At 72.9% G+C, this 54,999-nt stretch carries 54 protein-coding genes (1 of these 54 only partly in view); 27 read left to right on the top strand and 27 right to left on the bottom strand.

The genetic code is table 11. The features are described from left to right. Positions 1-604: the 5' portion of a TetR/AcrR family transcriptional regulator gene (locus IF655_RS29560; RefSeq protein ID WP_199588227.1), read on the bottom strand. It extends 149 nt beyond the left edge of the window; 604 of the gene's 753 nt are visible here — the first part of the coding sequence; the start codon lies at positions 602-604; the stop codon falls past the left edge of the window. A gap of 130 nt (positions 605-734) precedes the next feature. Between IF655_RS29560 and IF655_RS29555 the strand changes: the two genes are divergently transcribed. Then, positions 735-1,955, top strand: coding sequence for a saccharopine dehydrogenase family protein (locus IF655_RS29555; RefSeq protein ID WP_199588226.1), 1,221 nt, complete (start codon positions 735-737; stop codon positions 1,953-1,955). 24 nt (positions 1,956-1,979) lie between these two features. Here the strand turns inward: IF655_RS29555 and IF655_RS29550 are convergent, their stop codons facing one another. Next, positions 1,980-3,416, bottom strand: a complete 1,437-nt coding sequence (locus IF655_RS29550; protein WP_199588225.1) for a M1 family metallopeptidase — start codon at positions 3,414-3,416, stop codon at positions 1,980-1,982. A 171-nt stretch (positions 3,417-3,587) separates the two neighbouring features. On the opposite strand from IF655_RS29550, the gene IF655_RS29545 reads away from it, so the two are divergent. Next, positions 3,588-3,935, top strand: coding sequence for a DUF488 domain-containing protein (locus tag IF655_RS29545; RefSeq protein ID WP_199588224.1), 348 nt, complete (start codon positions 3,588-3,590; stop codon positions 3,933-3,935). Between the two features lie 15 nt (positions 3,936-3,950). Here IF655_RS29545 and IF655_RS29540 read toward each other — a convergent pair whose 3' ends face one another. Both IF655_RS29540 and IF655_RS29535 read right to left on the bottom strand, forming a co-directional pair. After that, positions 3,951-5,624, bottom strand: a complete 1,674-nt coding sequence (locus tag IF655_RS29540) for an FAD-binding dehydrogenase (protein WP_199588223.1) — start codon at positions 5,622-5,624, stop codon at positions 3,951-3,953. Between the two features lie 27 nt (positions 5,625-5,651). Further along, positions 5,652-6,275: a TetR/AcrR family transcriptional regulator gene (locus IF655_RS29535; protein ID WP_199588222.1), complete on the bottom strand. Its 624-nt coding sequence runs from the start codon at positions 6,273-6,275 to the stop codon at positions 5,652-5,654. Between the two features lie 112 nt (positions 6,276-6,387). Here IF655_RS29535 and IF655_RS29530 point away from each other — a divergent pair, with 112 nt between their 5' ends. Both IF655_RS29530 and IF655_RS29525 read left to right on the top strand, forming a co-directional pair. Then, the gene (locus IF655_RS29530) at positions 6,388-7,023 is read left to right on the top strand and encodes an alpha-ketoglutarate-dependent dioxygenase AlkB (RefSeq protein ID WP_199588221.1); all 636 of its coding nucleotides are present in this window, start codon (positions 6,388-6,390) and stop codon (positions 7,021-7,023) included. Between the two features lie 66 nt (positions 7,024-7,089). Beyond that, positions 7,090-7,884, top strand: coding sequence for an MBL fold metallo-hydrolase (locus IF655_RS29525; RefSeq protein ID WP_199588220.1), 795 nt, complete (start codon positions 7,090-7,092; stop codon positions 7,882-7,884). Positions 7,885-7,984: 100 nt separating this feature from the next. Here IF655_RS29525 and IF655_RS29520 read toward each other — a convergent pair whose 3' ends face one another. Then, positions 7,985-8,863, bottom strand: a complete 879-nt coding sequence (locus IF655_RS29520) for a universal stress protein (RefSeq protein ID WP_199588219.1) — start codon at positions 8,861-8,863, stop codon at positions 7,985-7,987. Positions 8,864-9,116: 253 nt separating this feature from the next. Here IF655_RS29520 and IF655_RS29515 point away from each other — a divergent pair, with 253 nt between their 5' ends. Genes IF655_RS29515 through IF655_RS29505 form a run of 3 tightly spaced genes read left to right on the top strand, consistent with a single transcriptional unit; the run spans position 9,117 to position 12,600 of the window. Further along, positions 9,117-10,793 (top strand): FAD-dependent oxidoreductase, encoded by a 1,677-nt coding sequence (locus tag IF655_RS29515; RefSeq protein WP_199588218.1) that lies wholly within the window; start codon positions 9,117-9,119, stop codon positions 10,791-10,793. Beyond that, positions 10,790-12,253, top strand: coding sequence for an ATP-binding protein (locus IF655_RS29510; RefSeq protein ID WP_199588217.1), 1,464 nt, complete (start codon positions 10,790-10,792; stop codon positions 12,251-12,253). Before IF655_RS29515 ends, IF655_RS29510 begins: the two co-directional genes overlap by 4 nt. Further along, on the top strand, positions 12,250-12,600 hold the full coding sequence (locus IF655_RS29505; RefSeq protein WP_199588216.1) for a UBP-type zinc finger domain-containing protein: 351 nt from the start codon (positions 12,250-12,252) through the stop codon (positions 12,598-12,600). Before IF655_RS29510 ends, IF655_RS29505 begins: the two co-directional genes overlap by 4 nt. Before the next feature lie 60 nt (positions 12,601-12,660). Here the strand turns inward: IF655_RS29505 and IF655_RS29500 are convergent, their stop codons facing one another. Together IF655_RS29500 and IF655_RS29495 are read right to left on the bottom strand one after the other, a co-directional pair. Beyond that, positions 12,661-13,869, bottom strand: coding sequence for an SGNH/GDSL hydrolase family protein (locus IF655_RS29500; protein WP_199588215.1), 1,209 nt, complete (start codon positions 13,867-13,869; stop codon positions 12,661-12,663). A 223-nt stretch (positions 13,870-14,092) separates the two neighbouring features. Continuing rightward, positions 14,093-15,916, bottom strand: a complete 1,824-nt coding sequence (locus IF655_RS29495; protein WP_206776614.1) for a M4 family metallopeptidase — start codon at positions 15,914-15,916, stop codon at positions 14,093-14,095. A 272-nt stretch (positions 15,917-16,188) separates the two neighbouring features. On the opposite strand from IF655_RS29495, the gene IF655_RS29490 reads away from it, so the two are divergent. The 4 genes from IF655_RS29490 to IF655_RS29475 all read left to right on the top strand — a co-directional run bounded on the left by IF655_RS29490 (position 16,189) and on the right by IF655_RS29475 (position 20,643). Then, the gene (locus IF655_RS29490) at positions 16,189-17,391 is read left to right on the top strand and encodes a serine hydrolase (RefSeq protein WP_199588214.1); all 1,203 of its coding nucleotides are present in this window, start codon (positions 16,189-16,191) and stop codon (positions 17,389-17,391) included. 64 nt (positions 17,392-17,455) lie between these two features. Next, on the top strand, positions 17,456-18,133 hold the full coding sequence (locus IF655_RS29485) for an AIM24 family protein (RefSeq protein WP_199588213.1): 678 nt from the start codon (positions 17,456-17,458) through the stop codon (positions 18,131-18,133). Between the two features lie 138 nt (positions 18,134-18,271). Then, on the top strand, positions 18,272-19,921 hold the full coding sequence (locus tag IF655_RS29480; protein WP_199588212.1) for a serine/threonine-protein kinase: 1,650 nt from the start codon (positions 18,272-18,274) through the stop codon (positions 19,919-19,921). A 74-nt stretch (positions 19,922-19,995) separates the two neighbouring features. Next, positions 19,996-20,643 (top strand): DUF2238 domain-containing protein, encoded by a 648-nt coding sequence (locus tag IF655_RS29475; protein ID WP_199588211.1) that lies wholly within the window; start codon positions 19,996-19,998, stop codon positions 20,641-20,643. Here IF655_RS29475 and IF655_RS29470 read toward each other — a convergent pair. Then, positions 20,640-21,128 carry a DUF6328 family protein gene (locus IF655_RS29470; protein WP_199588210.1) on the bottom strand — a complete coding sequence of 163 codons (489 nt, stop codon included), beginning with the start codon at positions 21,126-21,128 and terminating at the stop codon, positions 20,640-20,642. The genes IF655_RS29475 and IF655_RS29470 overlap by 4 nt on opposite strands. Positions 21,129-21,173: 45 nt before the next feature. Next, positions 21,174-22,073 carry an SDR family oxidoreductase gene (locus tag IF655_RS29465; protein ID WP_199588209.1) on the bottom strand — a complete coding sequence of 300 codons (900 nt, stop codon included), beginning with the start codon at positions 22,071-22,073 and terminating at the stop codon, positions 21,174-21,176. A gap of 152 nt (positions 22,074-22,225) precedes the next feature. On the opposite strand from IF655_RS29465, the gene IF655_RS29460 reads away from it, so the two are divergent. After that, a complete protein-coding gene (locus IF655_RS29460; protein ID WP_199588208.1) occupies positions 22,226-23,128 on the top strand; it encodes a LysR family transcriptional regulator in 903 nt (300 codons plus the stop codon). Position 23,129: 1 nt separating this feature from the next. On the opposite strand, the gene IF655_RS29455 is transcribed toward IF655_RS29460, so the two are convergent. The 5 genes from IF655_RS29455 to IF655_RS29435 all read right to left on the bottom strand — a co-directional run bounded on the left by IF655_RS29455 (position 23,130) and on the right by IF655_RS29435 (position 28,190). Continuing rightward, complete coding sequence (locus IF655_RS29455; RefSeq protein WP_199588207.1) at positions 23,130-23,735, bottom strand: TetR/AcrR family transcriptional regulator; 606 nt, start codon at positions 23,733-23,735, stop codon at positions 23,130-23,132. Further along, positions 23,732-25,237, bottom strand: a complete 1,506-nt coding sequence (locus IF655_RS29450) for an MFS transporter (RefSeq protein ID WP_199588206.1) — start codon at positions 25,235-25,237, stop codon at positions 23,732-23,734. Before IF655_RS29450 ends, IF655_RS29455 begins: the two co-directional genes overlap by 4 nt. Positions 25,238-25,338: 101 nt before the next feature. Further along, entirely contained in the window at positions 25,339-26,544 is a 1,206-nt protein-coding gene (locus IF655_RS29445; RefSeq protein WP_199588205.1) for an FAD-dependent monooxygenase, read from the bottom strand. Between the two features lie 107 nt (positions 26,545-26,651). Continuing rightward, on the bottom strand, positions 26,652-27,350 hold the full coding sequence (locus tag IF655_RS29440) for a ribonuclease H (protein ID WP_199588204.1): 699 nt from the start codon (positions 27,348-27,350) through the stop codon (positions 26,652-26,654). 45 nt (positions 27,351-27,395) lie between these two features. Beyond that, positions 27,396-28,190 carry a VOC family protein gene (locus tag IF655_RS29435; protein ID WP_199588203.1) on the bottom strand — a complete coding sequence of 265 codons (795 nt, stop codon included), beginning with the start codon at positions 28,188-28,190 and terminating at the stop codon, positions 27,396-27,398. A gap of 120 nt (positions 28,191-28,310) precedes the next feature. Here IF655_RS29435 and IF655_RS29430 point away from each other — a divergent pair, with 120 nt between their 5' ends. Continuing rightward, on the top strand, positions 28,311-29,198 hold the full coding sequence (locus tag IF655_RS29430) for an aminoglycoside phosphotransferase family protein (protein ID WP_242488989.1): 888 nt from the start codon (positions 28,311-28,313) through the stop codon (positions 29,196-29,198). Positions 29,199-29,216: 18 nt separating this feature from the next. On the opposite strand, the gene IF655_RS29425 is transcribed toward IF655_RS29430, so the two are convergent. Next, on the bottom strand, positions 29,217-29,567 hold the full coding sequence (locus IF655_RS29425) for a hypothetical protein (protein WP_199588202.1): 351 nt from the start codon (positions 29,565-29,567) through the stop codon (positions 29,217-29,219). A 45-nt stretch (positions 29,568-29,612) separates the two neighbouring features. Then, positions 29,613-30,095, bottom strand: coding sequence for a VOC family protein (locus IF655_RS29420; protein ID WP_199588201.1), 483 nt, complete (start codon positions 30,093-30,095; stop codon positions 29,613-29,615). Positions 30,096-30,560: 465 nt separating this feature from the next. On the opposite strand from IF655_RS29420, the gene IF655_RS29415 reads away from it, so the two are divergent. Beyond that, positions 30,561-31,451 (top strand): RNA polymerase sigma factor SigF, encoded by an 891-nt coding sequence (locus tag IF655_RS29415; RefSeq protein ID WP_199588200.1) that lies wholly within the window; start codon positions 30,561-30,563, stop codon positions 31,449-31,451. Between the two features lie 172 nt (positions 31,452-31,623). Here the strand turns inward: IF655_RS29415 and IF655_RS29410 are convergent, their stop codons facing one another. Both IF655_RS29410 and IF655_RS29405 read right to left on the bottom strand, forming a co-directional pair. After that, positions 31,624-32,076, bottom strand: a complete 453-nt coding sequence (locus tag IF655_RS29410; RefSeq protein WP_199588199.1) for an ATP-binding protein — start codon at positions 32,074-32,076, stop codon at positions 31,624-31,626. 344 nt (positions 32,077-32,420) lie between these two features. Then, positions 32,421-32,837 carry a hypothetical protein gene (locus IF655_RS29405; RefSeq protein WP_199588198.1) on the bottom strand — a complete coding sequence of 139 codons (417 nt, stop codon included), beginning with the start codon at positions 32,835-32,837 and terminating at the stop codon, positions 32,421-32,423. Positions 32,838-33,309: 472 nt separating this feature from the next. Between IF655_RS29405 and IF655_RS29400 the strand changes: the two genes are divergently transcribed. The 4 genes from IF655_RS29400 to IF655_RS29385 all read left to right on the top strand — a co-directional run bounded on the left by IF655_RS29400 (position 33,310) and on the right by IF655_RS29385 (position 36,691). Beyond that, entirely contained in the window at positions 33,310-33,840 is a 531-nt protein-coding gene (locus tag IF655_RS29400; protein WP_199588197.1) for an EF-hand domain-containing protein, read from the top strand. 63 nt (positions 33,841-33,903) lie between these two features. After that, positions 33,904-35,085 (top strand): isocitrate/isopropylmalate family dehydrogenase, encoded by a 1,182-nt coding sequence (locus tag IF655_RS29395; protein WP_307815103.1) that lies wholly within the window; start codon positions 33,904-33,906, stop codon positions 35,083-35,085. Next, a complete protein-coding gene (locus IF655_RS29390) occupies positions 35,082-35,834 on the top strand; it encodes a cysteine hydrolase family protein (RefSeq protein WP_199588196.1) in 753 nt (250 codons plus the stop codon). Before IF655_RS29395 ends, IF655_RS29390 begins: the two co-directional genes overlap by 4 nt. Next, positions 35,813-36,691 (top strand): class I SAM-dependent methyltransferase, encoded by an 879-nt coding sequence (locus tag IF655_RS29385; protein WP_199588195.1) that lies wholly within the window; start codon positions 35,813-35,815, stop codon positions 36,689-36,691. Before IF655_RS29390 ends, IF655_RS29385 begins: the two co-directional genes overlap by 22 nt. A 50-nt stretch (positions 36,692-36,741) precedes the next feature. On the opposite strand, the gene mgrA is transcribed toward IF655_RS29385, so the two are convergent. Next, positions 36,742-37,734 carry an L-glyceraldehyde 3-phosphate reductase gene (gene mgrA, locus IF655_RS29380; protein WP_199588194.1) on the bottom strand — a complete coding sequence of 331 codons (993 nt, stop codon included), beginning with the start codon at positions 37,732-37,734 and terminating at the stop codon, positions 36,742-36,744. Positions 37,735-37,887: 153 nt separating this feature from the next. Here mgrA and IF655_RS29375 point away from each other — a divergent pair, with 153 nt between their 5' ends. Together IF655_RS29375 and IF655_RS29370 are read left to right on the top strand one after the other, a co-directional pair. Continuing rightward, a complete protein-coding gene (locus IF655_RS29375; protein WP_199588193.1) occupies positions 37,888-38,817 on the top strand; it encodes a LysR family transcriptional regulator in 930 nt (309 codons plus the stop codon). 79 nt (positions 38,818-38,896) lie between these two features. Next, positions 38,897-39,412 (top strand): DinB family protein, encoded by a 516-nt coding sequence (locus IF655_RS29370; RefSeq protein ID WP_199588192.1) that lies wholly within the window; start codon positions 38,897-38,899, stop codon positions 39,410-39,412. Here the strand turns inward: IF655_RS29370 and IF655_RS29365 are convergent. The 3 genes from IF655_RS29365 to IF655_RS29355 all read right to left on the bottom strand — a co-directional run bounded on the left by IF655_RS29365 (position 39,394) and on the right by IF655_RS29355 (position 42,370). After that, entirely contained in the window at positions 39,394-40,464 is a 1,071-nt protein-coding gene (locus tag IF655_RS29365) for an adenosine deaminase (protein WP_199588191.1), read from the bottom strand. The two genes, IF655_RS29370 and IF655_RS29365, sit on opposite strands and share 19 nt — an antisense overlap. A gap of 38 nt (positions 40,465-40,502) precedes the next feature. Further along, on the bottom strand, positions 40,503-40,895 hold the full coding sequence (locus IF655_RS29360; protein ID WP_199588190.1) for a VOC family protein: 393 nt from the start codon (positions 40,893-40,895) through the stop codon (positions 40,503-40,505). 566 nt (positions 40,896-41,461) lie between these two features. After that, entirely contained in the window at positions 41,462-42,370 is a 909-nt protein-coding gene (locus IF655_RS29355) for an aldo/keto reductase (RefSeq protein ID WP_199588189.1), read from the bottom strand. 133 nt (positions 42,371-42,503) lie between these two features. Here IF655_RS29355 and IF655_RS29350 point away from each other — a divergent pair, with 133 nt between their 5' ends. Then, on the top strand, positions 42,504-43,535 hold the full coding sequence (locus tag IF655_RS29350; protein WP_199588188.1) for an acyl-CoA dehydrogenase family protein: 1,032 nt from the start codon (positions 42,504-42,506) through the stop codon (positions 43,533-43,535). Positions 43,536-43,608: 73 nt separating this feature from the next. Here the strand turns inward: IF655_RS29350 and IF655_RS29345 are convergent, their stop codons facing one another. Further along, positions 43,609-43,776, bottom strand: coding sequence for a hypothetical protein (locus IF655_RS29345; protein ID WP_199588187.1), 168 nt, complete (start codon positions 43,774-43,776; stop codon positions 43,609-43,611). A 258-nt stretch (positions 43,777-44,034) separates the two neighbouring features. Here IF655_RS29345 and IF655_RS29340 point away from each other — a divergent pair, with 258 nt between their 5' ends. Together IF655_RS29340 and IF655_RS29335 are read left to right on the top strand one after the other, a co-directional pair. Further along, complete coding sequence (locus IF655_RS29340) at positions 44,035-45,588, top strand: SDR family oxidoreductase (protein WP_199588186.1); 1,554 nt, start codon at positions 44,035-44,037, stop codon at positions 45,586-45,588. Positions 45,589-45,702: 114 nt separating this feature from the next. Further along, on the top strand, positions 45,703-47,076 hold the full coding sequence (locus tag IF655_RS29335; protein WP_199588185.1) for a deoxyribodipyrimidine photo-lyase: 1,374 nt from the start codon (positions 45,703-45,705) through the stop codon (positions 47,074-47,076). Positions 47,077-47,106: 30 nt separating this feature from the next. Here IF655_RS29335 and IF655_RS29330 read toward each other — a convergent pair whose 3' ends face one another. Then, positions 47,107-48,123, bottom strand: coding sequence for a MerR family transcriptional regulator (locus IF655_RS29330; RefSeq protein WP_242488988.1), 1,017 nt, complete (start codon positions 48,121-48,123; stop codon positions 47,107-47,109). A gap of 94 nt (positions 48,124-48,217) precedes the next feature. Here IF655_RS29330 and IF655_RS29325 point away from each other — a divergent pair, with 94 nt between their 5' ends. Then, entirely contained in the window at positions 48,218-48,874 is a 657-nt protein-coding gene (locus IF655_RS29325) for a sigma-70 family RNA polymerase sigma factor (RefSeq protein WP_199588184.1), read from the top strand. A 268-nt stretch (positions 48,875-49,142) separates the two neighbouring features. Then, positions 49,143-49,406 carry a GlsB/YeaQ/YmgE family stress response membrane protein gene (locus tag IF655_RS29320; RefSeq protein WP_199588183.1) on the top strand — a complete coding sequence of 88 codons (264 nt, stop codon included), beginning with the start codon at positions 49,143-49,145 and terminating at the stop codon, positions 49,404-49,406. Positions 49,407-49,482: 76 nt separating this feature from the next. On the opposite strand, the gene IF655_RS29315 is transcribed toward IF655_RS29320, so the two are convergent. The 3 genes from IF655_RS29315 to IF655_RS29305 form a co-directional block, all read right to left on the bottom strand. After that, positions 49,483-50,259 (bottom strand): GNAT family N-acetyltransferase, encoded by a 777-nt coding sequence (locus IF655_RS29315; protein ID WP_199588182.1) that lies wholly within the window; start codon positions 50,257-50,259, stop codon positions 49,483-49,485. Positions 50,260-50,331: 72 nt separating this feature from the next. Then, on the bottom strand, positions 50,332-51,186 hold the full coding sequence (locus tag IF655_RS29310; RefSeq protein ID WP_199588181.1) for a GNAT family N-acetyltransferase: 855 nt from the start codon (positions 51,184-51,186) through the stop codon (positions 50,332-50,334). A gap of 285 nt (positions 51,187-51,471) precedes the next feature. After that, positions 51,472-52,191, bottom strand: coding sequence for a chaplin (locus IF655_RS29305; protein WP_307815102.1), 720 nt, complete (start codon positions 52,189-52,191; stop codon positions 51,472-51,474). Positions 52,192-52,555: 364 nt separating this feature from the next. On the opposite strand from IF655_RS29305, the gene IF655_RS29300 reads away from it, so the two are divergent. After that, positions 52,556-54,187 carry an alpha/beta hydrolase gene (locus IF655_RS29300; protein WP_199588179.1) on the top strand — a complete coding sequence of 544 codons (1,632 nt, stop codon included), beginning with the start codon at positions 52,556-52,558 and terminating at the stop codon, positions 54,185-54,187. Positions 54,188-54,333: 146 nt separating this feature from the next. Continuing rightward, positions 54,334-54,849, top strand: coding sequence for a DUF4232 domain-containing protein (locus tag IF655_RS29295; RefSeq protein ID WP_199588178.1), 516 nt, complete (start codon positions 54,334-54,336; stop codon positions 54,847-54,849). The last annotated feature ends 150 nt before the right edge of the window (positions 54,850-54,999 follow it).

Here is a 54,999-nt window from a genome sequence, read left to right as displayed (position 1 = left end):
CTTCCGCGATGCGCGGGTGGGTGGTGCGGGGCAGCCGGGCGTACGTCGACTGCCACTGCTCCTCGTCGGCGCGCTGGGATGCGCTGGGCAGGGCGAGGGTCGCGGCGTCGAGGGCGGCGAAGGCCAGCGTCTGGTCGATGAAGGCGTGGTAGACACGGACCGTCTCCGGGAGCGAGAAACCCGCCCCGGCGAGCACGTCCAACACAGCTTCGTCCGCGGCCAGTTCATGGGCGCGCCCGGTGACCCGCCCGGCGGTGAGCACGGCGGCCTGGGGGTGGTCGACGTACACGGTGTAGATGCGCAGCCCGATCGTGCGCAGGTCGGTGCGCCAGTCGCCGGTGCGTTCCCAGCCGTCGAGCGCCTGCCCGATGAGCGCGTCGCCGATGGCCAGGGTGAGGTCGTCCATGCCCCGGAAGTAGCGGTAGAGGGTGCTCGGGTCGCAGTCGAGGGCGAGCCCGAGGCGGCGGGCGGTGAGCCCGGCGCTGCCGTGTTCGCGCAGCAGCCTGAGCGCGGTGGTGACGATCAGCTCCTCGGAGAGCACGATGCCGCCGCGCGTCGGCCGCCGCCTGCGGCGCCGCTCCTCGGGGACGACGGGTTTGGGCACGGCGAAGCCTCCTCGCAGGCGCTCTTATGCCAACGCCATTGACCTTACGGCACGGGCAGGCGTTGCATACGGGCCAAGGCGCGCCTGCCGAGTCGTCGTTTCCGTCCGTGTCAGGCAGGGAGTTTCCGTCATGCGTGTACTGCTCGTGGGAGCCGGCGGTGTGGGTACCGCCGTCACCCGGATCGCGGCCCGCCGTCCGTTCTTCGAGCGGATGGTGGTGGCCGACTACGACCTCGCCCGTGCCGAGGCGGCCGTCGCGGCTCTCGGTGAGAAGGGCGCCCGTTTCGTGGCCGCGCGGGTCGACGCCGGGGACGAGTCCGCGGTGTCCGCGCTGCTCGCCCGGCACGACTGCGACGTGCTGCTGAACGCCACCGACCCGCGTTTCGTGATGCCGCTGTTCCGGGCGGCGTTCGGCGCCGGGGCCACCTATGTCGACATGGCGATGTCGCTGTCCCGCCCGCACCCCGAGCGGCCGTACGAGGAGTGCGGGGTGAAGCTGGGCGACGAGCAGTTCGCGCTCGCCGGGCAGTGGGCGGAGGCGGGGCGGCTCGCGCTGGTCGGGATGGGCGTGGAGCCGGGGCTTTCGGACGTGTTCGCCCGGCACGCGGCCGACGAACTCTTCGACACCATCGAGGAGATCGGGGTCCGCGACGGCGCCAACCTCACCGTGGAGGGCGCGGACTTCGCGCCGTCCTTCAGCATCTGGACCACCATCGAGGAGTGCCTGAACCCGCCCGTGGTCTACGAGTCCGAGCGGGGCTGGTTCACCACCGAGCCGTTCAGCGAGCCCGAGGTGTTCGACTTCCCCGAGGGCATCGGCCCGGTGGAGTGCGTGAACGTCGAGCACGAGGAGGTGCTGCTGATGCCTCGCTGGGTGGGCGCGGAGCGGGTCACCTTCAAGTACGGGCTCGGCCGGGAGTTCACCGACACCCTGCGCACGCTGCACCAGCTCGGTCTGGACCGCACCGCCCCGGTGACGGTGCCCGGACCGGACGGACCGGTGGAGGTCTCGCCGCGTGACGTGGTGGCCGCGGGGCTGCCGGACCCGGCGACGCTGGGCGACCGGATGCGCGGCAAGACCTGCGCGGGCACGTGGGTGCGCGGCACCAAGGACGGGGCGCCGCGCGAGGTGTACCTGTACCACGTGGTCGACAACGAGTGGTCGATGGCGGAGTACGGCTGTCAGGCGGTGGTGTGGCAGACGGCGGTGAACCCGGTCGTCGCCCTCGAACTCCTCGCCACGGGAGGCTGGGCGGGCCGGGGTGTCCTCGGTCCCGAGGCGTTCCCGGCCCGTCCCTTCCTCGATCTGCTCACCGCGTACGGCTCGCCGTGGGGTCTGCGCGAGCAGTGACGCGGGCGGTGTCCGGCGCCGCGCTCAGGCGTGGGCGGGCTTGCCCTTGGTGTACAGCCACGTGTGCAGCAGCGGACCCACGTCCTTGCCGGACTCCCGTTGGGCCAGTCGGGTGAACTCGGCGGTCGTGCCGTGCCCGTCGCGGTGGGCGGCGGCCCAGGCGCGCAGGATGCGGAAGAACGCCTTGTCGCCGACGGCCCGGCGCAGCTCGTGCAGGGCCATGGCGCCCCGCTCGTACACGGGGTCGCCGAAGATGTACTTGCCGCTGCCGGGGTCGCCGGGCGGGTAGGCCCACAGGGCGTCCTTGGCCGGGCGGGCGTAGAGGGCGTCGAAGGTCTTCTGCGCGCTGTCGCCGCCGTGCTGCTCGCTGTAGAGCCACTCGGCGTAGCTGGCGAAGCCCTCGTTCAGCCAGATGTCCTTCCAGCTCGTCAGCGAGACGGAGTCGCCGAACCACTGGTGGGCGTTCTCGTGGACGAGCGTGTCCAGGTCGGGCGCGGAGTCGTAGACCGGCCGGGTCTGGGTCTCCAGGGCGTAGCCGACGTCGGGCGCGTGGTCGACGATGGAGCCCGCCGCGCGGAAGGGGTACGGGCCGAAGAGCTTGCTCTCCCACTCCAGGACGGAGGGCAGCTTCTTGAGGACGGGCGCCGCCTTCTTCGCCTCGCGCGGGTCGACGGCGTTGTACACCTGCACCCCGTCGCGGGTCGTGTACTGCTCGGTCTGGAACTTTCCGACCGTGGACGTGGCCAGGTACGCGGCCATGGGCTCGGCTTCGTGCCAGCGGAAGGTGGTCAGTCCGTGGGCGGTGCTCTGTCCGCGCAGGACGCCGTTGGCGACGGCGGTGTACCCCTTGGGCACGGTGACCGTGAAGTCGTAGGTCGCCTTGTCCGTGGGGTGGCTGTTCGACGGGAACCAGGTCATGGCGCCCTGCGGTTCGTTGGCGACGAAGGCGCCGTCGTCGGTGGGGATCCAGCCGTCGGGTGAGCCGTCGGGGTCGCTGACGGGCTTCGGGGTGCCCCGGTAGGTGACGGTGACGCGGAAGTCGTGCCCCTTGCGCAGGGCGTGGCGGGGGGTGACGACGAGTTCCTGGCCGTCGCGGGTGGTGTGGCGGGCGGCGCCGCCGTCCACGGTGACGCCGGTGACGCTCAGCCCCTTCAGGTCGAGGTCGAAGCGGCTGAGGTTCTGGGTGGCGCGGGCGGTGAGGACCGCCTTGCCGTCCAGGTGCCGGGAGGCGACGTCGTAGCGGAGGGTGAGGTCGTAATGGCGCACGTCGTAGCCGCCGTTGCCGCTGAGCGGGAAGTAGGCATCGCCCGCGCCCGGGGCGCCGGGCTTGCCGGACGCGGCGGACCCGGCGGGTGCGGCGGCGCCGAGCAGGGCAGCAACCACGGCGGGCACGGTGAGCAGGACCGCCTCGCGGCTCAGGACCGTGGTGCGTCGGGCGGCGGATCTGCGGGGTGACCTCACGTGCGCTCCTCGGGTCCGGCGATGATCGCTTCGTCCACAGGGTAGGGCGCGCGCTCCGCGGTTTCGCCCCGGCGCGGGTCAAGTCACGCGCAGTGATCCGTACGGCGGCTCCGGCGCCCCCGCAGTACGCTCGCAGGACGCGTCCCCCGCCCGATCAGAGGGAGCCCGGTCATGAGCGTGCGTGTGCGCCGGATCTACGACCCGCCGGAGCCGGAGGACGGACTGCGCGTGCTGGTGGACCGGCTGTGGCCGCGCGGGGTGTCCAAGGAGGCGGCGCACCTGGACGAGTGGCCCAAGGCGCTGACCCCGTCGACGGAGCTGCGTCACTGGTACCACGACGGTTGCTCCTTCGAGGAGTTCAGGCAGCGCTACGAGCGGGAGCTGACCGCTCCCGAGGCCGCCGCCGCGCTCGACGACCTCAGGAAGGCGGTCCGGGAGGGACCGGTCACGCTGCTCACGGCGACGAAGCACACCAAGAGCAGTCAGGCGGAGGTGCTCCTTGAGCTGCTCCGGCAGTGAGCGGCTCCGGGAGTGTCAGGCGGTCTCCTTCGCCGCCGCTCGTCCCGCCGCGCGCCCCGAGAAGAGGCAGCCGCCGAGGAAGGTGCCTTCCAGCGCGTTGTAGCCGTGGACCCCGCCGCCGCCGAACCCGGCGACCTCCCCTGCCGCGTACAGTCCGGCGACCGGGGTGCCGTCCGGGCCGAGGGCGCGGGAGTCGAGGTCGGTCTGGATTCCGCCGAGGGTCTTGCGGGTGAGCACGCTGAGCCGTACGCCGATGAGCGGGCCCGCCTCCGGGTCGAGGATGCGGTGCGGGGCGGCGACCCTGCCGAGGCGGTCGCCGATGTAGCGGCGGGCGTTGCGGATGCCCTGGACCTGGGAGTCCTTGCTGTAGGGGTTGGCCATCTGGAGGTCGCGTGCCTCTATCTGGCGGCGGATCTCGGCGGCGTCCAGGAGGGACTTGCCGGTGAGCCCGTTCATCTTGCCGACCAGGTCCTCCAGGGTGCGGGCGGTGACGAAGTCGGCGCCGTGGTCGAGGAACGCCTGCACCGGTCCGGGCGCGCCCTTGCCGAGCAGCCGGTCGCGCAGCACGGCCTTGCGGTCCTTGGCGGTGATGTCGGGGTTCTGCTCGGAGCCGGAGAGCGCGAACTCCTTCTCGATGATCTTCCGGGTGAGGACGAACCAGGAGTGGTCGTACCCGGCGATGTCCTCGGTGGTGCGCAGATGGCGCAGGGTGCCGAGGGTGTCGTAGCCGGGCAGGCAGGGGTCGGGCAGGCGGCGGCCGAGCGCGTCGAGCCAGATGGAGGACGGACCGGGCAGGATGCGGATGCCGTGGCCGGGCCAGATGGGGTTCCAGTTGGCGATGCCCTCGGTGTAGTGCCACATGCGGTCGCGGTTGACCAGGCGGGCGCCCGCCTCGGCGGTGATGTCGAGCATCCGGCCGTCGACGTAGGCGGGGACGCCGGTGACCATGTGCGCGGGCGGGGTGCCGAGCCGTTCGGGCCAGTAGCGGCGGACCAGGTCGTGGTCGGCGCCGATGCCGCCGCTGGTGACGATCACCGCTCCGGCGGTCAGCTCGAAGTCGCCGACGGTCTCGCGGCTGGAGGGGACGCCGCGCGGGGAGTCGTCGGGGGCGAGGAGGGTGCCGCGTACGCCGTGCACGGCGCCGTCCTCGACGAGGAGTTCGTCCACGCGGTGGCGGTGGTGGAAGGTGAGCAGCCCGTCGCGCGCCGCCTCACGGGCGTAGCGCACGAAGGGCTCGACGACGCCGGTGCCGGTGCCCCAGGCGATGTGGAAGCGGGGTACGGAGTTGCCGTGGCCGTCGGCGCGCAGGTCGCCGCGCTCGGCCCAGCCGACGGTGGGCAGCAGCTCGATGCCGTGCCCGCGCAGCCAGGGGCGCTTCTCCCCCGCGGCGAACTCGACGTAGGCACGGGCCCAGCGCACCGCCCAGGAGTCCTCGTCCTCGGTGCGGTCGAACTGCGCGCTGCCCCGCCAGTCGCTCCAGGCGAGGTCGAGGGAGTCCTTGACGCCGAGACGGCGCTGTTCGGGCGAGTCGACCAGGAAGAGTCCGCCGAAGGACCAGTACGCCTGGCCGCCGAGGTTGGCGGCGTTCTCCTGGTCGAGGAGGGCCACTTTGCGTCCCCGGCTGGTGAGTTCGTGGGCGGCGACCAGGCCGGCGAGGCCCGCTCCGACGACTATCGCGTCCGCGTCCATGGTGTGCGTGTCCTTCCGTCGGGTGGGTCAGGGGGTCCGGCTGCCGTCGGTCAGCAGGGCGGTGAGGAGCTGTTTCAGCCAGGCGCGTGCGGCGGGCACGTCCTTGTCGAGGAGGAGCTGGGTGGTGACGCCGTCGTAGGCGGCGACGACCGCGTGGGCCGCGCCGTCGGCGTCGCCGAGCACGGCGGGCAGGACGGCGAGGTCGCGGGCCCGGCGCAGGCGCTCGGCGACCGCCTCGCGCAGCCGGGCGCGGTGGTCGAGCAGGGCGCGGGCGGTGTCGGGGTCGCGGGCGGCGTGCACCAGGAAGTCGGTCTTCACCAGCAGCCAGTCCACGTCGAGCAGCAGCACCTCGGTGACGCGGTCGACACAGGCGGGCACGTCGAGTCCGGGGCCGTCCTGGGCGAGGGCGCCCGCGACCTGGGCGGCGATGAGGTCGGCGCGCTCGCGGTAGAGGGCGAAGAACAGCTCGTCCAGGGTGGCGAAGTTGGAGTAGAAGGCGCCCCGGCTGTATCCGGCCGCCTCGCAGACCTCCTCGATGGAGACCCGTCCGAAGCCCTTGGCCGCGAAGACCGCGAAGGCGGCGGCGAGCAGCTCGGCGCGGGTCCTGGCCCGGCGTTTGGTGACGCGGGGGGCGCTGAGTCCGTCCGTCATGGTGCCCACCTCCGTTCGATACACCAATGTATTCAATACACCTCTGTATCGAAAGTGGGCGGTCCGGATTCACGAAGGGAACGTATTTTCGATTCAGGAGTACGCTGACCCCATGTCCACGCACCTCCAGGGCTCCCTGTTCGACCAGACCGACGAGCTGCGGCTCGGTCCGCTCGCCGGGCTGCGCCGTACCGAACTCGGCGCGGGCGCCTGGATCGACGTGCTGCCGGGCTGGCTGAGCGGCGCGGACGCGCTGTTCGAACGGCTCGCCGCCGAGGTCCCCTGGCGGGCGGAGCGGCGGAAGATGTACGACAACGTGGTGGCCGTGCCCCGGCTGCTCGCCTTCTACAAGCGGCGCGATCCGCTCCCCCACCCCGTGCTCGACGAGGCACGCGCCGCGCTCACCGCGCACTACGCGGCCGAGCTGGGCGAGCCGTTCACGACCGCCGGGCTGTGCTACTACCGCGACGGGCGGGACAGCGTCGCCTGGCACGGCGACCGGATCGGGCGCGGGGCGCGGGCGGACACCATGGTCGCGATCCTCTCCGTGGGCGCGCCCCGGGACCTGCTGCTGCGCCCGTCCGACGGCGGTGGCGGCGCCGCCACGGTGCGGCGCCCGCTCGGGCACGGCGACCTGATCGTGATGGGCGGCTCCTGCCAGCGCACCTGGGAGCACTGCGTACCGAAGACCGCCCGCGCCGCCGGACCCCGGATCAGCGTGCAGTTCCGTCCGCACGGGGTGCGCTGACACGTCCATCACCCCGTGTCTGCTTGGCTGTTGCCGACGGATCCACGGCGAAGGGACGAGGAACGGATGAGCGCGGACGTACACCAAGTGGCCGACGGCACCTATCTGGTGCACGGTCATCACACCAACTGGGTGATCCTCAAGGACGGGGACGCGGTGACCCTGGTGGACACCGGGTACCCGGGCGACCGCGCGGGACTGCTGGAGTCCCTTGCGGCGGTGGGGAGTTCACCGGAGGCGGTGGCCGCCGTGCTGATCACCCACGCGCACAACGACCATCTGGGCTCGGCGGAGCACCTGCGTTCCGCGTACGGCACGCCGGTCCAGTTGCACCCGGCCGAAGTCCCGCACGCGCGGCGGGAGTTCCTCCAGCAGGCCAAGGTGGGAGACGTGGTGCGCAACGTCTGGCGGCCCGGTGTCCTGCCGTGGGCGGTGCACCTCATCCAGGTCGGCGGGCTTGAGCAGCACCCCGTGACCGCGCCCGAGCCCTTTCCCGTCGAGGGCGCGCTCGACCTGCCGGGGAACCCGGTCCCGGTGCACACCCCGGGCCACACGGACGGCCACTGCGTCTACCATCTGCCGCGCCTGGGCGTCGTGATCTCCGGTGACGCGCTGGTCACCGGGCACGCGATCTCCCGGGTGAAGGGTCCGCAGCTCCTGGCCGACTTCTTCCACCACGAGCGGGAGCGCGCCGTGACCTCCCTGGACCTGATCGCCGCCCTGGAGGGCGACACGCTGCTGCCGGGCCACGGTCCGGTGCACCGGGGACCGGTCCGGGCGGCGGCGGAACTGGCCGGGGAGCGGGCGGGGCAGGGACGGCGCCCCGGGGCGGACCGGGGGCAGCCGACGGGACGGCGGTGAACCGGCGCGTCAACCGGGCGCCGTCCGGCGGCACTTGACGCGCCCCGACCGCTGGACCGGGCGCGGGGAGGACGCCGGAGCGAGCCTCCACGCGCCCGGATCACCCCTCCGGCGCCACCCCCGGCACGACCGCCACCGGACACGGTGCGTGGTGCAGCACTCCGTGCGCCACCGAGCCGATCCGCGCCGCCACCGCCGTGTGGCGCGGACGGCGGCCGACGACCACCAACTGCGCTCCCCCGGACACCGACAGCAGGACCTGCCCCGCGCTGCCCATCTCCACGTGCTCGGAGACGGGCACGTCGGGGTAGCGCTCGCGCCAGGGGTGCACCGCCTCGGCGAGAGCCTTGCGCTCGTAGGGCTCCAGACCGCCCGCGTCGTCCAGGAGCTTGAGCGAGGCGGGGCTGTAGGCGAAGACGGGCGGCAGGGTCCAGGCGCGCACGACCCGTACGGTGGCGCCGCGCGCGGCGGCCGTCTCGAAGGCGAAGCCGAGCGCGGCGGCGCTCTCCTGCGGGGTGCCGTCCTGGCCGACGACGATCTCGCGTCCGGCGGCCTCGGACGCCGGTTTGTCCCCGGCGCGCACCAGCACCACGGGCCGGACGGACTCGGCGATCACCCGGCTGCCCACCGAGCCGAGCAGGAAGCCGACCACACCGCCGTGCCCGCGCGAGCCCAGAACCAGCAGCTCGGCGTCGGCGGCAGCCTCGGTCAGCGTCTCGGCGGGGACGCCCTCCAGCACGTCCAGACCGACGTGGAGCCCCGGATGCCGCCGGGTCACGGCGCTCACCGCCTCGGCGGCGGCGGTCTCGGCCCAGCCCCGCTGCACGACCGGGTCGGGTGCCGAGGGGGTCTCGACATGCCGCCAGACGTGCAGCACGCGCAGCGGCAGCCCCCGGCGTACGGCTTCCCGGGCGGCCCAGTCCAGCGCCGCCAGGCTCTCCGGCGTACCGTCCACCCCGGCCGTGATCGGGCGTGTCATGCGTGGCCTCCTCGTCGTCACCGCGTCGTCGTCCTCGCGTACGGGCGCCGCCGTCCGTGCGGGCGACGCTCGGTCATGACCTTGTCACAGGAGCGGAGCCCTGCGGACCACGATCCCCGCACCCGCGACAAGGACCTCCGCGCCGGGGCGAAGCCGCGCGGGCGCACCTACGATGGGCGGGAAGGCGGTGTTCCGTTCCCGCGCCACCGCCGCAGGGAAGCCCGTGCAGCCGACCGCTCGGGGTGGGAGACCCATGGCACAGGCCGCCGAAGCCGCTCGTACGGTCATCCTGACCGTGGACGACGACCCGGGTGTGTCCCGCGCCGTCGCCCGGGACCTCAGGCGCCGCTACGGCGAGTCGTACCGGATCGTGCGCGCGGAGTCCGGCGCGTCCGCGCTGGAGGCGCTGCGCGAGCTGAAGCTGCGCGGCGACCAGGTGGCGGTGCTGCTCGCCGACTACCGGATGCCCCGGATGAACGGCATCGAGTTCCTCGAAGAGGCGATGGACGTCTACCCGTGGGCGCGCCGGGTGCTGCTGACGGCGTACGCGGACACCGGCGCGGCGATCGACGCGATCAACGTGGTGGACCTGGACCACTATCTGCTCAAGCCGTGGAACCCACCGGAGGAGAAGCTCTACCCGGTCCTGGACGACCTGCTCCAGGCGTGGCACGCGAGCGAGCACCGGCCGGTGCCGAGCACCAAGGTGGTCGGCCACCGCTGGTCGGCGCGCTCCTCGGACGTGCGGGAGTTCCTCGCCCGCAACCAGGTGCCGTACCGCTGGTACTCGGCCGAGGAGCCGGAGGGGCGGCGGCTGCTCACGGCGGCAGGGCAGGACGGGCGGCGGCTGCCGCTGGTGATCACCCCGGACGGTACGGCGCTGGTCGAGCCGGAGGCTCCGGAGCTGGCGGCGCGGGTGGGGCTCGCGACGACCCCCACGGCCGACTTCTACGACCTGGTGGTGATCGGCGGTGGCCCGGCGGGGCTAGGCGCGGCGGTGTACGGCGCCTCGGAGGGGCTGCGGACCGTGCTGGTCGAACGCTCGGCGACCGGCGGGCAGGCGGGGCAGAGTTCCCGGATCGAGAACTACCTCGGCTTCCCGGACGGTGTCTCCGGCGCCCAGCTCACCGACCGGGCGCGGCGGCAGGCGGCACGGTTCGGCGCCGAGCTCCTGACCACGCGCGAGGTGACGGGGCTCGAGGTCTGCGGAGCCGCGCGGATCGTCCGGTTCGCGGACGGCTCCTCGGTCGGGGCGCACAGCGTGATCCTGGCGACCGGGGTGCAGTACCGGCGCCTGGCGGCGGAGGGCTGTACGGAGCTGACCGGCTGCGGGGTGTTCTACGGCTCCGCGCTGACCGAGGCGGCGTCCTGCCAGGACCAGGACGTGTACATCGTGGGCGGCGCCAACTCGGCGGGCCAGGCGGCGATGTATCTCTCCCGGGTCGCCAAGTCGGTGACGCTCCTTGTGCGCGGCGCCGATCTGTCGGCGTCGATGTCGCACTACCTGGTCCAGCAGATCGGGGAGTCCCCCAACATCTCGGTGCGCGGCCACACGGAGGTCGTGGCGGCGCACGGCGAGGACCGGCTGGAGCGGCTGACGCTGCGCGACACCGAGAGCGGGGAGACCGAACAGACCGACGCCCAGTGGTTGTTCGTGTTCATCGGCGCCGCCCCGCTGACCGGGTGGCTGGACGGGACCGTGCTGCGCGACGCGCGCGGTTTCGTGCTCGCGGGCCCGGACCTGACCGCCGACGGCAAGCCACCGCCCGGCTGGGAGCTGGACAGGCCGCCGTACCACCTGGAGACCAATGTGCCGGGCGTGTTCGTGGCGGGCGACGTGCGCGCGCAGTCGGCGAAGCGGGTCGCGTCCGCCGTGGGAGAGGGAGCGATGGCCGTGATGCTCGTCCACCGGTACCTGGAGCAGTCGTGAGCGGGCAGCCGCTGCCGTGCAGCCCCGGGGAGATCGGCACCCTGTTCCTGTTCGACCAGCTCACGCCCGAGCAGTTGGGGCGGCTGTGCGCCGAGGGGCGCGTCGAGCTGTTCGAGCCGGGTCCGGTGTACGCCGAGGGCGAGCCCGCGACCTGCTTCTACGTGCTGATCGAGGGCACGGTGGTGCTGTCGCGGCGGGTCGGCGCCGAGGACATGGAGGTGACCCGGACCGCGCAGCGCGGGGTGTACGCGGGCGCCATGCAGGCGTATCTCGGGGACCGGGTGCGGCAGGTGTACAACAACTCGATGCGGGTGACCGAGCCGAGCCGTTTCTTCGTGCTGCCCGCCGGGACCTTCGCCGCCGTGATGCACGAGTGGTTCCCGATGGCGACGCATCTGCTGGAGGGGCTGTTCTTCGGTTCGAAGAGCGCCCAGGCGCTGGTCGCCCGGCGCGAGCGGCTGCTGGCGCTCGGTTCGCTGTCGGCGGGGCTCACCCACGAGCTGAACAACCCGGCGTCGGCGGCGGTGCGGGCGACCTCGGCGCTGCGCGAGCGGGTGGCGAAGATGCGGCACAAGCTCGCGCTGATCGCCGAAGGACCGCTCTCCCGCGAGACCTTGGCCCGCCTGGTGGAGGTCCAGGAGCGGACGGCCGAGCGGGTCGCGAAGGCGCCCTCGCTCGGTCCGCTGGAGGCGGCGGACCGCGAGGACGCGCTCGCCGACTGGATGGAGGACCACGGCGTCGAGCAGGCCGTGCGGTACGCGCCGACGTTCACGCAGGCGGGACTCGACACCGACTGGCTGGAGCAGGTCGCGGCGGCGGTGGGCGAGGACGTGGTGCCCCGGGCGATGGGCTGGCTGGAGTCCACGGTCGAGACCGAGCTGCTGATGAACGAGATCGAGGACTCCACCGCCCGCGTCTCGCACCTGGTGGGCGCGGCGAAGCAGTACGCGCAGCTCGACCGGGCGCCGTTCCGCTCGGTGGACCTGCGCGAACTCCTCGACAGCACGCTGCTGATGCTGTCGGCGAAGGTCGGCCCGCACGTCGAGGTGGTCAGGGAGTACGACGACGCGCTGCCGCCGGTGCCCGGCTATCCGGCGGAGCTGAACCAGGTGTGGACCAACCTGGTCGACAACGCGGTGTCCGCCATGGGCGGTTCGGGGCGGCTGACGGTGCGGACCGCGCGGGACGGGGACCGGGCGCTGGTGGAGATCCGGGACACCGGTCCGGGGATCCCGGCGGAGCTGCGCGAGCGTGTCTTCGATCCGTTCTTCACCACCAAGCCGCTCGGTGAGGGCACCGGGCTCGGTCTCGACATCTCGCGGCGGATCGTCGTCGACAAGCACCACGGCACGCTCCAGGTCGAGACGGTGCCCGGCGACACCCGCTTCCAGGTCTTCCTTCCGCTGACCACCGAGGCGCCGAAGAAGGCGCCCGGACCGACCCCCGAGGAGGCAGCATGAGCGCCGAGGACGCCATCGACCCGAGTGTGCCGCCGAGCGGCACGGGCTGTGTGGAGTGCGAGAAGACCGGCGGCTGGTGGTTCCATCTGCGCCGCTGCGCGCTGTGCGGGCACATCGGCTGTTGCGACGACTCGCCCTCCCAGCACGCCACCGCCCACTTCCACGCCACCAAACACCCGGTCATCCGCAGCTACGAGCCGGGCGAGGGCTGGTTCTGGGACTACGACACCAACGAGGTCTACAGCTCGGGTCCTGAACTCGCGCCTCCGGAGAGCCACCCGGCCGACCAGCCGGTGCCGGGTCCCGCCGGGCGGGTTCCGGCGGACTGGGCGCAGACCCTGCGCTGACGGACCGTTCGCGCCGGGTCGTACGCATCGGGTCGGGCTTCGGCGCCGCCGGGTCGGGTTTCAGCGGGCGCAGCGCAGACTGCCGAGGTCGACCGCGTCGGCGAGCGCCCGCATCCCCCGGTCGCCCGGGTGGAGATGGTCGCCGCTGTCGTAGGCGGGCCGCAGCCGCTCGGGGCGGCGGGGGTCGCGCAGGGCGCGGTCGAAGTCCACCACGGCGTCGAAGCCGTCGCCGCCGCGGAGGTGGTGGTTGACCTCCCGGCGCACCGCCTCGGCGGCCGGGCTCCACTCCGGCCAGCCCTGGAACGGTGCGATCGTCGCGCCGACCACGCAGGTCCCTGCCGCGTGCGCCCGCCGGACGATGTTCCGGTACCCGGCGAGGAGGTCGGCGGCCGTGACGCCGGTGCCCGCCTTGAGGTCGTTGACGCCCTCGAAGAGGATCACGGTGCGTACGCCGGGCAGTTCCAGTACGTCCCGGTCCAGGCGCCCGAGGGCGCCGGGTCCGCCGCCGCCGTCGGAGAGGACCCGGTTGCCGGAGATCCCCTCGTCCGCGACGCCCGCGAGGGACGTACGGGCCAGGCGCCTCGCCAGCAGGTCGGGCCAGCGCAGGTCCCGGTCGGGGGTGGAGCCCCGGCCGTCGGTGATGGAGTCCCCGAGCGCGGCGACCGCGCCGGTGGCGGGGTGGTCGGGGCGTACGGAGACGGCGTCGAGGTACCACCAGGAGTCCGTGGTGCGCGTCCAGGGGGCGGCGCTCCTGTCGGCGGTGCGGTCGCCCGGGGCGGTGTACGAGGTGCGCAGCGCCATCGCGTGCCCGGTGGCGGGTCCCGCGGCGTCCGGGGTGTACAGGCTGACGGCGAGGAGGGCTCCGGCGCTGACGTGACCGCGCAGCGGGTCGCTCCAGACCTCGGCGCCCCGGGGGATCGTGACGGAGGGACGGCCGTGGAAGGCGAGCCGCCGGTTGTCGCGCACGGCCGCGCCCCGCCCGCCGAGTCCCGCGTGGACGGCGTTCACGCGCAGCGGGCGGTCCCCGAAGGCGTTGGACAGGCGTACGCGCAGTCCGTCGCCGCCGACGCTGGTGCGCACGAGAAGGCGGTAGCTGCGGTCGGCGCCGTCGTGAGGGAGGCGTTCGGCGCTCGCCGCCCAGGTGACGACGCCGAGGGCGTGGGTGGTGTCCCCGGTGGGGTGGGCGGCGGCGTGGACCGGCGGCTGTACGGCGAGGGCGGCCAGCAGCACGGCGGCGGTCCGGCAGGCGCGCCCCAGGCGGCCGGTCACCGGGCCCGCTCCCGGGCAGCGGCCGGTGCGCCGAACTCCCGGACCGGCCGGGACGCTTCCGCGTACCCCACGCCTGTCATCGTCCCACCGGGGAGCGGGCGCCCGCATGTCGGTGAGCCGCACACCGGAGCGGCTGACGTGCGGATGCCCCGCGCGAGGGCGGGGCATCCAGGGGTGCTGCGGGCGGTCGCGCGGTGCCGGGGCGCCGTACGACCGCCGGGTGTCAGGAGGCGGGGGTGTTGGCCGCGGTGACGTTGACCGCCGCCCACGCCCGGTCCACCGTCTTGTACTCGGTGCTGCTCGCGCCGTACAGGTCCTTGGCCGCCTTCAGCGTCGCGAGACGCGCGTCGTGGAAGTCGGTGGAGGAGACCATGTAGCGGGTCAGGGCGCGGTAGAAGATGGCGGTGGCCTTGGTGCGGCCGATGCCCTTGACGGAACCGCCGTCGTACGTCGGGGAGTTGTAGGCGACTCCCTTGATGGTCTTCTTGCCGCTGCCCTCCGCGAGGAGGTAGTAGGCGTGCGAGGAGACGCCGGAACCGGCGTGCACCTCGGTGGAGTAGACCTCGGGCGACCAGTAGTCGACGGTCTGCTCCAGCTTGTCCAGCGAGGGGTGGTCCAGGCGGCGCAGGAACTTCTGCTTGAGACCCAGCTTCTCGCCGATGAGGTAGTTCGGCGGGTTCTTGGAGTTGTTCGCGTAGAACTCGACGTTGGAGCCGAAGATATCGGCCAGCGACTCGTTGAGCGAGCCGGGTTCGCCGTACTGGTTGCCGTTGCGGTCGACGAAGGTCGGCTCCAGCTTGGCGGTGGCGTCGACGACGCCGTGGGTCAGCTCGTGGCCGGTGACGTCGAGGACGACGAGCGGCTTCTTGATCATGTCGCCGTCGCCGTCGCCGTACAGCATGCAGCCGCACTCGGAGTCCCAGAACGCGTTGGCGACCGAGCGTCCCCAGTGGACCATCGCGCGGGCGGGCTTGCTGTCGCCCGCTATGCCCTTGCGGTTGAAGGTCGTGCGGTAGAAGTCCAGCGTCTTGGAGATGCCGTACTGGGCGTCGGCGGCGGCGCTGTTGCGGCTCGTCGTCTTGCCGTTGCCCCACACGTTCGTGGTGCCCGTGATCTTGGTGCCGGAGCCGAAGGTCTCCGACATGTGGTTCTTGGCGTCACGGGTCTCGGTGCCGTACCGGCTCGGGTCCTTGAGCTGGAAGTGACCCTTGGAGGTCTGCGTGGTCGTCAGACCGACGCTGCCCACGAAGAGGGTCTTGCCGGTGCCGTGCGCGGTGGCCGGGTACTTCGAGGCGGCCACCCCGGCGACGAGCGGGCTCGCCGCGGCGGCGGTGCCGCTGCCGGTGGCAGGGGCGATGGTCTCGCCGTGGCTGCGCAGTGCCTTGACCAGCTTGGGCGAGATGAACTCGTCGGCGTCCGGGGTGTCGCTGCGCACGTCGCCGGTGAGGGCGTCCACGACGACCGTGTGGGAGCCGCCGTCGTCGTCCAGGGTGCTGCCGGTCACCGTCACCTGGTAGGCGAGGTGGGCGGCGCCGGCGCGGGCGTCCACCACGAGCTGCGGGGTGCCCGCCTGACCGCCTGCCGCCTGGGCCGCGGCGGTCGCCGCCTGGGCCGGGGTCACCTTGGCGTCGGTGGTGGCGGGGCGCACCGCGTGGTCGGCGGCGCGGGTGACGCCCGCGTAGCCGAGCTGCCGGTCGAGGTGGACGACGAGGTCGCCGCCGAGGACCGGAAGTCCGTCGTGCGTGCGCGTGAAGCGGACGTGACGGCCGCCCTCGGGGTCGAACATGACGTCCTGCGGCTCGAGTTCGTCGCCGGTGGCGACGCCGGTCTCGGCCGCGTGGGCGAAGGCGGCGGCACTCGCGGCGTGGACCACGGGAGCGGTCCTGGCGGTGCTCACGACGGCCCGTGCGTCCACGGAGGTGGGGCCCGCGACGGCCGTGCCGACCAGGCCCGTGATGGCCGTCGTCACCGCGACGGCGACGGCCACACTGCGTATGTGCGGTCTGCGCACGAGGAAGGGTTCCTTCGTCCGAAGGCGGCCGGACATGCCAACCGCCTTGCGACATGGCGCTGTTGAGCGCCAGGAGGCCCAGGTCGGGCCCCGGGTTCACCCTTCCGGATGAGTCATGGCCACGTAAACACGGAATGATCCATTTCGCGGTTCCCTATGACAATCCTTTGCGAATATACGTCACAGAGTGATCAGTGATTGACCATCTGTGTGTCGGAGCGCGAGATTCCGCCTCAATCCCCTAGGTTCCAGGCCGGAATGTGACCGATGTCGCATCAACAACCGCGTGGACGAGGAGTGGGAACCGGATGGTCTCAGCAACGGTGAGCAGGGGTGCGGTACTCGGAGCGGTCGCGCTGTCTCTCCTCGCGGTCCCGGCGCGGGCGGCGAGCGAGGCGCCGGGCCGGGCGGTGGCGCTCGCGGCACCCGACACGGCGGGCGTCGACAAGGTGCTGCGCACCGCGCGGGAGCAGGGGGCGCCGGGCGCCGCCGCCCGGATCGACGACCACGGCCACGCGTATCTCATCAGCCGCGGTCTCGCGGACCGGGGTACGAAGCGGGCGATGAGCACCGGCGACCGCTTCCGGATCGGCAGCGTCACCAAGACGTTCTCGACGGTGGTCCTGATGCAACTGGCCGACGAGCACAAGCTCGACCTGGACGCCCCGGTGAACCGCTATCTGCCGGGGCTGCTCCCGGACGACCGGATCACGGTCCGGCATCTGCTGAGCCACCGCAGCGGGCTGTACGACTTCAGCAACGACATGTTCGCCCAGAGCGTCTCCGGTTTCGAGGCGGTCCGGAACAAGGTCTTCACCTACCGCCAGTTGGTCGCGCTCTCCCTGAAGAAGCCGCGCACCAACGCTCCCGGCGCCGCCTACTCCTACTCCAACACCAACTTCGTGGTCGCGGGTCTGCTCATCGAGAAGCTGACCGGGCACTCCGTGAAGACGGAGTACCAGAGCCGTGTCATCAAGCCGCTGAAGCTGGCGGACACCTTCTACGTCCACCCGGACACCAAGATCCCCGGGCGGTACGCGCGCGGCTATCTCACCCCCGACAAGGCGGGCGCCCCGCTGGTCGACGCGACCGACCAGACCGTGTCCTGGGCGCAGAGCGCGGGCGCGATCATCTCCAGCGCCAAGGACCTCAACACCTTCTACTCCGCGCTGGTGGGCGGGCGGCTGGTCTCCGCCGCACGCCTGGCCGACATGGAGCGCTTCAACAAGGTGAACAGCACCACCGCCTACGGACTCGGACTGCGCCGCCGCGACCTGTCCTGCGGGGTCTCGGTCTACGGCCACACCGGCGCCGTACAGGGCTACTACACCTACGCGTTCACCAGCAAGGACGGCGGGCGCAGCCTGACCGCGCTGGTCAACACCTCCAACAACGGCAAGGTGCTGGACACCCTGGCGGGCACCCTGGAGTCGGCGTTCTGCGGCAAGCCCGCCAAGACCGCCAGGCGCGGCGCGCTGCTGCACGAGCGCGAGACGGATCTGCGGCAGTGACGGGCGCCGGGGGCGCGGGCCGCGATCTTGTCGGAACGCGCCCCTCCGGGACACCATGCCCCGCATGAAGGGTGACCTGTTTTCCAGCGAGTACATGGTGCGCCCGGCCGTGGAGCCGGGGCTGACCGCCGAGAACGCCAAGTGTCTGAAGTACACCGTCAACGGCGAGATGCTCGCCCGGCAGGGCGCGATGGTCGCGCACCGGGGCGAGCTGAAGTTCGAGCGCAAGGGCCAGGGCGTCGGCGGCATGATCAAGCGTGCCGTCACCGGTGAGGGGCTGCCGCTGATGGCGGTGCGCGGACGGGGCGAGGCGTGGTTCGCGCACGAGGCGCAGAACTGCTTCATCGTGGAGGTGGAACCGGGCGACCAGTTCACCGTCAACGGCCGCAACGTCCTGTGCTTCGACGCCACGCTCTCCTACGAGATAAAGACCGTGAAGGGCTCCGGCATCGCGGGCGGCGGTCTGTTCAACAGCGTGTTCAGCGGGCACGGCCGCCTGGGTCTGGTCTGCGAGGGCAACCCGCTGGTGATCCCGGTGTCCCCGGAGAACCCGGTGTACGTCGACACCGACGCCGTGGTCGGCTGGTCCGCCGGGCTCGACACCTCGCTGCACCGCTCCCAGTCCTTCGGCTCGATGCTGCGCGGCGGTTCGGGCGAAGCCGTGCAGCTCATGCTCCGGGGCAACGGTGTCGTGGTGGTCCGCCCGAGCGAGGCCACGCCGCAGTCGGCGCAGCAGCACTGACGGACGTGACAGTTGCGCTGAAGGACATCGGCGTCGGCACTGACCAAACGTCAATTGTGGCCGGAACACGATCGGTTTGAACGCTCCACCGTGACCTTCGCGTAACCCTGGGAGACAACGGCAGGGTTACAGCGAGGGATGGCCATGGCCGAGGCGTACGTCGTCGCAGATGAACTGGTCGCCGGGCGGTTCCGGCTCCTGGAGGTCTTCGCCCGGGAGACCGGACGCGAGTGGTGGCGGGCGGAGGACGTACGGGAGAACCGCGCCTGCCTGGTGACCCGGACCGCGCTGCCGTCCACCGCCGACCAGGACACCCTGCGCCGGACCAGGTCCCGGGTGGTGCGCACCTCCGAGACCATGCGGCTGCTGTGCCCCGGCGGGGTCGCCGCGGTGATCGACGCGGTCGTGGAACCGGGCACCCTGTGGACGGCGGTCCAGTGGATCGACGGCACGCCACTCACCCAACTCCTGGAGGAGGAGGGCCCGTTCGATCCCGTACGGGCGGCCGGAATCGGCCTCGAAGTGCTCGACGTGCTGCGCACCGCGCACGAGGAGGGCATCACCCACGGCGAGCTGAGCCCCGGCCAGATCTTCGTGAGGGACGGCGGCACGGTCGTGCTCGCGGGCTTCGGTCTCGCGGGCACGACCCTGGCACCGAGGGTCGCGGCGCCGTCGTACGCCTCGCCGGAGCAGGCCCGCGACGAACGGATCGGTCCCGCCGCCGACTTGTGGGCGCTCGGCGCGATCCTCTACACGATGACCGAGGGACGCCCGCCGTTCCGCGACCGGGGCCGCACCGAGGCAACCCTGCGGGCCGTGACCCGGCTGCCGCTGCGCGCCCCGCTGCGCACGGGCCCGCTGACCCGGACCGTGGAGGGGCTGCTGCGCAAGAACTCCCGCGAACGGCTGACCCGTCCGGTGGTGCGCGCCTCGCTGGTGCGGGTGCTGGAGGAGGACGCGGGGGCGTACGGCGCCGTCGCGGCGGCGCCCGTTTCGGAGGGCGAGCCGGAGGCTGCCCCGCCGGGCGGCAGTCCGCTGCGGAGCAGACGGGCCCTGGCGGCGGGGGTGTGCCTGGCCGTCGCCGCCGTGGTGGCGGCTGCGCTGGCCGTGGCGCACCAGTCGTCGGAGGGGGTCGCGGGGGCGCGCCCGAGCGGGGCGGCGGCGTCGGCGGAGACGGGTGCGTCGGCCGGGGTGAACCCCGGAACCGGCTCGGGCACCGCCACCGCCCCGAGTCGCAGCACGGCGGCTCCCGGCAAGGGCACGACCGCCGCTCCCACGTCGCACCGCACCCGGAGCCAGAGCGCTCCGGCGCCCGGCACCTCCGCCGCCCTCCCCGCCGGATTCCGCACGTACACCGCCCCGGAGGGCTTCTCCCTCGCCCTTCCCGTCGACTGGAAGCGCGAGGGGATCAGGTCCGGCGCCGACCACTCCTTCCGGGTCACCTTCGGTCCGGGCGACTCCTCCCTCGCCCTCGCCGTCACCTACAGCGAAAGCGTGGGCTCCGACCCGGTGGCCGTCTGGCGTGACGACGTGGAGCCCGGTCTCGCCCGGGAGGACGGCTACCAGCGCGTCGGCGCGATCGAGGCCACCGAGCAACAGGGGCGTCCCGCCGCCGACATGGAGTGGCTGTCCGGTACCGGGCAGGCGCGGACGCACACCTTCGGGCGCGGTTTCCTGCTCGGCGGCGGGCGGGGCTACTCCCTGCGCTTCACCACCCCGGCCGCCGACTGGGACGAGCCGGACAACCAGGCGATCCTGCGCACCGCGCTGCGTACCTTCCGTGCCTGAGTAGGCGTACTCATGACCGGTGCCGACCGGCGCGGCCACCATGGGGACTTCCCGATCCCCGCCTGGAGGCCGCCATGACCGTCGCGCATCCCGCCCCGCGCACCGTGCACCGCCGGGTGCCGCCCCTGCTGTTCGCGGGCGTGGCCGCCCTGGGACTCGCCGTCTCCGCGATCGGCGTGCACGACCGTACGACCTGGTTCCTGGAGACCTTCTGGGTGCTGATCGGGCTCCCGCTGGTACTGCTGACCTGGCGGCGCTTCCCGCTGACCGGGCTGCTGTGCGGTCTCCTCGCCGCGCACGCCCTGGTCCTGGCGGCCGGCGGCCACTACACGTACGCCGAGGTGCCCGTGGGCGACTGGGTGCGGGACACCTTCGGGCTCAGCCGCAACCCGTACGACCGCTTCGGGCATCTGATGCAGGGCTTCGTCCCGGCGATCCTGGTCCGTGAACTCCTCAGCCGCACCTCCCCGTTGCGCGGCAGCCGCTGGCTGGCACCGCTCACGGTCTGCGCCTGCCTCGCCTTCAGCGCCTGCTTCGAACTCCTGGAGTGGGCGGCGGCCGAGATCGGCGGCCACAGCGCGGACGCCTTCCTGGCCACCCAGGGCGACGTGTGGGACACCCAGTGGGACATGTTCTGCGCCCTGATCGGCGCGGTCGTGTCCCTCCTGCTGCTCAGCAGGGTCCACGACCGGCAGTTGGCGGCGCTGGAGACCCGGCGCTAGTCCCGGTCGGTGTGCCGGTACCGGACCCACAGCGGCAGGCCGTACCAGCACGTCAGGTACCAGGCGACGACCGCGGCGACCAGCCAGGGGACGTAGCCGTCGTGGGTGGCGACGCGGAGGATCAGCAGCAGCGAGGAAGCCATCGTGGCGAGGAGGAGCACCAGGCCGACGAAGGTGAGGAGACCGGCGAGGCGGACCGCGCGGGGTTTGACGCGGCGTCCGGAGACCAGGCGGTGCAGGGAGACCGGGCCGATGAGGGCGCCGGTGGCGCAGGCGCCGAGGACGACCGTCACGATGTAGATGATCTGGTCGGTGCGGGCGAGTTCGCCGTACTTGGGCTGGAAGACGACGGTGAGCAGGAAACCGAAGAGGATCTGGACTCCGGTCTGGGCGACCCGGACCTCCTGGATGAGTTCGCCCCAGCGCCGGTCGGCCCGCTCTTCCTCGGTCTCGCTACGGCCTCTGTGCGTTCCCTCCTCGGTCATGGGGTGCAGTTAACCGCCGGGATGATCCTTCAAACCGGCCCGGTGTCACCCGGCGTCCGTCTCCCGGAAGTAGTGGCCCTCCTCCAGGTCGGCGAGGAGTTCCGTCTCCGTCGGCCGCCAGCCGAGCAGTTCGCGGGTCAGCGCGCTCGACGTGGGGTTGTCGACGCCGGTGAAGCGGCCCACGAAGCCGTAGCGCGCCTCGGCTTCCTCGCCCGTCAGGCTGTGCACGGGGATGTCCAGGTGACGGCCGATGACCTCGGCGATCTGCCGGAACGGCACGCCTTCCTCGGCGGCGGCGTGCAGCCGCTGTCCGGCGGGCGCGTTCTCCAGGGCGAGCCGGAACAGCCGGGCGGCGTCGAGCCGGTGGACGGCGGGCCAGCGGTTGGCGCCGTCCCCGACGTAGGCGGCGGCGCCCTTCTCACGGGCGACCGCGATGAGGCGGGGGACGAAGCCGTGGTCGCCGCGTCCGTGCACGGTGGGAGCGAGCCGGACCACGGAGGCGCGCACGCCGTCCCCGGCCAGCGCCGTCGTCGCCTCCTCGGAGGCGGTGCGGTGGGTGCCGGGGGCGGGGTCGTCGGCCTCGGTGATCAGGCGCCCCGTCGGACCGATGGCGGTGCCGGAGGTGACGACCAGCGGCCGGTCGGAACCGGCGAGCGCGGCGCCCATGGCGCGGATGGCGTTCAGGTCGGTCTCGCCCGCCGCACGCACGTCGGCGAAGTCGTGGACGAACGCGAGGTGGATCACGCCGTCGGCGCTGTCGGCGACGCGGGCCAGGTCCTCGGGGTCCGCCAGGCTGCCCCGGTGCACCTCGGCGCCCGCCGCCTTCAGCGCGGCGGCACCCGCGTCGGACCGGGCGAGGCCGACGACCTCGTGTCCGGCGCCGATGAGTTCGGGTACGACGGCCGAGCCGATGAATCCGGTGGCCCCGGTGACGAAAACACGCATGTCGTTGCTCTCCTCGAAGGATGGGTGGGAGTGGTTCCATCCTTCGCCGGACGGCGCCCCCGCGTCCAAAGCTTGTTCCGCATCGCGCAATACGCCCCGGGCATCACCACAGCTCAGAGCGCTGACACGGCAGGGGACCGTACGCTGGGGACATGTCCGACTCCCCCGCCGACGCGGATCTCGACCTCAGGCTGGTGCGGTACTTCACGGTCGTCGCCGAGCACTGCCACTTCGGGCGCGCCGCCGCGGCGCTGCACATCACCCAACCGTCGCTGAGCCGTCAAGTGCGGCGGCTGGAGCGGGAGTTGGGGGCACGGCTGCTGGACCGCACCCCGCAGGGCACCCGGCTGACCGAAGCGGGCGAGGTGTTCCTGCCGCGCGCGAAGTCGCTGCTGCGGGCGGCAGGACAGGCAGCCGCCGCCGCGCGAGCCGCCGCCGAGCCCAGCCGGATCACCGTCGGGTACACCACCGGGCTGATCGTCACCCCGGCGGTGGCCGAGTTGCGCCGCCGGTTCCCGGACGCGGACGTGCGCACGGCGCATCTGCCCTGGCAGGAGGCGCGCAGGGCGCTGACCGAGCACCGGGTGGACGCGCTGGTCACCCGGCTGCCGTTCGTCAGCGAGGGCCTGCGCGTGACCGTGCTCTACGACGAGCCGCGCGTGGTCGTCCTGCCCCTGGACCACCGGCTCGCGGGCAAGGAGTCGGTCACCCTGGACGACATCGCGGACGAGCCGCTGCCCCGCGTCACCGACCCGCTGTGGGACGCGTTCTGGCGGATCGACCCGCGCCCGGACGGTCGGCCCGCGCCGGACGGCCCGCTCATCGAGAACATCGAGGACAAGTTCGAACTGGTCGCCTCCGGGCAGTCGCTGGCGCTCGCGGCGGGCGTGCCGGGGCTGCGTCCGCCGCGCCCGGATCTGACCACGGTGCCGCTGCACGGGGTCGAGCCGTGCCATGTGGCCGTGGCGACCCGGGCCGGGGACAGCGGGAGGCTGGTGACGGAGTTCCGCAAGTGCGCCGAGGCGCTGCTGACCGGACCCGGGACCACCGAGTGAGTCAGACGCCGGAGGCGCGCGCGCCCGGGGTGAGCTGCGCCTGCACGAGCGGACCGTAGCGGTCGGCCACCGCGTCGGCGTCGGCTCCGCGCAGCCCCGGTCCGCGCGCGATGCCGTACATCACGCCGACGCCGACGACGGCCGCGACGGCGAGTTCGGCGCGCAGACCCGCGTCGGGTCCGGTGAGCCTGGCGGCGAGGCGGTCGGTCACCTGGGCGCGGAAGTTGGCGCGCAGGACGTCGCCGTGGTCGCCGTGCAGCGGGGCGAAGACGATGCGCAGCAGCGGGTCAGTGCCGCGCTCGCGCTGGCTGGTCAGGACGTGCCGGACCATGTGCCGCCCGAGTCCGTCCAGCGGCGCGTCGAGCAGGTCGTCCGCGTCGGTGTCGAAGGACATCACGCGGGCGAAGAGGGCGTCCTTGTTGCCGAAGTACTTCAGCACGAGCGGCGGGCTGACCCCGGCGCGCTCGGCGACGGCCTTCAGGGTGATGTCGCCGTGCGGATGCCGGGCCAGGAGATGGCGGGCCGCCTTGAGGATGGCCGCCTTGGTCGCCTCGGCGTCGCGCCGCGCGGTGCCCTGCGCGGCGGCGGGGGTGTCCGGGTCTCTCACGCGTCCTCCAGAGCGCCCGCGCGGCTCTTCCGGGTGATGCCCCAGGCACGCCGGGTGCCGGTCCCGGCGCCGTCGCCGGTGGAGTCGCCCGGGATCGTCAGGGCGGCCGCGCAGGCGAACAGGGCGACCGCGCCCGCCATCCCGAAGGCCAGCAGATAGCCGTGCAGGGTGGGCACCGGGATGCCGCCGACGAGGCTGGTGTGGTGGACGAGCACGGCGGCGACGGCGGCACTGGAGACGGCCTGGCCGATGGTCCGCATGAGCACGTTGACGCCGTTGGCGGAGGCGGTCGCGGCAGCCGGTACGGCGCGCAGGATCAAGGTGGGCAGCGCGGAGTAGGCGAGGGTGGTGCCGGTGGCGACCACGGTGGCGCCCAGGATGATCATCCACAGGTCGCGGCTGTCCGCGATGCGCAGCGCGTAGCCGCAGGCGATGACGGCCGCGCCGAGCGCGAGCGTGATGCGCGGACCGCGCCGGGCCGAGATGCGAGCCGACAGCGGCGAGAACAGCAGCATGGTGACGCCACCGGGCAGCAGGCACAGACCGGTGGCGACGATGGACAGACCCAGGCCGTAGCCGCTGGCCTTGGGCGCCTGCACGAGCTGGGCGGTGACGAGCGAGTTGGCGTAGAACGCGAACCCGGTGAGCAGCGCCGCGATGTGCGACAGACCCACCCGGGGACGGGTCACCAGGCGCAGGTCGACCAGCGGACGCGGGGCCCGCAACTGCTGGCGCCACCACAGCACGAGCACGACCGCCGAGACCACGAAGAGGCCGAGGACCCGCGGGCTGCCCCAGCCCCACTGGCCGCCCTGCGACACACCGAGCAGCAGACACACCAGGGTGACGGCGAGACCGAGCGCGCCGACGACGTCGAAGCGTCCGGGCTCCCGTACGGGGGACTCCTTGACCGCCCACCAGGTGGCCGTGACGCCGAGCGCGCCGAGGGCGCTGGTCAGCCAGAACATGGTGTGCCAGTCGGCGTACTGCACGACCAGCGCGGCCAGCGGCAGCCCGAGGGCGGCGCCGATGCCGACGGTGGAGCTCATGAACGCGACCGCCGAGCCGCGCCGCTCGGGCGGGAGTTCGTCGCGCAGGATGCTGATCGACAGCGGGACGACGGAGGCGGCGGCGCCCTGGAGCGCGCGAGCCGCGATCAGCACCGCGATGTTCGAGGACAGCGCGCACAGCACCGAGCCGACGGTCATCAGCAGGAGCGCGGAGGTGAGCACCCGGCGCTTGCCGTACATGTCACCGGCGCGGCCGAGCACGGGGGTGAGCACGGCGCCGGAGAGCAGGGTCGCGGTGACCATCCAGGAGACGGCGGCCGGTGACGAGTGGGTGAGCCGGGGCAGGTCGGGCAGGAGCGGTACGACCACGGTCTGCATGACGGCCATGAGGATGCCGCCCGACGCCAGCACGGGGATGGTGAGGCGTTCCCGCAGCCGGGGCGGCGCCGCGAGGGTGCCGGGCGGCTCGGGTATGGGGGCGGACTGCTCCATGGGCGCTCCTGCGCATGTGCGTGACTGGTGAATGACTATTCACCCTATCCAGTGAATGACCTTTCACCAACATTTACCCCCGCGCCTGAGCCGCGGTGGGACTACTGATCAGGGTGATGCGCTGCGCGGGCGTGCAGCGCGCGGGCCACCCGGGGACCGAGGCTGCGCTTGAGCCTGCGCAGCGGCTCCAGGCGTCCGGCGGCGCGGTCGAGGCCGTAGTAGAGCTGGGGCGGGACGTACGGGAGCAGCGGGGAGTGGCGCTGGCCGAGCAGGGCGAACATGCGGTGCGGGGGCAGGTCGATGTAGCGGGGCAGGTTCTCGTACCAGCGGGCGCTGTAGCGGGCGGCGCTCTGCGCGGACAGCAGCTCGGTGCGGCGCCGGGTCTCGTAGGCGGTCAGTGCCCCGGGCAGCGTGGCGTGGTCGCGCAGGGCGTCGGCCAGGCACATGGCGTCCTCCAGGGCGAGGGTGGTGCCCGCGCCGATGGAGTAGTGGGTGGTGTGGGCGGCGTCGCCGAGCAGCACCAGGTTGCCGTGGTGCCAGGTGCGGTTGGTGAGGGTGCGGAAGGCGGGCCAGGAACCAGCGCCTTGGGCGAGGAGGGGGTGGCCGTCCAGGACGGGCGCGAAGTGCTTCTCCAGCAGGGCGAGTTGCTCGCCCTCGTCGGCGCGGTCCAGACCGAGTCCGGTGTACGTCTCCGGGGAGCATTCGACGACGCAGGTGCTGTGGGTGTCGTCGTAGGGGTAGCCGTAGGCCCAGATCCAGCCGTGGCCGGTCTCGGTGAAGGCGAAGGTGAAGGCGTCGAAGACGCGGGTGGTGCCGAGCCAGACGTAGCGGTTGCGGCCGTGGGTGACCTGGGTACCGAAGGCGTCGGCGTGCCGGGTGCGCAGGGTGCTCCCGATGCCGTCGGCGGCCACCACCAGGTCGGCTCCGGCGGGCGGTTCGGTGATCTCGCTCCCGAACTCCAGGCGTACGCCCAGTTCGCGGGCGCGGGCGGCGAGGAGGTCGAGGAGCCGGTGGCGGCCGATGCCGAAGCCCCGGTCGCCGGGCTGCCGGGTGCTCGACTCCCGTACGTGCGCGACGCCTTCGCTCCAGTGGACCGCGTGTTCCTCGACGGCGCGGGCCGACTCGGGGTCGTGGGCGCGGAGCCGGTCGAGCAGTCCCTGCCAGTAGGTGACGCCCCAGCCGTAGGTGGAGCCCTCGGGACCGCGTTCGTGGACGGTGACGTCGTGGGACGGGTTCTGCCGCTTGAGCAGGATGGCGAGGTACAGACCCGCGGGCCCGCCTCCGACGCAGACGACCTTCACGCGCACACCTCTGAAGTCACCGGACGTAGTCGATCAGCCTCGCAGGGTAGCAGTGCGGGGGTGTGCTCACGTCCGGCAACGGGCGCCGGTCGGTCGAGGTCGGTCGGGTGCCGTCAGCCGGTGGCGGTGCGGCACTCCGGGTGTCCCCAGCCCGTCGCGTTCTTGGCGATGGGCTCACCGGCCGCGTAGGAGCGGCCGCACTGGCAGCGGCCGGGGAACTTGGCCTTGATGGTGCGCGCGGAGGCGCCGCCGCCGTTGGCGCGGCGGGGTGCCTTGCGGCGGGCGGCGGCCGGTGCGGGGGTGTCGGGCGAGGGCGGCGGCTCGGGGGAACCGAGCGCGCTTCCGGCCGCCTCCTGCACCACGGCGGCCTGGCTGGCGGCGCGGTCGGCGAAGTCGTTGAGCGGGTCGCCGTCGACCTGGTGGGCGGGGACGTAACGGAACTCCACCGAGCGGCCGTCGAGGAGTTCGTCGATGCGGACGACCAGTTCCTGGTTGGCGACGGGCTTTCCGGCGGAGGTCTTCCAGCCGTTGCGCTTCCAGCCGGGCAGCCAGGTGGTGACCGCCTTCATCGCGTACTGGGAGTCCATGCGGATCTCCAGCGGCACGTCGGGCTCGACTGCCGTCAGCAGCCGCTCCAGGGCGGTGAGTTCGGCGACGTTGTTGGTGGTACGGCCGAGCGCCCCGGACTCCCAGCGGGCCGGGGTCCGCTCGTCGTCACCGGAGACCACCCATGCCCATCCGGCCGGTCCGGGGTTTCCCTTCGAAGCCCCGTCGCACGCGGCCACCACACGTTCACGCATGTGCACGATCATGCCATGGTCGCGGCGAGGGGTGGAGCCGTCCCTGCCGGGCGCCCCTCAGGCGTCCTTGAGCTCGGGCATCTCGCCCTCGGTGGTGGTGACGTCGATCACCGAGAAGTTGGCGCCCTGCGGGTCGGTGAGCGCGGCGAACCGGCCGAAGGGGCTGGTCATCGGGCCGAAGCGGAGCACGGCGCCGAGGTCGGTGGCGCGGGCCACGGCCGCGTCGCAGTCGTCGACGGTGAAGTAGACGTTGATGTACGAGGGGACCTCGGGCGGGAAGTCCTCGGTCATCCGCATCCGGCCGAGGACGGGGTCGGCGCCGAGGTCGAAGACGCGGAAGTCGACGGCGTCGTCCTCCATGTCCTTCGCGCGGTAGGGGAAGACGGCGGAGAAGAAGGCGTCGGACTTGTCCGGATCGCGGGTGAAGACCTCGGACCAGCAGTAGGCGCCGGGGGTCGCGACGGTCTCGAAGCCCTCGTGGGTGCCGCCCTGCCAGACGCCGAAGACGGCGCCGCTGGGCTCGCGGGCGAGCACCATCGTGCCGAAGTCACCGACCCGCATGGGCGGCATCAGCACCTCGCCGCCGTTCTCCCGGATCTTCTCGGCGGTCGCGGCGGCGTCCGGGGAGGCGAAGTAGAGGCACCACTGCGACTGGCCCTCCTGGCCGGGCATCGGGGGGACGACGGCGGCGACGGCCTTGCCGTCCGCGTACGCCTGGGTGTAGTTGCCGTACTGGGACGACGAGTCGCCGAAGGTCCAGCCGAGGACGTCGCCGTAGAACCGCTTGGCGCCCTCCAGGTCGGTGAACATCGCGTCGGCCCAACAGGGCGTTCCTTCGGGTTGCACGGCCATGGTCGGGCCCTCTCGTTTCAGGCGGTTCGTCCCGGGACGTCACGCTAGCCGGGCGCAGGTCGCCACGCGCGGCGGAATTCGTTCGACACGGGTGACGCCCGGACTCTTGGATGGGCGCCGATGAGTACTGCGAAGATGCGCGCGCACGAGATCGGGGTCGACGCCCCGCTGGTACGACGGCTGGTGGCGGAGCGGTTTCCGCACTGGGCGGAGCTGCCGGTGCGGCGGCTGGAGTCGTCCGGCACCGAGAACGCGATGTTCCGGCTGGGTCCGGAGCTGGTGGTACGGCTCCCCCGGCATCCCGGCGCGGTGGCCGACGTGGCGCACGAGCGGCGCTGGCTGCCCCGTCTCGGTCCCCTGCTGCCGGTGTCCGCGCCGGAGCCGGTGGGTTTCGGGGACCCCGGCGAGCACTTTCCCTGGCCCTGGTCGGTCTACCGCTGGCTGGAGGGCGGCAACCCGGTCGCGGGCGCCGTCGAACGGCCGGAGGGGCTCGCCCGGGACCTGGGCCGGTTCGTGACCGCGCTGCGCCGAGCCAAGACGGAGGACGCGCCACGGGGTTACCGGGGCGGCGCGCTCGCGGACCAGGACGCGGAGACCCGGTCGGCGCTGGCGGAGCTGACCGGCCGGATCGACACGGAGGCGGCGACCGCGCTCTGGGAGCGGGCGCTCAAGGCTCCCACCCACACCGGTCCGCCGCTCTGGGCGCACGGCGACCTCTCCCCCGGCAACGTCCTGGTGTCCGGCGACCGGCTCGCCGCGGTGATCGACTTCGGCTGCGCGGGCGTGGGCGACCCGGCCGTGGACCTGATCGTCGCGTGGAACCTGCTGCCCGCCTCCGCCCGCGCGATCTTCCGCGAGACGGTGGGCGCCGACGACGCGGAGTGGACCCGCGGACGCGGCTGGGCCCTCTCCGTCGCCCTGGTCCAGTTGCCGTACTACTGGCACACCAACCCGGCACTGGCAAAGAACGCCCGCCACACGATCACCGAGATCCTGCGGGAGGGGTGAGGGCCGTGCGGCGCCGCGTCAGAGCAGACGCAGTGCCGCGTCCACGCTGTCGCCGCCGTGGGCGTTGAACGCGATGGCGGCCTGCGGCGCGTGACGGCGGATCAGGTTCACGATCCGCTCGAAGAGCGGCAGCAGCGCCTCCGTCTTGCGGATTCCGCCGCCGACGACGACCACGTCCCAGGGGCGCGCGTCCAGCGACGTGGTGAGCGTCTCCTCGGCCGTCTCGTCGAAGACGACCAGCGTCATCGCCGCGTCGATGCCGTGCTCGGCGAACCGGCTCATCTCCTTCTCGAGCGCCGTCCGCAGAGCGGGGGCGTCGACGCCGGGAATCGCCTGCGGGTCGTAACCGATCACCAGTACGGAGGACATGGCGTCAAGCCAGCAGTCCGTCACCCCGGCTCTCCGGGCGGTTCGTCAGCCGCCCGCGTGTGCCTGCTCCAGCGCGGCGATGTCCAGCTTGCCCATGGTCATCATGGCGCGCATGGTGCGGTCGGCCTTCGCGGGGTCGGAGTCCTTGGTCATCTCCAGCAGGCGCTCGGGGACGACCTGCCAGGAGACGCCGTAGCGGTCCTTGAGCCAGCCGCACGGGCCGGGCTCGCCGCCGTCCTCGGTCAGGCGGGTCCAGTAGTGGTCGACCTCCTGCTGATCGGCGCAGAGGATCTGGAACGAGATCGCCTCGTTGAACCGGAACTGCGGACCGCCGTTGAGGGCGACGAACCGCTGGCCGTTGGCGGTGAACTCCACGGTCAGCACGGTGCCGGGCTCCCCCGGGCCCGCCTCGCCGTGGCGGAGGACGTCGCCGATGCCGGAGCCCTTGAACACGGAGACGTAGAAGTGCGCGGCCTCCTCCGCCTGGCCGTCGAACCAGAGACACGTGATGAATCCGTCGGTGGTCATGAACGCCTCCCGGGCGTGGTGGGTGGTGCGTGGTGGTGTCGCGGTCGAGGAGGTGGACCGGTGCGGGCGCCGGAACTCATCGGTGAGGCGCTGAACGGGCGAAGGCAGGGGCGGTTTCAGGCCACCGTACGGTCGGGCACCACCCGTCGCGGCAGGCCGCACGGGAGGTGCCGTACGACCGACACGCGGGCGGAAAACCGGCTTCCACCTGCTGTTTCTTGGCTGTCGGCAGTACGACATCGTGGCGCGACTCCGGGCACCTCCCTCTGGGCGAACGTCATCTTCACGCCACTGCTTCGAACCGCCCGCATGTGAGGCGTGACCCTGGGTACCCGCCGGGAGAGGAAGAGGAAACAGGAATAGGGCGCGGATTTCCGGGAAGCCGGGGACCACGCAGCTTCGGCGGCCGGGTACCTTCCGGGCGCAGAGGTTGACACCGAAACCGTGACTCACGTGGGAGAGGTAATGGAAACCGCCGCCGGCATCCGGTCGCACGCCGAGGTCGCCGAGAAGACCGCACAGGACACGACGGTCGAGGAGAGCCTTCCCGGGATCGCGGACCCCACGTCCGTGGCCCCCCGGGACGCGCGGGCACTGTCCCGCCAGTTCTTCCGCCGGCTGGCCGAGCTGGAGGAGGGCACCCACGAATACCAGTACGCGCGCAACACCCTGATCGAGATGAACATGTCGCTGGTGCGGTTCGCGGCCGGACGGTTCCGGGGCCGTGGCGACGACATGGAGGACATCGTCCAGACCGGCATGATCGGTCTGATCAAGGCGATCGACCGGTTCGAGGTGTCGCGCGAGGTCGAGTTCACGTCCTTCGCGCTCCCCTACATCGTGGGCGAGATCAAGCGCTTCTTCCGTGACACCACCTGGGCGGTGCACGTCCCGCGCCGGCTCCAGGAGCTGCGCGTGGAGCTGGCCAAGGCTCGCGAGGAGCTGTCCAGCAGGCTGGACCGCGACCCGACGGTCGCCGAGCTGGCCACCCTGATGAACATCACCGAGGCGGAGGTCGTCGAGGGCCAGGTCGCCGCGAACGGCTACAACTCCTCGTCCCTGGACGCCGCGCTCACCGGTGACGGTCCCGAGGACGGCGAGGCCGTGCTCGCCGACTTCATCGGTGTCGAGGAGGAGGGTCTGCGCCTGGTCGAGGACTTCCACGCCCTCGCCCCGCTGATGGCCGACCTGAGCGAGCGCGACCGCACGATCATCCACATGCGGTTCGTGGAGGAAGCCACCCAGGCGGAGATCGGTCAGCAGCTCGGCTGCTCCCAGATGCACGTCTCCCGTCTGATCAAGCGGATCATCGCCCGGCTGCGCCAGGGGATGCTCGGCGAACTCGGCTGCGCCTGAGTCGACGGCGACGGGCCCGGCGTTCGCGGACACCGGGCCCGTTCTGCTGCGGAGACGACGTACGGACGTGCGTGGGGACGACGTACGCGTAGCTACAGACGACGTGCGAGCACATACGAGGGCGCGCGCATGCGTACAGAGGCGCGCGAAAAAACGAAAAGCGCTGGTGCGCTCAGGACTCCAGCTCGACCCGCGCACGGACCCGCTTGCCGACGGGCACACGGTCCACGGTGATCTCGGCCGCGAGCGCGCTCACGATCTCCAGCCCGTGCCGCCCGATGCGCTGAGGGTCCTTGGGGAAGGCCCGGGGCAGGACCACGCTGCTGTCGTACACCGACACCGCGACCGTGCTGTCCGTCCCCTCCAGCTCCAGGATGTACGGGCCGTTGCTGTGCCGGTCGGCGTTGGTGACCAGCTCGCTCACGACGAGCAGCACCTCACCCGCGGCGCGGCTGCCGACCACGGCGCACCACTCGTTGCGGAGCTGATCCAGGAACTGGGCGGCGAATGCCCGTGCCGCGGCGATGCATCCGGGTTCGCCGGTGTAGTGCGCCGCGCGTCGCAGCGGCTCCACGGGTACGTCGAAACCAGTCGGTATCACTGCCCCGCCCAGTTGTTCCGTCATGCCTGTCTCTCTCGAAGGGCCGGCCTGTCGCCTGTTGCTCCTGTGCTCGTACCCCGAGGCGCGCCGGACAGTCCACCGAGTCCGTTCGCCTCCGGCGCACAGCCTTCCACGGCCGGGAGCGGGGCGGACGGCGGCGTTCACGGACAGCGGCCCGGACGCCGCTCCTTGGCCAGAATCCCACCGGTACGCGCGGGACAGCAGAGGCGTACGACCGCGCACGTGGGGCGCGTTGCGGGGCGCACGCCAGACCGGGGCACAGGGGCAGGGGCGCATCCGGTCCCGTCCGCGCGGTGGCGCGTACTCCGGGTGAGGGCACAGCCCGCGTGAACCGGCCGCGACACGTGTCAGGCGAGGACGACCGGCACCACGAACGCGGGCACGGTGCGCTGCATCCGCAGGGCGTCGACCGACTCGGCGAGGAGTTCGTACTCCGTGGTGTCGTCGCAGGCGGCGATCCGCACCAGCCGCCCGCCCGCCAGCTCGTCCGCGACCTGCTCCTGACGGATGTCGTCGGCGCACCAGGCGCGCAGCAGGGTCGGCACGTCGGCGACCGTGTCCGCGACGGGCACCAGGGCGCCGGGCGGGAACACCGTGTTCTCCGGGAGCGGGTCGAGCCGCTCCGCTATCCAGGAGGCGCGGTCCCGCAGCCACCACAGGGCGAGGGCGAGGGTGGGCGCGCGGTAGGTGCCGAGCGGTACGCCCACGCGCTGTCCGCCGCACACTCCGTACGCGGTGACATGGCACAGGAATTCGTCGTGCACGCTCACTCCCCCGTTGCCTGGCCGATATGGCGGTCCGGACCCTCGCTTTCCGGTGCGGCTCGTGTGCGGTGAGTAGTGCCCCTGGTATTTCGAGTATCGCCACGCGGGAAACGCTGTCACCACGTCTTTCCGGCCAGTCTCTTGGCATATGCGAAGCGCGTCCCTGTCCGAAAACACCAGGCAAGCCCTGGCCACGCATTACTCGTTGCGTGATCAACCGCCGCTTTTTCGAACGCCACGAAAAGCGGACAACATGTGAACATCAGGGAAGTCATGTGAATACCGGGGGCGTCATGTGAATGCGGATTCGCGTCCGCGCGGGTGACCGGTCCGGTCGCAATCCTTCCCCGGCGGCGAATCCACCCATCGGATGAACGTGCCCGTCCGGCCGCATGTCCGGGGTCCGCCGGACGCAGTGTGTGGGTGCGGTCTCGACGACCGGGACGCCATCGAAGGAAAGGTCACGCACGTCATGCGCACTGAGGCCATCGACCGGGTCGCCCTCGTCTTCTCGCTCTTCGACGCCAACGGCAACGGCCATCTGGACCCGGAGGACTTCGAGTTGATGACCACCCGGGTGATCGCGGCGGCCGAGGGGGCGGACCCGGCCGCACGCGAGCGGATCGCGGCCGCGTTCCGGCGGTACTGGGAGACGCTGTCGGCGGAGCTGGACGCCGACCGGGACGGAAAGATCACGCCGGACGAATTCCAGGCGTGCGTCCTCGCCCCGGAGCGATTCGCCCCCACCGTGCGGGAGTTCGCGGACAGTCTGGCCGCCCTGGGCGACCCGGACGGGGACGGTCTGATCGAACGCCCGCTGTTCCTCGCGCTGATGGACGCCATCGGATTCCAACGCGCCCACATCGAGGCTCTCTTCGACGCCTTCGGACCCGACTCCTCGGACCGGATCACGGTCGAGAAGTGGATCGGCGGCATCGAGGACTTCTACGCGCCGGACAAGGCGGGCATCCCCGGGGACCGGCTGGTGGGGGCGGGCGGTTGAATCCGTGAACCCCGAAGGAACAAAGGGAGCCGAGGAAGAGTCGAGGAAGAAGGGAGCGGCCGGGTGACGGTCGTCGGACTGGCGGTGGGGCGGGGCACAGGCGCGGAGATCGCCGCCGTCTTCGAACGGGTGCTGGGTCACCTCGCCGAGGCGCACGGCGTCCCGGTGACGGTGGAGCGCTCGGGGCGCGTCTACGACTCGTACGTGTCGCTGCGCGGCGCGGGCGTCGAGCGGACCGCCGCCCGCACCGCCGAGGACGCGGCTCATTACGAGCGGTTCTGCCGGGAGTTGGCGGCCCGGGGAGCGACCGCCGTGTTCCGCACGGCGATCAACGCCCAGTCGCTGTATCTGGTACGGCAACGGCTGCGCGCGGTGAAGGTGGACGCGCTGGGCGGTCCGCCGGACGGCTCGGCACCGGAGCTGCTGCTCGTGCGCGACCAGGCGCAGGGCTTCTACACCGGGGACAACACCCACGCCCCCGGCCGGGTGGTCCGGACGATGGAGTTCAGCGAGGAGATCACCGGCGAGGTGCTCGACCGCGCGCTGCGCCGGGCGCGGACGCTGTGGCCCGAGGGCGGGGCAGAGCACGTGGTGATGGCGTACAAGTTCCATCTGCTGGACGGGGCGTTGGACGACTGGGTGAAGCGGGCGGCGGACCGGCACGGGGTGCAGATCCGGCTGTGCCAGCCGGACACCGTGAACCGCGATCTGATCACCCACGGTCTCCCGCCCCGCACGGTGATCGTCGCGGGCAACGAATGGGGCGACATCATGCATGTGATGCTGCTCGACCGGTTCGGCGGTGAGCGGCAGGAGACCCGCTGCACGGAGAACGTCCATCTGCTCCCGGACGTGGCCGACCTGGTGGAGTACCAGACGGTGCACGGTTCGGCGGACGACCTGGAGGGCCGGGACGCGGTGAACCCGGTCGCGGCGATCCGGGCGGCTGCCGCCGTCGCCGAGCACCACGCGGGCTGTCCGGGCGCGGTGGCGGCCGTGGAGACGGCGCTCGCCGAGTTGTCGCGGCGGGGGGTGTGCACCGCCGACCTGGGCGGGGAGGGGACGACCAGCCAGGTGGTGGACGCCCTGCTGACGGCGCTGGGGCGGGTGCCCGGATCGGAGCCCGGGTCGACGCCTGGGGTCGGGCGGGATTCTGTGCCGGTCGCGCGGGAGTCCGCGTCGGCTGGCGTGCCCGCGCAGGGTGCCGGGGAGTCCCCGGCCGATGCCGTGGTCGCCGGGGCATGACGGGCGTGGGCGGGGGTACGGCGCTGGTCGTCGTCGACCTCCAGGTCGACTTCTGCGGTCCGTCCGCCGCCGCCCGGCACGGCCACGACCCGGCCGTGCTCGCCCGCGCCGCCGAGAACTCCGCCCGCGCCGTGGCGGCGGCGCGGGCGGCGGACACCGAGGTGGTCTTCGTCCGCTTCCTGGGGGACGAGGACCACCAGGGTCCGAGCTGGCGGCGGCGCGACCGGCTGCTCGGCAAGCGGCCCAAGTGCGTCACGGGCACGCCGGGCGCGGAGTTCCACGGGGTCACCCCGGCGCCCGGCGAGGCGGTCTTCACCAAGTACGCCTGTTTCGACGCCTTCCTCGCGGACGGCTTCGAACGGCATCTGCGGCGACGCGGCGTCGTACGGCTGGTGTTCGCGGGGGTGTTCCTCGACGTGTGCGTGGACTCCAGCGCGCGGACCGCGTTCCAGAAGGGGTTCGAGGTCTCCGTGCTCACCGACTGCACGGCTCCGCTGCATCTGCCCGAGGAGCACACCCTCACCTTCATGCGGCGGCTGTACGGCGCCCGCCTCACCACCCGCGCGGACCCGGAGCTGTGGGCCGCGTACCCCGCGACACCGGGACCGAGCCGCCATACGACCGAGGAGGAGAGATCACGACCACCGTCACCACGCCCCGCCCCGACCCCGGCGACCCAGCCAAGTCCGCCAAGTCCGCCGAATCCGGCGCCCCCGGAGCCTCGGGAGTGGACGTCGGCGTCGGAGTGACCGCGCTGCTGGTCGCCGCCGCCCGCGCGATCGAGACGCACCGCCCCGACGCGCTCGCCCGTGATCCGTACGCCGCGCACTTCGTCCGCGCGGCACGTGCCTCGGCGGGCTGGCCGCTGCGCCCGGAGCAGGTGCCGGACGGGGACGCCGACCCGGTGTGGGGGCGGCTCGGCCGGTACTTCGGGCTGCGCACCCGAGCGCTGGACGACGCGCTGCGGACGGCGGCCGCCTCCGGCACCCGGCAGTTCGTGCTGCTGGGCGCCGGGCTCGACACCCGGGCGTTCCGGCTGGACTGGCCGCCGGGCAGCACGGTGTGGGAGGTGGACCGCCCCGACGTGCTCGCCTTCAAGGAGCGGGTGCTGGACTCGCTGGGCGCCGTCCCGGTGGCCCGGCGTGTGCCGGTCGCCGCCGATCTGTGCGAGGACTGGACCACGGCGCTGCTCCGCGCCGGACTCGACCCGGCCGCGCCCACCGGCTGGCTGGCCGAGGGGCTGCTGCTCTATCTGCCCGCCGACGCCGAGCGCCGACTCCTCGTGAAGACCGGCGAGTTGAGCGCTCCGGGCAGCACGCTGGCGTACGAGGTGAAGCTCCACCGCGAGGTCCGGGCGGTGCGGCACAACCCGGTGTACACCCAGGCCCGGGAGCGCCTCGGCATCGACCTGCTCGCGCTCTTCGACGGCGATCCGCGCCCGGACTCGGCCGCCGATCTGGCGGCGCGGGGCTGGCGCACCCGGGTCGACTCGCCGTACGACCACACCCGCCGCTACGGCCGGGGCCCGTGGCCCGAGCCGGACGACGCGCTGGCGGTCAACCGCTGGGTGTTCGCGGTCAAACCGGCGGGTGGCCGGGGCGGTTGACCGCTCCCCCGGCCACCCGGCAGCTCAAGGACTCGAAGGGCTCAAACCCTTCAGCCCTTCAACACCTCGTCGATCCGCGCCAGTTCCTCCGCCTCGAAGTCCAGGTTGCGCAACGCGCCCACGCTGTCCTCCAGTTGGCGGGGGCTGCTCGCGCCGACCAGGGCCGAGGTGACCCGCCCGCCCCGCAGCACCCAGGCGAGGGCGAGCTGGGCGAGGCTCTGCCCCCGGGACTTGGCGATGCCGTCCAGGGCGCGCAGCCGGGCGACGAGGTCCTCGGTGACGGCGTCGGAGTTCAGGAAGGGGCTGTCGCTCGCGGCGCGGGAGTCCTCGGGGATGCCGTCGAGGTAGCGGCCGGTGAGCAGACCCTGCTCCAGCGGGGAGTAGACGATGGAGCCGACCCCCAGTTCGTCCAGGGCGTCGAACACGCCCTCGTCCTCGGGGCGCCGATCGAGCATCGAGTAGCGCGGCTGGTGGATGAGGAGCGGGGTGCCCAGCTCGCCCAGGACGCGGGCTGCCTCGCGGGTCTGTTCGGCGGGGTAGTTGGAGATGCCGACATAGAGCGCCTTGCCCTGCTGGACGGCGGAGTGCAGCGCACCCATCGTCTCCTCCAGCGGGGTGTCGGGGTCGAAGCGGTGGGAGTAGAAGATGTCCACATGGTCCAGGCCCATACGCTTCAGCGACTGGTCCAGTGAGCCCAGCACGTACTTGCGCGAGCCCCATTCGCCGTACGGTCCGGGCCACATCAGGTAGCCCGCCTTGGTGGAGATCACCAGTTCGTCGCGGTACGGCGCGAAGTCGGCCTTCAGTGCCTCGCCGAGGGCGGACTCGGCGGCGCCGGGCGGGGGGCCGTAGTTGTTGGCGAGGTCGAAGTGGGTGACGCCGAGGTCGAAGGCGCGGCGCAGGATCGCGCGCTGGGTCTCCGCGGGGCGGTCGGGGCCGAAGTTGTGCCACAGGCCGAGGGACAGCGCGGGGAGCTTCAGTCCGCTGCGTCCGGTGCGCCGGTAGGGCATGTCGGCGTAGCGGTCGGGGTGTGCGGTGTACAACGCGACTCCAGTGGGGTGGGCACTCGGTCTTCCCGGCTGCCGGGTGTCCGGCAGCCTTCCCCCACTCTTTCCCGGCGCCCGGTCAGCGGTCCAACAGGAGAATCCGATGGGTTTGAGCGAGCGGGCTTCTCAATGCGGTTAGGCTTCCGCCTCATGGAACTGCGTCATCTCCAGCACTTCGTCGCGGTCGCCGAGGACCAGCACTTCACCCGGGCCGCCGAGCGGCTCATGGTGTCCCAGTCGGGCCTGTCGGCGTCCATCAGGTCGCTGGAGCGCGAGCTGCGGGCGCCGCTGTTCGTGCGGACGACCCGGCGCGTGACGCTCACCGAGGCGGGGCGGGCGCTCCTGGTGGAGGCCGAGCGGGTGCTGGCGCAGGTCCGCGCGGCGCACGAGGCGGTGGCCGCCGTGCAGGGCGTGCTGCGCGGCACGGTGGCGCTGGGCACCGAGCAGTGCATCGCCGGGGTCCGGGTGGCGGGGCTGCTCGCCGCCTTCCGCCGGGAGCACCCGGACGTGGAGATCCGGCTGCGGCAGACGGGTACGGGCACGCTGGCCGAGGAGGTCGCGGCGGGCCGCCTCGACCTGGCCTTCGCCTACCGCACCCGCACGGACGGCGACCAGTTGCGGGCCGTACCGCTGACGAGCGAGCCCATGACGGTGCTGTGCCATCCGGAGCACCGGTTCGCGAAGGCGGGCGCGGTCCTCGCCCCAGCCGATCTGGCGGGCGAGGTGTTCGTGGACTTCCACCCGGACTGGGGTCCGCGCCGGGCGACGGACGCGGCGTTCGCCGCCGCGGGGGTGCGCCGTACGGTCGCCCTGGAGGTCAACGACGTGCACAGCCTCCTTGACCTGGTGGACGAGAACCTGGGGATCGCGGTCGTCCCCCGGCACTTCCGGCACAAGCGGTCCTCGCTGACCGCGCTCCCGCTGAAGGGGATGGGCGAGGCGGCGTACGAGACGGTGGTCCTGCTGCCGCCGGAGCGTGCCACCAGCCCCGCCGCCCGCGCCCTGCTCTCGCTGCTGGGCACCGAGGAGGCGGCCGTACCGGCGGAACCCGCGGTGACCGGACCGCTCGGCGAGGTGTGACGCGCCCCGCGACACCCGGCGTGACGCGCCGTCAGTCCATCGGGGCGCGGCGGGCGCCGGGATGCGCGAAGGTGGACCCATGCATGCCAAGGACATCCTCATCGACGGCTTCGGCCGCATCCGGGAAGAGGTCCACGCCGTCCTGGACGGTCTCGGCCCCGACGAGCTGCACACGAGCCCCGCGCCCGGTGCCAACACCATCGCCTGGCTGGTCTGGCATCTCACCCGGGTGCAGGACGACCACATCGCCGACGCCTTCGGTCTGGACCAGGTGTGGCTGTCCGACGGCTGGGAGAAGCGCTTCGGGCTGAAGCTGCCCGCCCAGGACACCGGCTACGGGCACACCCCGGCGCAGGTCGCGAAGGTCCGGGTGGACTCGGCGGACCTGCTGACCGGGTACTACGACGCGGTGCACGAGCAGAGCCTGAAGGCGCTGCGCTCGCTCACGGCGGGCGACCTGGAGCGGGTGGTGGACGAGCGCTGGAGCCCGCCGGTCACGCTCGGGGCGCGCCTGGTGAGCGTCCTGTCCGACGATCTCCAGCACGTCGGACAGGCCGCCTACGCGCGCGGGCTGCTTCAGACGGCGTCCGCGTAGCCCGGCAGGATCACGTCCTCGATGAGCGCCTTGCGCTCGTCGAACGGGATGAACGCGCTCTTGACGGCGTTCACCGTGACCGTGCGCAGGTCCTCGGCCGTCCAGCCCGCCTCCTCGACGAGCAGGGACATCTCCCGGGTCATCGTGGTGCCGGAGACCAGGCGGTTGTCGGTGTTGAGGGTGACCCGGAAGCCGAGGTCCTTCAGCGCGGTGATGGGGTGCTCGGCGATGGAGGTCGCGCAGCCCGTCTGGAGGTTGGAGGTGGGGCACATCTCCAGGGCGATGCGGCGGTCGCGGACCCAGCCCGCCAGGCGGCCGAGCTTGCCGTCCACGATGTCCTCGGTGAGGCGGACGCCGTGGCCGATGCGCTGGGCGCCGCACACCTGGAGCGCCTGGTGGACGCTGGGCAGCCCGTACGCCTCGCCCGCGTGGATGGTGAACGGCACGCTCTCGCGGCGCAGCAGCTCGAAGGCGGCGAGGTGGTCGGCGGGCGGGAAGCCGTCCTCGGCGCCCGCGATGTCGAAGCCGACGACGCCCGCGTCCCGGTAGGCGACGGCCAGCTCGGCGGCTTCCTGGACCCGGTCGAACATCCGCATCCCGCACAGCAGGGTGCCCACGCGCACGGGCGTCCCGGCGGCGGCCGCCTTGGCCATGCCGGAGGCGAGACCCTCCTGCACGGTCTCCACGACCTCGCGCATCGTCAGACCGCCCTGCGTGTTCAGCTCGGGGGCGTAGCGCACCTCGCCGTAGACCACGCCGTCGGCGGCGAGGTCGAGGACGTACTCCTCGGCGACGCGCAGCAGACCCTCGCGGCTCTGCATCACGGCGAGGGTGTGCTCGAAGGTGCCTATGTAGCGCACCAGGTCGCCCGAGTTGGCAGCCTCCACGTACCAGGCGGCCAGCTCACCGGGGTCGGTGGTGGGCAGGGTATGGCCCACCGACGCCGCGAGTTCGACGAGCGTGGCGGGGCGCAGACCGCCGTCGAGGTGGTCGTGCAGCACGGCCTTGGGGAGCCGGCGGAGGGTGTCGGTGTCGATGCGGGGCGCGGTCATGGCGGGCTTCCTCGGCGGATCGTGCGGGGTGCGGGGGTTCAGGCGGCGGGCTGGAGGAGGTCCCAGCGGTTGCCGTAGAGGTCCTGGAAGACGGCGACGGAGCCGTAGGACTCGCGGCGGGGCTCCTCCAGGAAGGTCACCCCGGCGGCGGACATGCGCGCGTGGTCGCGGGCGAAGTCGTCGGTGTGCAGGAAGAAGCCGACGCGTCCGCCGGTCTGGTCGCCGACACGGGCGCGCTGGGCGTCGTCCTTGGCGCGGGCGAGCAGCAGTCCGGTGCCGTCGTTGCCCTCGCCGGGTACGACCACGACCCAGCGGGCGCCGTCCGGACGGGGCTCGTCCTCGGCCAGCCGGAAGCCCAGGGCGTCGGTGTAGAAGCGGATGGCCTCGTCGTAGTCGTCCACGACAAGGGTGACCAGGGCAACGCGTCGCATCGGGACCTTCCGGTGGGGGTGGTTAGCGGGAGAGGTTATACGTAAAACCTGACGTGCGCCAGTCACCCCTGGCGGGGCTGCCGTGACCGACGTCGGGTCCGAAGTCCCGGCCCGGGTCCCCGGCGTGGCCGTTTCGTTCAAGACCACCCGCGAAGCCGCGCCCACCGTCGCCCGCATGACATGCCTCTTCGGCGGGGCGGACGACCCGGCGGGCGTCCTCGCGGCGCTGGACGCCTACGGCACCGGGGACGGCGGTCACGCCTTCGGACTCGAACCCGATGTGCGCGGACCGGCGGCTCAGCCGATCTCCGTGCCCTCGGCTCTCCGGGTGCTGGAGGAGACGGGCGCCCTGCACGGTGCGCGGGCCCGGCGGCTGTGCGACTGCCTGGCCGGGGTCACCGCCGCGGACGGCGGCGTACCGGCGGTGCTGCCCACCCTGCGCCCCTACCCGCGACCGCCCTGGCTCCCGGTCGCCGACGAGCCGCCCGGGGATCTGCTGACGACCGACCTTGCGGGCACCCGGGCATCCGACGCCGGCGGCGCACGCATGACAGCAGGCGCGCAGCTCACTCCGTCTCGCGGTGCAGCGTGTTCAGGCGGGCCAGTTCCTCCTCCGTCAGTTTCAGGGTGCCCGCCGCGATGTTCTCGGTCAGGTGGTCCGGGTTGCCGGTGCCGGTGATGGCGAGGACGTGGGGGCCCTGGTGGAGGGTCCAGGCGGTGCGGATCTGGGCGGGGCGGACACCGTGCGCGCGGGCGATCTCCGTGACCGCGGCTTCGGCGCGCCCGGCGACGGCGCCGTGCTCGCCGCCCTCGCCCGCGACGGCGTAGTACGGCACGAAGGCGATGCCGCGTTCCCGGCACATCTCCAGGAGCGCGTCGGCGTTGGGATCGGGCAGGTCGAGGGCGCAGCGCTGCTGCACGGAGACCACGGGGGCGATCTCCAGTGCCTCGGTGAGGTGGCGTGGCTGTACGGCGGAGATGCCGAGGTGCCGGATCAGACCCGCCTCGCGCAGCTCGGCGAGGGCGCCGAAGTGCTCGGCTATGGAGTCCTGCCGTATCCGGCGCAGATAGACGAGGTCGAGGTGGTCGCGGCCGAGCTGGCGCAGGTTCTCCTCGACGTGGCCGCGCAGTTGGTCCGGGCGCGCGGAGGTCCCCCACTCGCCGTCCTGCTCGCGGAACGGACCGACCTTGGTGGCGATGAGGAGATCGTCGGGGTACGGGGCGAGCGCGGTGTTGAGCAGTTCGTTGGCGGAGCGGAGCGCGGAGAAGTAGAACGCTGCCGTGTCGATGTGGTTCACCCCGAGTTCGACGGCCCGGCGCAGCACGGCGAGGGAGCGCCCGCGGTCGCTCGGGGTGCCCTCGTGGAAGGCGGAGCTACCGGTCAGGCGCATGGTGCCGAAGCCGGTGCGGTGGACGGGGAAGTCGCCGAGCTGGAAGGTGCCCGACGCGGCGGCGGTGATCGTTTCGGCAGTCATCGGCGGAGTGTGACACACCGGGGCGGGCGGGATACGGGGTTCCCGGACGCCCGTACACGTCGCACGGACCTGAGCCGACCGTGACACACGCGGTCGACCGTGACACACGCCCCGCTGGGCCAGAATCATCCGTATGACGATCACGACGCACCCGCTCGTCGCCCGTGCCCGCCAGCTCGCCTCCTCGCTGCTGGAGCCCGAAGCCGCGCGGGTGGACCAGGAGGGCGTGCCCGTCGGTCATGTCGAGGCGGTCAAGCGGTCGGGGCTGCTGGGGGTGACGGCGCCGGTGGAGTACGGCGGCGCGGGGGCACCGGCGGCGGTGCTGCGGGAGACGGCGGAGATCCTCGCCGGGGCGTGCTGCTCGACCTGGTTCGTGCAGACACAGCACCACACCCCGGTGCAGACCCTGGTACGGGGTGAACAGGCGGCGCGGGAGCGGCTGTTGGGCCCGCTGTCGCGCGGGGAGCTGTTGTCCGGGGTGGCGTACGCGCATCTGCGGGCGTACCCGAGGGTCCCGGTGCGGGTACGCCCGGAGGGCGTCGGCTGGCAGTTCGACGGCAGCGTGCCCTGGTTCACGGGGTGGGGACTGAACGACCTGATGCTGCTGGCCGGGGTGACCGAGGACGGCGAGGTGCTGTTCGCGTTCGTCGAGGCGCGTGAGCAGCCGGGGCTGCGGGCGTCGGCGCCGATGCGGCTCGCCGCGCTCTCCGCAGCCCGGACGGTCTCCCTGGAGCTGGACGGTCTGTGGGTGCCCGAGGAAGCGGTGGCCCTGCGCATTCCGTACGCCGAGTGGGCCCCGGGCGACCGTGCCAAGACCCTGAACGCCAACCCGGCGGTCTTCGGCATCGCCTCCGCCGCCCTGTCCCTGCTGGACGAGGGCACGGCTGCCCCGCTCCACGCCCGCCTCGCCGACGTCCGCGACCGCGCCTACGCCCTGGCCGACTACCCCGAGCCGCTGGAACGCGTCGAGGAGCGTCTCGCCGTACGCGCCGAGGCGTACGCCGCCCTCACCGAGGCGACCACGGCGGCGGTCGTAGCGGGCGGCGGACGGGCGATGTCCCTGACCGCCCGCGCCCAACGCCTCGCCCGCGAGGGGCTGTTCCTGCTGGTGCAGGGTCAGACGGCGGAGACCCGGGAGGCTCATCTGCGGGCGCTGACGGGCTGACCGGGACCGTCGCTCAGCGGGTCCGTCCCTCAACGGGTCCGGAACACCCACCAGCCGCAGTCGACCCGTCGGCTCAGTCCTCGGCCCGCATCTCCAGGACCACGAGGAAACTGTCCGACTCCAGGTCCATCACCACGGTCGCCGGGCGTCCCTCCGCGCGGCGGGCCGCGGCGTACTCCTCCGCGGGCCACGATCCGCGGGGCGAACCTGCGGGAAACCGCTCCAGCACCTTCGCGACCATGGCGACGAACACCTCCGGAGGACGACGGGACGTACGACGTGTACTCCCCCGTCTGCCCCGGAAGGGGACGGCCACGCACCGTACGTCGTTCGCTCCCGTACCGCGACCTCGACAGGCGCCGTCCGCCCCGCGCGGGCAGGCTGGGCGGAGGGCGGCACGCATCCGGAGGGCGCCGCCGAGGAGAAGCAAGAGGGCGGGGGAACCGGAGGGCGGGGAGACCGCCACGGCAGGAGACACCGACGCGGAGGACCCGGGACGATGAACGACGACCACGCCACGGGCGGCCCGCTCTGCCTCGTGACCGGTTCGACCGGCTACATCGGCGGCCGTCTGGTGCCGGAGCTGCTGGAGGCCGGGTACCGGGTGCGCTGTCTCGCCCGCACCCCGCGCAAGCTGCGCGACCATCCGTGGTCCGGACAGGTGGAGATCGTCCGAGGTGACGTCACCGACCCCGAGTCGACGGCCGAGGCGATGCGGGGCGTCGACGTGGCGTACTACCTGGTGCACGCGCTCGGCACCGGCGACGACTTCGAGGCGACCGACCGCCGCGCGGCCCGCAACTTCGGCAAGCAGGCGAAGGACGCCGGGGTGCGCCGGATCGTCTACCTCGGCGGGCTCACCCCGGCCGACGTGCCCGAGGGCGAACTCTCCCCGCACCTCAGGTCGCGGGCCGAGGTGGGCCGCATCCTGCTGTCCTCGGGCGTGCCGACGGCCGTACTGCGCGCGGCGGTGATCATCGGCTCGGGTTCCGCCTCCTTCGAGATGCTGCGCTACCTCACCGAGCGGCTGCCCGTGATGGTCACCCCGAGCTGGGTGCACACCCGTATCCAGCCCATCGGCGTGAAGGACGTGCTGCGGCTGCTGGTGGGCTGCGCGAGCCTGCCCCCGGAGGTGAACCGCGCCTTCGACATCGGCGGCCCGGACGTGCTCACGTACCGCGAGATGATGCTCAGATACGCGCAGGTCGCGGGGCTCCCCCACCGGCTCATCCTGTCGGTGCCGATGCTGACGCCGGGGTTGTCCAGCCACTGGGTGGGGCTTGTGACGCCGGTGCCCGCGTCCATCGCGCGACCGCTGACCGAGTCGCTGCGGCACGAGGTGGTGTGCCGGGAGCACGACATCCGGCGGTATCTGCCCGAGCCGCCGGGGCATCCGTACGGCTTCGACACGGCGGTACGGCTCGCGCTGCGCCGGGTGCGCGAGGCGAAGGTGGACACGCGCTGGTCGTCGGCGTCCCTGCCCGGCGCGCCGAGCGAGCCGCTGCCCACCGACCCCGACTGGGCGGGCGGCAGCCTCTACACCGACGAGCGCGAGACCGTGGTGGACGCCCCGGTGCGCGCCCTGTGGCGGGTGATCGAGGGCGTGGGCGGCGACAACGGCTGGTACTCCTTCCCGCTGGCCTGGAGTCTGCGCGGCTGGATGGATCGCGCGATGGGCGGGGTCGGGCTGCGCCGGGGCCGCCGGGACGCCGAGCGGCTGCGGGTGGGCGACTCGCTGGACTTCTGGCGGGTGGAGGAGGTCGAGCCGGAGCATCTGCTGCGGCTGCGGGCGGAGATGCGGCTGCCGGGTCTCGCCTGGCTGGAGATGTACTCCTCCCCGGACGGCGACGGCCGCAGCGTCTACCGCCAGCGCGCCCTGTTCCATCCGCGCGGGCTGCTCGGCCAGGCGTACTGGTGGGCGGTCTCGCCCTTCCACGCCATCGTGTTCGGCGGCATGGTCCGCAACATCGCGCGCGCCGCGTGCCGCGAGCCCGAGGACCGGGCGAAGTCAACGGTCCTGCGGCGGCGCAGGAGCCCGGCCGGGCGGCGCTGAGCACCCGACCGCCGAAGGAACCCTCCCCCGGGTGCGTCCGCCGGGCGCTCCCGGCCGGAAGAGTCAGCGTCCGTACCTCCTGCTCGTCCGTACCACCTGCTTCGGAGCCGCCCGATGAACACCTCGGTCGTCCTGTTCACCGCCGACCTGCGTCTGCACGACCATCCGCCGCTGCGCGCGGCGCTGGACGGCTCGCGTCAGGTCGTTCCCCTCTTCGTGCGCGACCCGGCGGTGGCCGCCGCGCACGACGCGCCCAACCGGCAGGCGTTCCTCGCCGACTGTCTGCGCGACCTGGACGCCGGGCTGCGCGAGCGCGGCGGGCGGCTCGTGGTGCGCTCCGGCGACGTGGTGGAGCAGGTGTGCAAGGTGGTCGCGGAGGCCGACGCCGACGAGGTGCATCTGTCGGCCGACGTGAGCGAGTACGCCCAGCGGCGCGAGCAGCGGCTGCGCGACGCGCTGGAGGCGGACGGGCGCAGGCTGCACGTGCACGAGACGGTGACGGGTGCGGTGGCGCCCGGTGCGGTCACCCCGGCGTCCTCGGACCACTTCGCGGTGTTCACGCCGTACTTCCGCCAGTGGTCGGGCGAGCGGCTGCGGGATCCGGTGGCGGCGCCGCGCGTGGTGCGGGTGCCGGAGAACGTCGGTTCGGAGGAGCCGCCGTCCCGGTCCGCCGTCCCGGGCACCTCCCCCGGTCTGGCGGAGGGCGGCGAGGAGGAGGGCCGCACGCGACTGGCCGCGTGGCTGCGCTCGGGGGTCGGCGCGTACGAGGACCGGCACGACGACCTCGCGGGCGACGCGACCTCCAAGCTGTCCCCGCATCTGCACTTCGGCACGCTGTCCGCCGTCGAGCTGGTGCACCGGGCGCGCCGTGCGGGCGGCGCGGGCGCGGAGGCGTTCGTACGGCAGCTCGCCTGGCGGGACTTCCACCGCCAGGTACTGGCCGCGCGCCCGACCGCCTCGCACGCCGACTACCGCACCAAGCACGACCGTTGGCGCTCGGGCCGCGAGGCGGAGGCCGACATCGAGGCATGGCGCGAGGGGCGCACCGGCTACCCGGCGGTGGACGCGGCGATGCGCCAACTGCGGCACGAGGGCTGGATGCACAACCGGGGACGGCTGCTGACGGCGAGTTTCCTGGCGAAGACGCTGTACGTCGACTGGCGGGTGGGCGCCCGGCACTTCCTCGATCTGCTGGTCGACGGCGACATCGCCAACAACCAGCTCAACTGGCAGTGGATGGCGGGCACGGGCACGGACACCCGCCCCAACCGCGTCCTCAACCCGGTCACCCAGGCGAAGCGGTACGACCCCGACGGCGTGTATGTACGGCGCTGGGTCGAGGAGTTGGCGGAGGTCGAGGGACCAGCGGTGCACGAGCCGTGGAAACTGAGCGGTCTCGACCGGGCGGCGCTCGGGGACTACCCGGACCCGATCGTGGAACTCTCCGACGGGCTGGCCCGGTTCAAGCGCGCACGGGGACGTGACTGAACGTCAGAAACCACACAACATGCCGCCTGATCAGCCCTGTTGCTCGGTCCCGTACGCCGCCGTCAGGGTGGCCAGGGCGTCGGCGAGACCGGTGGGGCGGACCATGCCCCGGGTCGGGCGGCCGGTCCAGCCGGGCCCGCCGAGCATGACCAGGGGCTGTGCGCGGGCGCCTCGTACGCCCCACGCGGTGGCGGCGATGTGCCGGGCGAGCTGCGGAGCCGCCGTCGCGCGGGCCTGGGCCCACAGCACGACCGCCGCCGGACCGAGCCGCCGTACGGCAGCGCCGAGCGCGTCGGCGGGGACGGCGGCGCCGAACATGCGGGTGGGGATGGTGCTTTGGGCGAGCGAGGCGTTGAGAGCCTCCAGCGGGAGCGTGTGCTGTTCGTCGGGGACGCAGGCCAGCAGGACGGGGGCGACGGACGCGCCCACCGGAGTGGTGTGGCGGCGCAGGGCGGTGGAGACGTGCCAGGACAGCAGGTGCTCCACCTCGACGTAACGGTCCCCGGAGGACGCCCACTTGCGGCCCACGGCGTGCAACGCCGGTGCCATCACGTCCTGCCAGGCGACGGTGAGCCCGAACTCCGTGATGGCGCGGTCCAGTTGCCGCGCCACGGCGGGCGCGTCCAGCCGGACGGCGGCGCGGGCGAGCCCCCGGCACTCCTGGCGCACGTCACCGAGGGGCAGGACACCGGCGGCGCGGGAACGGGGGGCAGCAGGTGGGGCGGTGGCCGGGGTGTTCTCCTGCGGACGGTCCCTCGCGGCGCGGGCGGCTTCGGCGGGCGGCACACCGGACGCGGTGAGGCGGCACATCGCCTCCAGGGCGGCCACGTCGTCCGGGGCCCAGCGCCGGTGGCGGCCGTCGGCGCGGGCGGCTGGGCCGATGCCGTAGCGCCGGTCCCAGGAGCGCAGCGTGGTGGGCGAGACGCCGAGCCTGCGGGCGAGCGCGCCGGTGGTCAGTCCCGCGTCGGCGGACGCGGGGCGCGCCGACGGCGGCGGCTCGGTGTCCAGGTCCGGTTCCGGTCCGGTGCGCACCGGTTTGTCGTCCATACGGCGACTATACGACGCAGAATCGATGCGAGTTGTGGGCGTCCACGCCCGGCTCACACGATGGCGGAACCGTCGTCCGTGAGGAGCCGAGGTCATGTCCCCGTATCCGGCCGCGCCCGCCGTCGCCCCCGCCGAGCCCACCGCCGCGCGGTGGGTGGCGGCCGAGGAGTCGTACGGCGACCAGGAGGTGGCGCGGGGTCTGGTGGCGGGCGACGAGCGCTGTCTGGCCGCCGCCTATCACCGCTGGTCGCCGCTGGTGTACACGCTGGCGCGGCGGGCGCTCGGGAACGCCGGGGAGGCGGAGGACGTGACCCAGCAGGTGTTCCTCGGGGTGTGGCGGGGCCGGGCGGGCTACCGCGCGGAGCGGGGACCGCTGCCGGGCTGGATCGTCGGCATCGCCCGGCGCAAGATCGCCGACGCGCTGGCGGCGCGCACCCGGCGCGGTGAGCTGGTCACGGCGGCGGGGACGGCCCTGCCGGGTCCCCAGGCCGCCCCGGAGCCGGAGTCGGCGCTGGACCGGGTGCTGGTCCGGCGGGAGCTGGGGCGCCTCCCGGCGGCGCAGCGGCGCGTGCTGTATCTGGCGTTCTACGAGGACCTCACCCAGCCGCAGATCGCGGCGCGCACGGGGTGGCCGCTGGGCACGGTGAAGAGCCATGCGCGCCGGGGTCTGCACCGGCTGCGGTGCGGAATCGAGCGCCCTGAGCCGGTTTCCGCAGACAAACCGGCTCACCCCCTACACACAGCGCCATAAAAGGCGCAAAATATGAGGAACAGCGGTGCTGCACCGCTCACCCCACCAGCGCGGTCCAGCCCCGCACTACGCGAGGGAAGGGAGCACACGCTGATATCGCAGGACAACGAAGGACGCGAGGCCGGTTCGCCCGGGCGGACCGGCCTCCTCATGTCCTGCGGCGGACGTTGATGATCCGATTCCGGACGGAGCCGGGTCCGGGGGGACTGGCTCCGGTTATAGCGGGAACATGCCAAGGCAGCGAGGGCCCGGACCCGGAGGGGTGGACATGGAAATCTCAGGAATCATCAGCGCCATAATCATCGGCATCATCATCGGTGTGCTCGGCCGGCTGGTCGTACCCGGCCGCCAGCACATCGGCATTCTGCTGACCATCGTCGTCGGCATCGTGGCCGCCCTGCTGGGCTCCGCGATCGCGGCCGGGCTCGGGGTGGCCGACACGGACGGGCCCGACTGGATCGAGTGGCTGATCCAGATCGCCCTGGCGGCAGCGGGTGTCGCCGCGCTGGACCGGTCGCGGGGACGCCGCTGACCCGAACCGGCGTCACGTCCCTTTGCGAGATGACGACGACCGGGGTGTGACGTCCCGTCGATGAGACGACCGGACGTCACGCCCCGTACAGATATGGGGTCGTGGTGGTCAGCGCGCGGAAGCCGAGCCGCTCCAGGACGGGGCGGCTCATGTCCGAGGCGTCGACCTGGAGATAGCGGCAGCCGTGCGCGGCGGCGGCACGGGCGCGGTGGGCGACCAGGGTGCGGTAGACGCCCCGGCCGCGCCACCGCGTCACCGTGCCGCCGCCCCACAGTCCCGCGAACTCGGTCCCCGGCACGATTTCCAGGCGGGCGGCGGAGACCGGCTCGTCACCGGCGAGCGCGACCACCGCGAGGACGGTCCCGGGGTCTTCGGCGAGCCGGGTGAGCAGGTGGTGCCGCAGCCGGGTGCCGTCCCTCCCGAACACCTCCTCGTGCACGCGCACGACGAGGTCGACCCCGGCCGCGTCGGTGGCCCGCACGACACGCACCTCGGCGGGCGGTTCGGCGTCCTGCACCACGTCGGCGGTCTCGGCCACCATCACGGTCTCCTGGTCCTCGGCCCGGAATCCGGCGGCGGCGAGCCGGTCACCGAGATCGGCCGGTCGGTCGTGACCGTAGAGCTTCCACTCGAACTCCTGGCCGAGACCGGTGAAGTGGGCGATCTGCTCCTCGATCGCGCGCCGCGCGTCCGTCTCGTCGAGCCCCGACCACAGCACGGCGTTCCACCCGCCCCCCTCGGAGACCAGGCGCACCACACCGCCGGTCCTCTCGATCCGCGCCCCCGAGCCCTCGGCTCGCGCGCCCTCGCGCATCTGACGGTCGTACGCGGTCAGTACCGCTGTGGCGTCCATGGGGTCACTCCAGCAGCCTGTTCCCGCGCGGGCAACGGAATTTACCCGCACGGGGAAGGCGCCGGAGGACGGTCAGCCGAGTTCGAGGGTCGCGACGCCGAAGACCCGGTCGAGCGCGTGCTCGCGGACCTGTCCGGTGTACATGCGGGCGGTCTCGAAGGAGGGGGTCAGACCCAGGTCGAGGGCGAGGGCGACGGCCGCCTTGTTCGGCTCGGGGATGTCCACGGCGACCTGCTGTCCGGCGACCTCCGCCGACAGCGCGGTCAGCAGGGCGCGGGCGTCGTCGGCGGTGTCCGCGAAGAGGGGGCCGACGCGCGGGCAGTCGTGTCCCGGGCGGATCACTCCGTAGCCGGTGAGCCGTCCGCCGTCCTCGCGGACGAAGGCGCGGTGCCCGGGGAGCGTGAGCCACTCGGCGAGGAAGCGGGGACGGTCGGCCGGGGAGCACGCGCTGTCGTACACGGTGACGGCGGCGAGGTCGGCTGCCTCGGCGGGGCGTACGCCGTCGGGGACCGGACCGGTGGGGGCGGGACCGGTGTAGCGGGCGGTGCGGTGGGCGAGTTCGAAGCCGGAGCGGCGGTAGTTGTCCTGCTGGGCGACCACGCCGTCCAGGCCGACGGTGCGGGTGCCCGCGTGCGCGAGGGCGGTCTTCCAGGTGGTGAGCCCGTGTCCCTGGCCACGCAGGTCGGGGCGGACGAGGTAGCAGCCGAGGAACGCGTAGTCGTCGCCGTAGTTCACCACGGAGACGGCCGAGACCGGCTCGCCGTCGATCCGGCCGAGGAAGAAGCCCTCGGGGTCCTGGGCGAAGAAGGCGGGTCCGTCGGAGAGTCCCGGGTTCCAGCCCTCCGCCGCCGCCCACGCGCTGATCACCGGCCAGTCGGCGAGGGTGGCCTGGGTGACGACGAGATCCTGGGGGGCCGGTGACGTCATCGGTGCGCTCCATTTCTGGGGGGCCGCGCGGCCGTGCCCGGCATACGGGCGGTCTCCGCGCGGGTGGGACCACGGACGGTGCGACGGCTCGCCGCACCCGCCGCATCCTTCCCGATCCCGCGTGCGCACGCCACGCCCCAGCGGCGCGTGAACCGCGCGTGAACCGAGTCAACGCGCCAATGCTGGGCGCCCGTTGACGACACGTCCGGCGGGCCCGGCTCCGCCGTCCATGTCAAAGGCCCCACCGAGGCCGGTCGCGTCCGGTGGGGCCGTGCGCCGGCGCGGTCAGCCGACGCGCGTCGGCCGGAAGCGGCGGTACAGGGCCGCTCCGGCGACGATGAACGCCGCGCTGCCCGCGAGTGCCGGGGCCGTCGTGTCCGTACCCGTGTGCGCGAGGGTGCCCTCGGGCGGCGCCGCGGGGGTGTGCGGCTTGGGGTGGGACTTCGGCGGAGCCGGGGGTTCCGGCGTGGCCGGGGGCTCGGTGGGGGGCTCGGTGACCGGCGGGGTCACCGGCGGGGGCGTGGTCTCCACCGGGCCGTTCTGGCAGTGGTTGCCGAAGGCCGGGTTGGCCACTCCCACGACGTCGACGCTGTTGCCGCACGCGTTCACCGGCACGTCCACGGGGAGCTGGATGCCGTTGCCCGAGAGCACGCCGGGCGAGCCGTGCGTGACGCTGTGCGCCGAGGAACCGGACGTGCCGGTGCCGACACCCGCGTGGGCGGAGCCGCCCGAGGTGCCGGAGCCGGAGCCGCTGCCGCCGCTCTCGGAATCGGAACCGGTGTTCGCGCAGGAGTTGCCCATCGCCGGGTTCAGGAGCCCGACCACGTTCACCGTGTTGCCGCACGCGTTCACCGGCACGCTCACCGGGAGCTGGACGGTGTTGCCGGAGAGCACACCGGGCGAGCCCACCGCAGCGCCGTCGGCAGAGGCGCCGCCGGCCGCGAAGGCGGCGGACACCGGCATCGCCATGGCCATCGCGCCGGAAGCGGCGGCCACACCGATCACACCGTTACGGGTAGCCCGTTTCATAGGTTTGCCTGCCTTCCAGAGTCAGTCGCGGGCAGTTGCCCGCACCACATAGAACGCGGCCGGACCATCCGAGTTATGGCTATTCCTGCTTTCACCCCATCGAGTGGCCCGGTCCATCGAATGGCTTGACGCCGCCCGAACGAGTCAAAAGTGGCGTCCCAAACGACCGCGAAACGGTCATGAACGCGTCCGGAACCGAGCACACGGCCGCCGCGGGGCGGGCAGAATACGGCCCTCTCCGCCCCGCCGCCCGCCGGGAGGCGGCGGTCGCGGGGCCCGCTTATCGTGAGGACGGCGCGGCTCCAGATCCCCCGATCGGCCGCGTCCCGGGAGGCGATCGATGCCGGCGAAGCTGACCAGACGACCCGCCCTGCGACGCGCCGCGAGCGCCTCAGTCCTCACCCTCGCGCTGCTCGGCGCCGGGCTGCCCGTCGCGGCGGCCGAATCCCCCGCACCCGGGCTGTCCCGGTTCTACGCGCAGAAGGTGGCCTGGGGCGCCTGCGACGGCCCGGACATGCCCCGGGACCTCCAGTGCGGCAAGGTCACCGTCCCCCTCGACTACGCGCACCCCGGCGGCGCCACCCTCGATCTGGCGCTGGCCCGCTACCGGGCGACCGGGACACCGCACGGCTCGCTGCTGCTGAACTTCGGCGGCCCCGGGGCACCGGGCGTCGCCCAGCTCGCCGCCAGCGGCAAGGCGTTCATGGACCTGACCAACGGGTACGACGTGGTCACCTTCGACCCGCGCGGCGTCGGCCGCTCCTCCCCCGTGAGCTGCGGCGCGGGCCAGGACCCGGCGGCGGACGCGGCGGCCTCGGACCCGGAGCTGGACATCCGCCGCCCGCAGGCGCTGCTGACCCGGCTGCGGCAGTCCGCCGAGCTGTGCGCCAAGTACTCCGGACCGGTCGTCAAGCACATGGGCACGGTCGACGCGGCGCGCGACATGGACGTGATCCGCCAGGCGCTGGGCCGCAAGAAGCTGGACTACCTGGGCTTCTCCTACGGCACCCGGCTGGGCGCGGTCTACGCGGCGGAGTTCCCGCACAAGGTCGGGCACATGGCCCTGGACGGCGTGGACACGCTGACCGAGCCGCTGTCCGAGCAGGGCAGGGCGGGAGCCGAGGGGCAGCAGACGGCGCTGGACTCCTTCATCGACTGGTGCACGAGCGACGTGGGCTGCCCCTTCGGACAGGACCCGCGGGCGGCCCGCGACCAGGTGGTGCGGTTGGTGCGCTCGCTCGACGCGAACCCGGTGCCCACCGACTTCGGCGGCACCTTCTCCGGGCAGGACCTGGTGGGCGCGATCGGGCAGGGGCTGTACAGCAAGCAGCTCTGGCCGTCGCTGGAGCGTGCGCTGGCCTCCCTGATGGAGGACGGCGACACCCGGCGCGTCCTCAGCTTCGCCACCGGAGGCATCACCGCGCCGCCGCGTTCCGACGGCGGGAGCGGCGGCAAGGGCGGGCAGCACACCGGTCTGGTCGCCACGCAGGACGTGCCCGTCGACAACCTGCCCGCCGCGCTGCTGGCGATCAACTGCGCCGACGACCCGGACCGCCCCTCGGACGCCCGCGTCACCAAGGACCTCAAGGACCTGCGCTCCGCCTACGACGAGGCGTCCCCGGTCTTCGGGCGCTACCGGCTCACCCAGTTGCTGATGTGCTACGGCCGCCCCAAGGGCACGGACTACATCCGCGACGAGGTGAAGGACGTGCCCTCCGCCCGCATGCTGCTGATCGGCACGCGCGGTGACCCGGCGACGCCGTACCGCTGGACCGTGGAGACGGCCGCGCGGCTGGGCGACTCGGCCGTGGTGCTCGACAACAAGGGCGACGGCCACACCGGCTACGCCTCCTCCAAGTGCGTGCACCGCAAGGTCGACGACTTCCTGCTGTACGGCTCGCTGCCGCCGGACGGCAGTTCCTGTCCGGCGGACGGGAACGCGTGGAGTTCGCCCGTGGAGGGCGACGAGTGAGCCGCCCCGGGAAGGGTGACAGGTGTAGCGCAATCGGGTCACAGCGCCGATTCCGGTACAACCCCACAGGCCGGACCGCCGTCCTACCGTTCGGGCGGACCGTGGTCCGCCAGGCCGTGCCGTCGACCGTGATCAGGGAGTCCGTCATGCGTATCCGAGCCCTCGCCGCCGCTTCCGCCGTCCTCGCCTCCGGGGCCGTGCTGCTGACCGCGCCGGCCGGTCACGCCGCCCCCGCCCGGGTCGCCCCGTGCACCCAGGGCGAACTGACCGTGCGCGCCGCCGCGGTGCCCGCCGAGCGCACCGTGGTGCGGTTCTCGGTGACCAACCGGGGCGGGCGCGCCTGCACCGTGGAGCGCGTGCCGGTGGTCAGCTTCGGCGGTCTGGACGGTGCCGCGCTGCCGGTGCGGGAGGGCGGCAAGGGCACGTACCGGCTCGGCGCGCGGGAGACCGCCTACGCTGCCGTGCGCACCATCGGCGACCCTGCCGACCCGGAGGCGCGCCGCGCCCGCTCGGTCTACGTCTCCGACGCGGCCGGGCGGTGGGGCGGCGTCTTTTCCGCCGGGCACCTGGGCACCGGGACGCGGGTCCTGGTGTGGGAGCCGGTGACGACGTGGTGGCAGCCGAGCCGCTCGGCGGCGGACCGGGAGATCGGTCTCGGCTGAGCACGACCCCTCGCACCCCTCGAACACGCGAGCACCGAACGCGCGGCCCGCCCCCCCCCCCCCCCCCCCCCCCAGGGGCCAAAGGCGGTGGGGCCCCACGCCCTTTCCCCCCCCCCCCCCGCCCGGGGGGTTTTCAACAAACACCCCCCC

Origin of the sequence: Streptomyces sp. DSM 110735 (genome assembly GCF_016482685.1) — a bacterium.
Taxonomy (GTDB): domain Bacteria; phylum Actinomycetota; class Actinomycetes; order Streptomycetales; family Streptomycetaceae; genus Streptomyces.
Note: the sequence above shows the minus strand (reverse complement) of the source record. Positions and strands in the feature narration are given on the sequence as shown.

Bases quoted from the DNA above. Each gene is read 5' to 3' on its own strand.
- IF655_RS29555 (WP_199588226.1), top strand. From the start codon at position 735: ATGCGTGTACTGCTCGTGGGAGCCGGCGGTGTGGGTACCGCCGTCACC.
- IF655_RS29545 (WP_199588224.1), top strand. From the start codon at position 3,588: ATGAGCGTGCGTGTGCGCCGGATCTACGACCCGCCGGAGCCGGAGGAC.
- IF655_RS29540 (WP_199588223.1), bottom strand. From the start codon at position 5,624: ATGGACGCGGACGCGATAGTCGTCGGAGCGGGCCTCGCCGGCCTGGTC.
- IF655_RS29535 (WP_199588222.1), bottom strand. From the start codon at position 6,275: ATGACGGACGGACTCAGCGCCCCCCGCGTCACCAAACGCCGGGCCAGG.
- IF655_RS29530 (WP_199588221.1), top strand. From the start codon at position 6,388: ATGTCCACGCACCTCCAGGGCTCCCTGTTCGACCAGACCGACGAGCTG.
- IF655_RS29525 (WP_199588220.1), top strand. From the start codon at position 7,090: ATGAGCGCGGACGTACACCAAGTGGCCGACGGCACCTATCTGGTGCAC.
- IF655_RS29520 (WP_199588219.1), bottom strand. From the start codon at position 8,863: ATGACACGCCCGATCACGGCCGGGGTGGACGGTACGCCGGAGAGCCTG.
- IF655_RS29515 (WP_199588218.1), top strand. From the start codon at position 9,117: ATGGCACAGGCCGCCGAAGCCGCTCGTACGGTCATCCTGACCGTGGAC.
- IF655_RS29505 (WP_199588216.1), top strand. From the start codon at position 12,250: ATGAGCGCCGAGGACGCCATCGACCCGAGTGTGCCGCCGAGCGGCACG.
- IF655_RS29495 (WP_206776614.1), bottom strand. From the start codon at position 15,916: ATGTCCGGCCGCCTTCGGACGAAGGAACCCTTCCTCGTGCGCAGACCG.
- IF655_RS29490 (WP_199588214.1), top strand. From the start codon at position 16,189: ATGGTCTCAGCAACGGTGAGCAGGGGTGCGGTACTCGGAGCGGTCGCG.
- IF655_RS29485 (WP_199588213.1), top strand. From the start codon at position 17,456: ATGAAGGGTGACCTGTTTTCCAGCGAGTACATGGTGCGCCCGGCCGTG.
- IF655_RS29480 (WP_199588212.1), top strand. From the start codon at position 18,272: ATGGCCATGGCCGAGGCGTACGTCGTCGCAGATGAACTGGTCGCCGGG.
- IF655_RS29475 (WP_199588211.1), top strand. From the start codon at position 19,996: ATGACCGTCGCGCATCCCGCCCCGCGCACCGTGCACCGCCGGGTGCCG.
- IF655_RS29470 (WP_199588210.1), bottom strand. From the start codon at position 21,128: ATGACCGAGGAGGGAACGCACAGAGGCCGTAGCGAGACCGAGGAAGAG.
- IF655_RS29465 (WP_199588209.1), bottom strand. From the start codon at position 22,073: ATGCGTGTTTTCGTCACCGGGGCCACCGGATTCATCGGCTCGGCCGTC.
- IF655_RS29460 (WP_199588208.1), top strand. From the start codon at position 22,226: ATGTCCGACTCCCCCGCCGACGCGGATCTCGACCTCAGGCTGGTGCGG.
- IF655_RS29450 (WP_199588206.1), bottom strand. From the start codon at position 25,237: ATGGAGCAGTCCGCCCCCATACCCGAGCCGCCCGGCACCCTCGCGGCG.
- IF655_RS29440 (WP_199588204.1), bottom strand. From the start codon at position 27,350: ATGATCGTGCACATGCGTGAACGTGTGGTGGCCGCGTGCGACGGGGCT.
- IF655_RS29435 (WP_199588203.1), bottom strand. From the start codon at position 28,190: ATGGCCGTGCAACCCGAAGGAACGCCCTGTTGGGCCGACGCGATGTTC.
- IF655_RS29430 (WP_242488989.1), top strand. From the start codon at position 28,311: ATGAGTACTGCGAAGATGCGCGCGCACGAGATCGGGGTCGACGCCCCG.
- IF655_RS29425 (WP_199588202.1), bottom strand. From the start codon at position 29,567: ATGTCCTCCGTACTGGTGATCGGTTACGACCCGCAGGCGATTCCCGGC.
- IF655_RS29420 (WP_199588201.1), bottom strand. From the start codon at position 30,095: ATGACCACCGACGGATTCATCACGTGTCTCTGGTTCGACGGCCAGGCG.
- IF655_RS29415 (WP_199588200.1), top strand. From the start codon at position 30,561: ATGGAAACCGCCGCCGGCATCCGGTCGCACGCCGAGGTCGCCGAGAAG.
- IF655_RS29410 (WP_199588199.1), bottom strand. From the start codon at position 32,076: ATGACGGAACAACTGGGCGGGGCAGTGATACCGACTGGTTTCGACGTA.
- IF655_RS29400 (WP_199588197.1), top strand. From the start codon at position 33,310: ATGCGCACTGAGGCCATCGACCGGGTCGCCCTCGTCTTCTCGCTCTTC.
- IF655_RS29390 (WP_199588196.1), top strand. From the start codon at position 35,082: ATGACGGGCGTGGGCGGGGGTACGGCGCTGGTCGTCGTCGACCTCCAG.
- IF655_RS29375 (WP_199588193.1), top strand. From the start codon at position 37,888: ATGGAACTGCGTCATCTCCAGCACTTCGTCGCGGTCGCCGAGGACCAG.
- IF655_RS29370 (WP_199588192.1), top strand. From the start codon at position 38,897: ATGCATGCCAAGGACATCCTCATCGACGGCTTCGGCCGCATCCGGGAA.
- IF655_RS29365 (WP_199588191.1), bottom strand. From the start codon at position 40,464: ATGACCGCGCCCCGCATCGACACCGACACCCTCCGCCGGCTCCCCAAG.
- IF655_RS29360 (WP_199588190.1), bottom strand. From the start codon at position 40,895: ATGCGACGCGTTGCCCTGGTCACCCTTGTCGTGGACGACTACGACGAG.
- IF655_RS29355 (WP_199588189.1), bottom strand. From the start codon at position 42,370: ATGACTGCCGAAACGATCACCGCCGCCGCGTCGGGCACCTTCCAGCTC.
- IF655_RS29350 (WP_199588188.1), top strand. From the start codon at position 42,504: ATGACGATCACGACGCACCCGCTCGTCGCCCGTGCCCGCCAGCTCGCC.
- IF655_RS29345 (WP_199588187.1), bottom strand. From the start codon at position 43,776: ATGGTCGCGAAGGTGCTGGAGCGGTTTCCCGCAGGTTCGCCCCGCGGA.
- IF655_RS29340 (WP_199588186.1), top strand. From the start codon at position 44,035: ATGAACGACGACCACGCCACGGGCGGCCCGCTCTGCCTCGTGACCGGT.
- IF655_RS29335 (WP_199588185.1), top strand. From the start codon at position 45,703: ATGAACACCTCGGTCGTCCTGTTCACCGCCGACCTGCGTCTGCACGAC.
- IF655_RS29330 (WP_242488988.1), bottom strand. From the start codon at position 48,123: ATGGACGACAAACCGGTGCGCACCGGACCGGAACCGGACCTGGACACC.
- IF655_RS29325 (WP_199588184.1), top strand. From the start codon at position 48,218: ATGTCCCCGTATCCGGCCGCGCCCGCCGTCGCCCCCGCCGAGCCCACC.
- IF655_RS29320 (WP_199588183.1), top strand. From the start codon at position 49,143: ATGGAAATCTCAGGAATCATCAGCGCCATAATCATCGGCATCATCATC.
- IF655_RS29315 (WP_199588182.1), bottom strand. From the start codon at position 50,259: ATGGACGCCACAGCGGTACTGACCGCGTACGACCGTCAGATGCGCGAG.
- IF655_RS29310 (WP_199588181.1), bottom strand. From the start codon at position 51,186: ATGACGTCACCGGCCCCCCAGGATCTCGTCGTCACCCAGGCCACCCTC.
- IF655_RS29300 (WP_199588179.1), top strand. From the start codon at position 52,556: ATGCCGGCGAAGCTGACCAGACGACCCGCCCTGCGACGCGCCGCGAGC.
- IF655_RS29295 (WP_199588178.1), top strand. From the start codon at position 54,334: ATGCGTATCCGAGCCCTCGCCGCCGCTTCCGCCGTCCTCGCCTCCGGG.